The following is a 57,671-nucleotide window of genomic DNA, read 5'->3' on the forward strand; positions in this document are numbered from 1 at the left end:
CGCGGCCGGGCGCACGCGGCTTGTCCCAGCCGGCCCGGCGCGCGGCCTGTTCCAGCACGGCCACGTGGCGCGGGCGGCCTTTCATGTAGCCGGTGCGGAACGCCAGCGGGTCGCGGCCCGCCGCATGCGCCAGCTCGTCCATGAAGCTTTCGATGGCGAACACGTTGGGGATGAAGCTGACTGCGCGGTACCAGCCCGTGGGCATGCCCGTCTCGTGCCTGACCCAGCCCACGTCCAGGTGATCGGGCTGGTAGGCGAAGTCCCAGCGGCAGATCGCCTCCGTGGTGCTGTAGTCCATGCGGTCCTTGCGGTCCGTGTAGCCCGGCTCCCACTCTTCCGGCGAGGCCGGCGACACGGCGCGCAGCTTCAGGGCGGACAGGCCGCCCTCGGCATCGAGCGCGCCGGACACCTTGGTATAGGTGGCGGCGTGGTAGTACAGGCCGCGCACCTCGTCCTCGCGGCTGTACATCAGCTTGACCGGCCGGCCGCTGGCCTTGGCCAGCCATGTCGCCTCCAGCAGCCAGTGCCGCGATTCGCGCGCCCCGAAGCTGCCGCCGCCCACCAGTTCGCGCAACACCACCTTGTCCTGGCCGATGCCCGCCATCGCGGCGGCCGCGAACTGCGCGTTGCTTGGCACCTGCAGGCCGCCCCAGTAGGTGATGGTGCCGTCGACGATCTCGACGACCACGCATTCCGGCTCGAGCGGATTGGGCACCTTGTACGGCATCGTGTACTCGGCGCGCAGCACCCTGCCGCTGCTCTTGAGCGCGCGCGCCGCATCGCCCTTGCCGATGGTGCGCACCAGCGGGCCATCCTTGCGCGCCAGGTGGGCACGCTGCAGGGCCGGCACGTCGCGGCTGTCGAAGCGCGCGAAGCTGCCGTTACGCCACTGCACCTGCAGCGCATCGCGGCCCAGCTTCGCCGCCCAATAGGTATCGGCCAGCACGGCCACGCCTTCCTGGTGGCCGCCCAGCATGCCGGCCGGCGCGGCGGGCACCTTCAGCACCTGGCGCACGCCGGGCACGGCCAGCGCCTTGCGCGCATCGAAGCGCCTGACCCGGCCGCCGACGACGGGCGAACGCAGGATGACGGCGACCAGCATGCCGGGCAGCTTCACGTCGATGCCGTAGGTCTGTTTTCCCGTCACCTTGGCCTGCGCATCGAGCTTGCGGTGCAGCTTGCCGATCAGGCGGAAATCCTTCTTGTCCTTCAGGCGGGGCTCCTTTGGCGGTGCCAGGCGCGCCGCTTCGGTCGCCAGCGCGCCATAGCCGAACTGGCGGCCCGTGGCAGCGTGGATCACCTTGCCGTCGCGTGCGTGGCATTCGTCCACCGGCACCTGCCAGCGTGCCGCGGCGGCCTGCACGAGCATCGTGCGGGCACTGGCGCCGGCCTTGCGCAGCGTGTCGTATTCCAGCATCACGCTGGTGCTGCCGCCGGTGGAAAACACGTGCCACTGCGGGTGCATGTAATCCTTGAAGAACGGGTGTTCGGGCGTGATGATTTCCACCTGCTCCAGCGTCACCTCCAGCTCCTCGGCCAGCACGAGGCCCAGCGCCGTGCGGGTGCCCGTGCCGGAGTCGTGCTTGTGCACCACGAGCCGGATGGTGTCGTCGGGGAAGACACGCACGAACGCGTTCGGCGCCAGCATGCCGGCTGCCGGCGCGGAAGGACCGGCGGCAGCGCCAGCGGCCCCGGGCAGCACGAAGCCCACCGCCAGGCCCGCACCCAGCAGGGCCGCCGATTGCAGGAACATGCGCCGCTTCGGCTGGACGATCGTTACCGGTGTCATGGCCTTGCCTTTCATGACGCCTCTCCTTGATCGGCAATCTTCGCTCCGGCCATCTTCGCGGCGGCCACATGGATGGCGCGGCGGATGCGCCCGTAGGTCCCGCAGCGGCAGATGTTGCCGGACATGGCGTTGGTGATGTCGTCGTCGCCGGGTGCCGGGTTTTGCCGCAGCAGCGCGGCGGCCGACATCAGCTGGCCGGACTGGCAGTAGCCGCACTGCGGCACGTCTTCCTGCAGCCAGGCCAGCTGCAGCGGGTGCTCGCCCGTGGCGGACAAGCCTTCGATGGTGGTGATCCTGCGGCCCACGGCGGCCGATACCGGCACGCTGCACGAGCGCACCGCTTCGCCATCCAGGTGCACGGTGCAGGCACCACACAGGGCGGCGCCGCAGCCGAATTTCGTGCCGGTCAGATCGAGGTGATCGCGCAGCACCCACAGCAGCGGCGTGTCCGGCGCCACGGCCACATTCCGTTCCTCGTTGTTGACGTTCAGTCGCATCGGGGTCTCCTGTTCTCGTTGTTGAAATGAGTATGGAAACGGACCGGTAATTTGTACAATATATTCTTACGTGTCGATTGATATCGGGAGAATATGGATCTGCGCCTGCTTCGCTACTTCACCGTGCTGGCCGAGGAACTGCACTTCGGCCGCGCCGCCACGCGGCTGCACATGTCGCAACCGCCCTCAGCCAGCAGATCAAGCTGCTGGAAACCGAACTGGGCACCCCGTTGTTTACGCGCACGCAGCGCCGCGTGGAATTGACGGCGGCCGGTGTCGCCTTGAAGGAACAGGCGGCCCTCGTCTTCGCGCAGATGGCCCGCGCCGTGGACCTGGCGCGCCAGGCCGGCCGGGGCCACTGGGGCACGCTGGAAATCGGCATGATCAGTTCGCTGATGGTGGGCTTGCTGCCGCAGGCGTTGCGCATCCTGCAGGACCGGTATCCCGACGTGAAATGGACGCTGCACGAGCTGCAGCCGGCCGCCCAGCTGGCGGCGCTGAAGGAGCGCAGGCTGGATCTGTGCTTCTATCGCATGGGGCCGAGCGACCCGGAGCTGACCAGCGAGCCGCTGTCGAGCGAACCGATCGCCGTGGTGCTGCCGCAGCAGCACAGGCTGGCCCGGCGCGCGCGCGTGGCGCTGAAGGATCTGGCCGACGAACGCTTCATCTCGTTCAAGCTGGACCAGTCGCGCTTCGCCACGTACCTGTACCAGAGCTGCATCGAGGCGGGCTTCACGCCGAACATCTACCAGCAGGTGGTCGAGGTGCAGACGCTGCTGGGCCTCGTGCGCGCCGGCCTGGGCATCGGCCTGCTGCCCGCCTCCACCGGCCAGTTCGGGCACGCCGGCGTGGTCTACCGCAACCTGGCGGGGCCGGCCCCGGACACCACGCTGCATGCCACGTACCGCAAGGACGATCCGTCACCGGTGCTGCAGGTCTTCCTGGCCATCATGCGCGAGCTGGTGGACGCGCCGTCGGGGCGCTGAGCGCCAGATACGGCTACAGGACGAGGATTCCCTGCAGCGACGAAATCCGCTCTGCATCCGACCACGTGTCCAGCAGGGCGCCATCGGCACCGAACACCAGCAACTGCCGCCCCTTGGCACCGTTGTCCGGCCCATGGTCCTGCCAGTTCGCCACGACGATCCGGCCGTCGTCCAGCACCTGGAACGTCGCGTAGAAGAATGGCGCCACCGCCTCCGGCACCTCCGCCGCGCCACCAAACGTGTGTACCAGCACGCCCTCGGCATCGAAGCGGGCCATGAAGGCGCCATAGCCGGCGGACACCAACGTGTCGCCGCCGGGCAGCCGCTCGGCCTTCCACGCATGCTCGAAGCCGGGAGCGACAAGCTTGCGCAGCGGCCGCAGCATGGCATCCGTCTCGAGGATGTGATCGTTCGTGCACAGCAGGTAACCGTCGCCGGCGGGCCGCATGCCGCGCACGTAGTCGCCATCGCGGCGCACGGACTCGATCTCGCGCAGGTCCGAGTCGAGCGTCACCACGTTGATGCCCTCCGTGCCGCCGTCGAGGTTCATGCCCGTCACCAGCGTGCGGCCATCCGGCAGGCGGCGGGCGGCCGTCACGCCTGACCACCGGTCGCACGTGCGCAGCACGGCCCCGCTGGCGATATCGATCTCGATGAAGCCGCGCTCGAAGCCGACCAGCGCGCGGTCGCGCCCGAGGCGCTGCAGGTCGCGCGCCAGCGGGAAATCGCCAAGGTCGCGCTGCCAGCCGGCGCGCGCGTCGGCCGTATCGACCAGGTGCAGGCGCTGGCGGCCTTCGTCGATCGCCAGCAATGTCAATGGGGCATCATGCGGCCTCCCGGGGGCCAAGGCCTATGTTCGCTTCCGTGGCGGCGTCGAACACGTGCACGCGGGCGGTGTCCAGGTACAGCGTGATGGCCTGCTCGGGCACCAGTTTCACGTTGCCGCCGAGCCGGGCCACGACGGTGCCGCCGCCCACGCGCAGCGTGACGATCGTTTCCGCACCGAGCGGCTCCACCACGTCGACCACCACTGCCAGCGCCGCGCCGGTGGCCGGGTCGAGCGAGAGGATCTCGGGGCGCAGGCCAAGCTTCACGGCGCGCCCGGCGCCCTGGTTGCCCGCAGCCCGGGCGGCCATCGCGGCCGGCAGGCGCAAAGCGTAGCCATCGCCCGTGACGCTGCCGTCGCGCAGCTCGCCATCCAGGAAACTCATCGCGGGCGAGCCGATGAAGCCGCCGACGAACACGTTGACGGGCCGCTCGTACAATTCCATGGGGCTGGCCACCTGCTGGATCTCGCCGCCCTTCATGACGACGATGCGGTCGCCCATCGTCATCGCCTCGACCTGGTCATGCGTGACATAGACCGTGGTCACGCCCAGTTGCCGGTGCAGCTTCAGGATCGAGGCGCGCATTTCCACGCGCAGCTTGGCGTCGAGGTTAGACAGCGGCTCGTCCATGAGGAACGCCTGCGGCTTGCGCACGATGGCGCGGCCCAGCGCCACGCGCTGGCGCTGGCCGCCGGACAGTTCCTTGGGCCGCCGGTCGAGCAGGTGATCGAGCTGCAGCATGCGCGCCGCCTCGTCCACCCGCTGCGTGATCGCCGTCTTCGGCACGCCATCGAGCTTCAGTGCGAAGCCCATGTTCTGGCGCACCGTCATGTGCGGATACAGCGCATAGCTCTGGAACACCATGGCGATGTCGCGCGCCTTCGGTTCGAGGTCATTGACGACCGTGCCGCCGATGCGCAGCTGGCCGTCCGAAATCTCTTCCAGGCCGGCAATCATGCGCAGCGTGGTCGACTTGCCGCAGCCGGACGGGCCGACGAAGACGACGAATTCGCCGTCGCCGATATCGAGGTTGAAATCGCGCACGGCATGGAAGCCATTGTCGTAGAACTTGCGCACCTGTTGTAACGAGATCGCCGCCATGCCCATTCATCTCCAAAAATGTTAACGTTATCGCTCTTCGCAGGTATAGTAGCCTCAGTTATCGGCCGGCGCAACGATTACGTGGCCTCTGGATTGATAACGTTAACGATTGTCCCCGAACGACTCACCGACGAGAATGGAGACGCCATGCCAACCCTGCCCGCCCGACCGACCACCCCATCGACTGCCAGACCATCCCGCAAGCGCTGCGCCGAGGCGCTGCTGCTCCTGTGCGCGGCCACGCTTGCGCTTGCGCCCCGCGCGGCCAGCGCCGACGAATACGACACGCTGCGCACGAAATGGCAGACCCGCCTGACCGGCGGCACCGCAATCGACACGGCCGATCCCGACATCGCCCAGGCCGTGGCGATGATCGCCGCGAACGCGCAGGTACACTGGAACGCGATGGACAAGGGTGCCGGCCGCACGTATCTGTGGAGCGACCTGGCGTCGGCGACGACGTCTTCCCACGTTACCAACAGCTACGGCCGGCTGCACGCGATGGCACTGGCCTGGTCCACCAAGGGTTCTTCACTGCAAGGCAACGCGGCGCTGGCGGCCGACATCGTGGCGGGCCTCGACTGGCTCTACGCGCGGCGCTACAACGAGAACGTGACGTACTACGACAACTGGTGGGACTGGCACATCGGCACGCCGCACTCGCTGACCAATACGATGACGCTTATGTACGACCGGCTGTCGGCCACCCAGCGCGCCGCCTGGCTGCAGGCCATCGACAAGTTCGTGCCCAATCCCGCGGTGCGCCTGAAACCGGACGGCACGGCGCTGACGACGGAAACGGGCGCCAATCTGCTGGACAAGGCGCTGGCCGTCATCGTGCGCGGCGTGCTGGGCAAGTCGTCGGCGAAGATCATCCAGGGCCGCGACGCGATCAGTCCCGGCCTGCTGTACGTGACGCAGGGCGATGGCTTTTATGTGGATGGTTCCTTCATCCAGCACGGGAACATCGCGTACACGGGCTCCTATGGCCCGGCCATGATCGACGACATGTCCAAGCTCCTGTACCTGCTGACCGGCTCCACCTGGGCGTTCACGGACCCGAACGTGGCCAACGCGTACGACTGGGCCATCGATGCCTTCGCGCCGCTGATCCACGATGGCGCGATGATGGATGCGGTGCGCGGCCGCGGTATCGCGCGGCAGTACTCGACCGACCATACGGCCGGGCGCAGCGTCGTCACGGCGCTGGTGCGGCTGGCGCAGGCGGGGGCCACGTCCTGGCCGCAGCAGAGCGCCGCCATCAACGCCGCCGTCAAGGGCTGGATGGCGCGCGACACCACGTTCGGCGCGAGCTACCTTTCGGCCACGCCCACGGCGGTGGCCGGCGTGTATTCGCCACTGCCCGTGTATGAAATGACGCTGATGAAGGCGCTGGCCGCCGATCCGGACGTGCCGGCCGCGCCGGAGCCGGCGGGCGTGCGGGTGTTTGCCTCCATGGACCGCGTCATGCAGCGCGGCCCCGGCTTCGCCGCGAGCCTGTCGCTGTTCTCGAACCGGATCGCGGCCTTCGAATACGGCAACGGCGAAAACCTGGCCGGCTGGTGGACGGGCATGGGCATGCTGGCGCTCTACGACGCCGACCAGGCCCGCTACCTGGACGGCTACTGGCCCACCGTCGACAAGCTGCGCCTGCCCGGCACCACCACGGACCGTTCCGGCAGCGGCACGCCGGTGGCGTGGAAGAGTTATCCGAACACGCGCAACTGGGTCGGCGGCGCGCAACTGGGTGACCTGTATGCGGCGGTCGGCATGGACTTCGCCACCTCAGGCGTCACGGGCAGCGCGCTGACGGGCAGGAAATCGTGGTTCATGTTCGGCGACCGGATCGTCGCGGTGGGTGCCGGCATCGCCAGCACGGGTGGCGCGGCGGTCGAGACGATCGTCGAGAACAGCAAGCTCAATGCCGACGGCAGCAATGCGCTGACCGTCAACGGGGTGGCGCAGCCGGCAACGCCGGGCAGCGGCGCGGCACTGGGCGCCGTGCGCTGGGCCCACCTGGCCGGCAACGTGCCCGGCGCCGACGTGGCGTGGTACTTCCCCGACGCGCCCACGGTGAACAGCCTGCGCGAGACCCGCACCGCCACGTGGCGGACGATGTACAGCGGCGCGAGCACGGCCAGCGTGTCGAACCATTTCCACAGCCTGGCCCTGCCGCACGGCGCGAACCCGACGGCCGGTACCTATGCCTACGTCATCCTGCCGGGCCGCAGCGCGGCGCAAGCGGCGGCGTATGCGGCGGCGCCTGCCGTGACGATCCTGGAACGGTCGGCCACGGCCACCGCCGTGCGCGATACGGCTCTTGGCCTGGTGGGCGCGCATTTCTGGACCGACGCGTCGAAAACGGTCAACGTCGACGGCGCGCCCTACGTGACCAGCAACCGCAAGGCGGCGGTCCTCACGAAGGAGGCGGACAATGTGCTGCAGGTGGCCGTGGCCGATCCCACACAAGCCAACACGGGCACGATCACCGTGGAAATCGCCCGCGCGGCCGGTGCCGCGATCGCCACGTCGCCGGGCGTGACGGTGAACCAGCTCAAGCCGACGATCCGCCTCACCGTCGACGTGCGCGCGGCGGCCGGCAAGTCGTTCCATGCCAGTTTCAGCGTGCTGCGCACGAAGACCTTGCGGCCGGTCGCGGACGCCACGCTGCGCGACGGCAGCTACGGCGCCACCAACTATGGCGGCACGGCGACGGTCGTCGTGAAGAACGATGGCGTCGGCTATGCCCGCCAGGCACTGGCGCGCTTCGACCTTTCTTCGATCGACGGCACCATCGGCGCGGCCACGCTGAAGCTGGCGCCCCGCTTCGTGGGCCAGGCCAGCGCCATGACGCACAACGTGCTGCAGGTCGCCGATGCGTGGAGCGAAACAGGCGTCACCTGGAATACCCGGCCGGCCGATATCGCCACCTTGGGCACGTGGACGGTGCCCGCCATCAACAGCTACGCCACGCTCGACGTGACATCGGCCGCCGCCGCCGCACTGGCCGGCGGCAAGCGGCTGTCGGTGCGGGTCGAGGCGGCCGCCTACTATGGCGCCAATGGCTGGGTGGAATACTCGAGCCGCGAAAACGGCACCGCCCCGCTGCCGGCGCTCGTGGTGGATTATTACTGACAGCCTCACTGCCGAGCTCGTGCCCACATTGGGCGCAGCAGGGGTTTCAAGGAGCACCGCTCTTTGCCCTCCGCTGCGCTGCGTTGGTCAACGCCTGCCGGCGAGTGTCGGAAAACTTTACACTTGAGATACCCGCCGGTTACACAAAATCTGTAACTACTTGCTTGTAAATGACATTTCAACTCAGGAATGATAATTGCTTAAGTTAATCAGCAGTTCCAAAAAGCAACAATAATACTTCAACCTTCCTGGGGAAATCATGAAACTCATTTCGGCGCTTCGTGCGTCCATCGGTGCGCTTGCACTGGCTGCCACCGCGCACGCGAGCGCGGGACCTATCCTTCTGGTCACGGACGGTATCCTGACAGGCGCGAAAAATGTCAGCGTCCAGGGCGTCCTGTACGACGTTACATTTCTCGACGGCAAGTGCTCTACCCTGTTCACCGGTTGTAATGCCGTATCCGATTTTGCCTTTGCAACTGCCACTGGTGCTCAGGCGGCCAGCCTGGCGCTTCTCGACCAGGTGTTCGTCAATGGCTCCCGAGGGCAATTCGATACCCGCCCGCAGAACACATTGGGCTGTAGCGACAACGGCGTCTGCATTTCTCTCGTCCCCTATGGTCTGAACCAGAAAGGAACTACCGTCTGGAGCGCTGGCGCAAGCAATGCGCACCAGCAGAGCGGCGATGCCGCCAGCCTGATCAGCCAGAACTTCTCGATGGATATGGCCTCGCTCGCGTCCTACAACTTTGCGAAATTCGAGCTCTCCGTCGCCCCGGCCCAGGTTGCCGTTCCCGAGCCAACCTCCATCGCCCTGGTTCTCCTTGGCATTGCGGGCATGACGTTGGCACGGCGCCGCAAGTCGTAAGCCCATCGGCACGGCCATCATCGCCTGGCGGTGATGGCGTCGAGCGCCACTTCCGCCTGCAGCAGCCGGCGGAAGTGGCGAACGGTTACCGGAGCGCCTTCAACCTTCGAGCACCGCAACGCCCCGCGCGCCGTGCAGTTCGAACACGATCAGTTCGTTTTCGCCATGCCTCAATAGCGGTGCCGGCACGTACAGTGCGGTTTGCGGCCCCTTCTCCCAGTACCTTCCCAAGTTGAAGCCATTGACCCATGCCACGCCCTTGGTCCAGCCGGGCAGCGCCAGGAAGCTGTCGCCCGGCGCGTCGACGGTGAACACCGCGCGGTGGAAGGCCGGGCCGGCCGCGTCGGCCGCTCCCGGGTCGGCGAATCGCAGGCCGGACAGGTCGGCCAGCGGCAGCGGGAACATCGTCCAGTGATACAGCTTGTTGATGCCCAGCCGCACCCAGCCCAGCAGGCCCTTGCGGTCCTGCAGGTCCGGCCCGTAGTTCACCCTGCCCATGTTCTCGACCAGCAGCTCCAGCGTGACGGGGCCGGCCGGCACCTCGATCTCCAGCTTGCCATCGCCATCGCGCGCCAGCACGCCCACCTCGACGCCGTTGACGAACACTAGCGCGCGATCGTGGACGCGCTCGACGGATAAGGTGACCCTGCCGGGCGGATGATTCACGGTCGTGCGGTACAGGATGAAACCATAGTCCTGGCCCAGGCTTTCCATCGCGCGCGGCACGATGTCGTGGCGCGGCGCCGACAGGACCGGCAACGCATCGGCCAGCGCGACGACACCGGTGAACCGCGGCGTGGTGCGCGCCAGTTTCGCCGCGGGCGGCGGCAGGTCCAGTGGCGGCAGGTCGACGTACTTCGCGATGACGTTGCGGAAGGCGTGGAACTTGGCGGCCGGCTCGCCCGCCTCGTTCAGCGGCGCATCGTAGTCGTAGCTGTTGACGGTGGGCTGGTAGGCGCGCGTGTCCAGGTCCGTGTTGGCGCCATTCATGAAGCCGAAATTCGTCCCGCCATGGAACATGTAGACGTTGACGGAGGCGCCGCTGGCCAGTATTTCGTCCAGGGCCTGCGCGGCATCGGCCGCGTCGCGCGTGTGGTGCGGCTCGCCCCAGTGGTCGAACCAGCCGTTCCAGAATTCCATGCACATCAGCGGCCCGCCCGGCTGGTAGTCGCGCAGCTTGGCGAACTCGCTGTTCGCGCGCGAACCGAAGTTCGCCGTCTTGAAGACGTCGGGCAGCGTGCCATGCGTGAGCATGTGGTCGGTGGCGCCATCGGAAGTGAACAGCAGCGTTTCGACGCCCAGTTCCACCATCAGGGCGCGCACCCACTCGACATATTGCCGGTCGCTGCCATAGCTGCCGTATTCGTTTTCCACCTGCATGGCGAGGATCGGCCCGCCGTGCTGCACCTGCAGCGACAGCAGTTGCGGCAGCAGCGCGGTATAGAAGCGCCGCACGGCATCCAGGTATGGCGGGTAACAGCAGCGCACTTCCATCGCCGGGTCGGCCAGCAGCCAGGCCGGCAGGCCACCGAATTCCCATTCGGCGCAGATGTACGGCCCGGGGCGCACGATCACGTGCAGGCCCAGTTCCTGCGCCAGGCGCACGAAGGCGGCAAGGTCCAGGCCACCGTCGAAGCGGAATTCGCCGGGCCGCGGCTCGTGCAGGTTCCAGGCGACATAGGTTTCCACGGTATTCAGGCCCATGGCACGCAGCTTGAGCAGGCGGTCGCGCCACTGGCCGGGCACCATGCGGAAATAATGCAGTGCGCCGGACAGCACACGCAGGGGCTCGCCGTTCAAAAGAAAACGGTCACCAGAGATCGTGAAGGAAGGTGTAGTTTGCATAGGGTCGGAACAGGCGAGGAATAAAAAAAAGGGAGCGCCGCTTGCGGCGGTGTCCCTTGAAAGAGTGGCACGGCACCAGGAGGAGACGGTGCGCGCCACCCACGGATCGTCAGAAGTTCAGGTCCAGCCGGGCACCGAAGTAACGGGTGTAGTCGCGCGGCGGCAGCCACGACGTGGTGCTCACGACCGCCACCGGGTTCGGTGCCCGGGCGCTCCAGGTGCCCGTGGCCACGGAGTTACCCAGGCCGATCGCATACGTCTTGTCGAACAGGTTGTTGACGAAGAACGACAGCTTGTAGCGGTCGCGCTTGTCCTTCATGCCGAAGCCGATGTTGGCGATGCCGTAGCCGCCCTGCACCGTCATCGGGTCCTGGTTCAGCGCGAACTGCGTGCGGCTCTGCCAGCGGTACGCGCCCGTGAAGAACAGGTCGAAGCCGGCTTCGCGCAGCGGCAGGTCGTACTGCCCGCCCAGGTTTACCTTGATCTTCGGCGCGTTCGGCAGCGTGGCGCCGGCCAGGTTCTGCACATTGCTGTTCGCGTACTTCGGATTCGGCGCGCAGTTGCCGCCCACGATGGCGCCGGTGCCCGCCGCGTTGAGCACCCAGTGGCATGGCCCGTTCTCGAACTCGGTGATCGTGGCCTGCGTCCACGCGAAGCTGCCGTTCAGCAGCAGCGCGCGGCTCACGCGCAGCGTGCCGTCCACTTCCAGGCCGCGCGTGCGCAGGCCGCCGATGCTGTGCAGCGTGGTGCGGAAGACGTTGTCGTCGTCCGTGAAGCCGGCCGCCTGCTGGAAACCGCGGAAGTTCGTGTTGAACAGTGCGATGTCGAGCGTGGCGCGGTTGTCCAGCAACGTCGTCTTCAGGCCGAGCTCGAAGTTCTTGGCCTTTTCCGGATCGACGGGCTGCTTGCGCGCCACGGCCGCGTTGAAGCCGCTCGTGAGGTCGTAGGCCACGCCCTTGTAGCCGGTCGAGAACGTGGCGTAGGCCATTGCATCGCGGCCGACATGGTGCTCGAGGCCCACCTTGCCGGTCACCGCATTGTCCGAGTGGTCATCCGTGTAGAACTCGGTGGGCACGCGGGCGGCCGGTGGCGGCGTGTAGCGCGTGAAGCCGTAGCCGGAATCCTCGCGGTTCAGCCGCAGGCCCGCGATGAGGCTCGTCTTGTCCGTGATGGCGAAGCTGCCCTGGCCGAACAGCGAATAGTTGGTGTTCCACGCCTGCGCCTCATAGGCGGTGACGTAGCTGCTCACCGGGGCCCGCACCAGCAGGCGGTTCAGCATGTTGCGGCCATACCAGAGGCCTGCCACGTAGCGGAACCGTCCGCTGTCGGGCGACGTCAGGCGCACTTCCTGCGTGATCGACTTCACGTCGAACGTGCCGAAGCTGTACAGGCCACCGGTCAGCCCCGACGGCCGGCCATTGACCGGCAGGTAGGTGAGGATGTCGTAACTGGTACCGTCGCCATCCTGGAAGTCATCCATGTGGTAATTGCTGAACGACGTGATCGACGTGAGGTTGTGCCCCGCCAGCACCGAGTCGTCACCGAACTGCCAGTTCAGGCGCAGGCCGGCACCGGCATCGCGGAACTTGCCGCCGGCCGGGTAATCGTTGCTGACGACCGTGTTGCCCGGCCCGATCGGCACGCCGGCATTGAGCACGGAGGCCGGCAGTTGCGGCACGTTCTGGTAATACCCGCCCGGCGTGATCGACGTGTAGGGATTCACGCAGCAGTTGCGGTTCGTGCGATTGTAGTGCGGCGAGAACACGGCCTGGAACTGGTCCGTCGGATTCCACTCGAACTTGCCCATGATGGTCTCGCCGCGGCTGCCATTGAGCTTCGAGCCGTCGTACAGGTTGTCCACGACGCCACCGAAGCCCGTCTTGCTGACGGTGACGCGGCCGCGCAGGGTGTCGGTCACGGGGCCGGAAACGCTGGCGGTCGCGCGCCATTCCTTGTCGTCCGTCAGCAGGAAGCTGGTGCTCGCCTTGCGCGTGCCGGCGATCGGCTTGGTCGTGATGTTGAGTGCGCCGGCGATCGACGACTTGCCGAACAGCGTGCTTTGCGGGCCTTTCAGCACTTCCACGCGGAAGATGTCCGTCATGTCCTTGAAGGCGCCGGCCTGCATGCCCATCGGGATATCGTCGACGATCACGGCCACGTCCGACTCCGTGCCGATCCCCAGCGAGAACGTGCCGATGCCGCGCATGTTGATGCTGTTGTTGCCGGGTTGCGAGCCATACGAGATCGTCAGCGCGGGCGACAGCGACGGCAGGTCGTCGATGTCGCGCACGTTGGCGCGCTGCAGCGTGGCGTCGTTGATGACCGAAATGGCCGCCGGCACGTCCTGCAGGTTCTGCGCCCGCTTGTTGGCGGTGACCACCACCTGTTCGAGCTTGGCGCTGTCCGCTTGTTGCGCTTGCTGCGCCGGTTGATCTTGCTGCGCCTGCGCCTGGGCGGGCACGGCGCCCAGGGTAGCCAGCGCGATGGCGGCGGCGATGGGCCGCAGGCGCGGGCTGGTGGATTGGTTGCTGAAATGCGTAATCATGTTTTCTCCTGATGAGAACTGCCTGTTTTATTGACTGCTTGTGATGTAAGCCGATTCGCGTGCCTTGCCTTGTTTGTCTCCTCCGCCTTCTCCTTACCAGTAGCTGGTCCAGCCGCGCGTTACCCTGGCCAGGCCTTCCAGATAGAAGAAGTCGCCCCACAGGTTCGCCTCGTCGATGCCCTGCCCGTGCGGCTTGCTGTACACGCCGTGCAGCAGCAGCGCGTCGCTGCCGGGCTGGCGTGCGGCGCAGCGCCGGGCCAGGCTGCCTAGCAGGTGCAGCGCCGCGGCCTGGTAGCGTGCGCGCGCCTCGCCGTCGGGCAGCTGGCCGCAGATCTCGAGCAGCCCGCAGGCGGCGATGGCGGAGGCCGAGCTGTCCCATGGCTCGCCGCTGCCGTCGCCGTAGGCCAGGTCCCAGCAGGCGATGCCATGCTCCGGCAGCCGGGCCAGGAAGTAATCGGCCTGGGCGCAGGCGATGTCGAGCAGCCCCAGGTCCGGCGCGTGCCGGTGGTTCAGGGCAAAGCCGTAGATACCCCACGCCTGGCCCCGCGCCCAGCACGAATCGTCGGACGCCCCCTGGGCCGTGCTGCCGCCCAGCGCTTCCCCGGATACCGGATCGAAGTGATACGTGTGGAAGCTGGAATGGTCGGGCCGCACCAGGTACTTGCGGGACTGCCTCGCGTGCGACAGCGCGGCGTCGCGATAGCGGTTGTCGCCGCTCTGCGCGCTGGCCCAGTGCAGCAGCGGGAGGTTCATCAGGCAGTCGATGATGATCCGGCCGCGCTGGGCCGGGTCGTCGAGGTCGCCCCATGCCTGGATGATGCCGGCGCCTGGCAGGTAGCGTTGCATCAGGCAGTCGGCCGCCTGCAGCGCGATGCGGCGTGCTTCAGGATCGCCCGTGATGCGCCACGCGGCAATCGCCGACAGCGTGTACAGGAAGCCCAGGTCGTGGTGATCGATCTGGACACGCTTCGCCAGCCGCCACGCGAAACTGGGCAACTGGCTTGCCGCGGCCTGGCGGAATGCCGTGGCGCCCGTCAGTTCGTAGGCGGTCCACAGCATGCCGGTCCAGAAGCCGCTGGTCCAGCCGGCGTTCACGCCCGGCGGATGGCCATCGAACTGGCGCAGCGTGTAGTGGTTGCCCGTGGTGGTGTCGTCCGGGAAGCACTCGGTGAAGCGCCGGACGTTGGCAGCCAGCTGGCCGAGCGCCAGCTCGAGCGCAGTATCGAGCGCATTATCGAACGCAGTGGCTGGCACCTGGGCTGGTGCGTTGTCCGACCCCGCGCTGGCCATGGCGGCCGCGGATAAGAGAGAAATGGATGACGTCATGGTTGTCTTTGGTAAGTGGATCAGCGGACCGGCATGGCGGCGTTAACGTTCACATTTCTGGTCGAACGTATGTGGTGCATGGCCCGGTGCGTGGGCACGTGGTGGAAATGTCGGGGCATGTCGTCCTCGTCAGGGTTGCGCGGTATCGGGTTTGCTTGACGTGGGCGCGGGCACGCCCGCGGGGATTTCGACTGGTAGCGGTCGTACGCCTTCTGCATATAGCCGGTCGCCCGCCGCACGCCGGCCTGCTCGAGCCGCTTGATGTACAGGTCGAAGTTTTCCATCGGCTCGCGGCCCGTGATGAAGCGCGTCGTCATCTCGGCGATGTAGAGCTTCAGGTCGCTCATGATCGCGTTGAACTTGCGCGAGTCCGCCGGGTCGACTTCCAGCGCGGGCAGCAGCAGGTCCGGCGATGCGCCGGCCCAGATGGCCACGGCCTCGCGCTGCTCGGGCATCGTGTAAAACTGCTGCAGGTAGTTCGCGTCCTGCACCAGCGGCGCGCTCTGCACGCGGGCATGCACGTAGATCGCCTCGGCCACCGACAGCTTCGGGTGGCGCATCACCCGGTCCGTGTAGCGCGGCCGGCCGTCCACCATCGTGTAGCTGAGCCCTTCGCGGCCATAGGACAGCACCCTGCCGCCCTCCTTCGAATAGCCGTAGTCGAGGTAGCGGACCGTCTCCACCACGTGGCGGTTCTGGCTGCTCACGGCGGCGCCCAGGCCGGAATAGAGCTGACCCGCTTCGGGCCACGTCAGGTAATGCCGGCCGCCGCTGCCCGGGCCGCTGGGATACGGCACGGCCACGAGGCGAAAGCCCGGGAAGCGCTGCCGGTTCATGCTGGTGAAGCGGGCCAGCCCGCCGCCATTGAACCCGGCATACGCGCCGACCAGGTTGTTGGTCATGCGCGCATCGAACTGGCGCTCGGTCTGCGACACGTAGTCCGGGTCGATCAACCCTTCCGCATACCAGCGGCGCATCGTGGCGAGGAATTCACGGTAGGCCGGCTCGGCGGGGCTGTAGCGCACCTGGCCATCCTTGCGGAAGAATTCCGGGGCCAGGCCGAAACCGCCGAGGAAGACCCACATCGGAGCAGGCAGCCCTGGCACGGCGCGGTCGCCATTGATCGTCAGCACGGAGAACGGGATTTCGTCGACCTTGCCGTTGCCGTTCGGGTCGCGCGTGCGGAAGGCCTTCAGCACCCGGTACCAGTCGTCGATGCTTTCCGGCGCGGCCAGGCCCAGCTTCGCCAGCCAGTCGGCGCGGATCTGCGGGCCCCAGACATTGCGCACTTCCGGGTCCAGCCGCAGCATCGGGAACGCGTAGATGCGGCCGTCGGCCGTGGACACCTGCCGGAACACTTCGGGGTTGGCATCGAGCAGCGCCTGGAAGTTCGGCGCATGGCGGCGGATCAGGTCATTGAGCGGGATGATCACGCCGTCGCGCAGGGCCTTCTCGGAACCGCCCGGATAGCCGAACCAGTCGGCCTCGATGACGTCCGGGTACTTGCCGGAGACGGCCAGCAGGTTGAAGCGCTCCTTTTCCGCGCCGAGCGGCGGGTGATCGAAGCGCACGCGGATGCCGGTGCGCTCGGCCAGCACCTGGTAGGCCGTCTGCTCGGCATAGCTGTTCATCGACACGGCGGCCTTGGCGTTGAAGTTGACGAACCACGTCAGCGTCAACGGAGCATGCACATTCGGCACGATCGGCAGGGCCGGTGCGTCGGATACGGCCATCGCCGCGATCGGCATGGACAGCAACGCAGTCAACAATGCCTTAGGTAACGTTAACATTCCTGGATTCGAAAAAATGCGTTTCATTCCTTGATCCCTCCCACCAGCACGCCCTTGGCGAAGAAGCGCTGCAGGAACGGGTAGACGGCCAGCACCGGCAGCGTGGCCACGATCACGGTGGCGTACTTGATCGTGGTGCTGAGCGCCTCGCGGCCCGCCGCCTCGCCTGTCATCATCGAATCCGTGCTGCTCGACACGAGGATCTCGCGCAGCACCAGCTGCAGCGGGAACAGCTCGCGGTCGGACAGGTAGATCATCGAATAGAAGTAGCCGTTCCAGTGCGCCACCGCGTAGAACATGGCCACCACGGCCAGCGTGGGCATGCACAGCGGCACGTAGACCTGCGTGAGGATGGTGAGGTCGCCGGCGCCGTCGATGCGGGCCGCTTCCTCGTAGTCCTTCGGCACTGCGTTGAACGCCGAACGCAGGATGATGAGGTTCCAGGCGCTGACGGCAAACGGCAGGATCACGGCCCAGCGGCTGTCCAGCAGGCCCAGGTCGCGCACAAGCAGGTAGTTCGGCACCAGGCCGCCGGTGAAGAACATCGTGAAGATGATCATCAGCATCACGGGCTTTTCCAGCATCAGGCGGCGCCGCGACAGTGCATACGCGCCGCAGCACGTGAGCACGAGGTTCAACCCCGTGCCGCCCACCACGATGACGAGCGTATTGAAAAAGCCGCTGCGCACCATCGGGTTCTGCCACACGCGCTCGAATGCCTCGAACGACAGGCCTTGCGGCAGCAGCATCAGGCCCTGGTGCGACGCCAGCGCCAGCGGATCGCTGAGCGAGGCGATCAGCACATACCAGAACGGGTAGAAGGTGATGAAACACAGCAGCGACAGCACGGTGACATTGGCCGTGTCGAACGCGGCGCCGGCCCAGCCCTGGCGGGGGCGCCAGGCGCGCAGGCCCAGGCGCAGGCGTGAAGGCGGCAGCGCGGCCATATCGGAGATCGTGGGGGTTTGCATGGCGTCTCCTACCAGATGCTGTTGCCGGTCAGCTTGCGGCTGAGGCGGTTGGCGGCCGCGAGCAGCAGCAGCGCCACCGCGGAATTGCACAGGCCGACGGCGGCCGCATAGCTGTAGTTCGCATCGAGGATCCCGTGCCGGTACACGTACGTGGAGATCACGTCCGCCGTTTCATACGTGCCCGGGTTGTACAGCAGGATCACTTTTTCAAAGCCCACCGTCATCAGCTGGCCGAGCCGCAGCACCAGCAGCGTGCTGACGATCGGCAGCAGGCCGGGCAGCGTGACGTGGACCATGCGCTGCCAACGGTTCGCGCCATCGATGCGGGCCGCTTCGTAGAGCGAGGGATTGATGGCGGACAGCGTGGCCAGGTAGATGATCGAGCCCCACCCCACGCTCTGCCAGATCTCGGAACCGACGAACAGCGTGCGGAACCAGGACGGGTCGTTGATCAGCGGATCGGGCGTGCCGCCGAGCGCCACGGCCATCTGCGTGAGGATGCCGTCGCGCGCGGCGAAGTCGAGCAGCATGCCCGCCACGACGACGACGGAAATGAAGTGCGGCAGGTAGGTGATGGTCTGCACGAGGCGGCGGAACCGCTCGCTCGTCAGCTCGTTCAGCAGCAACGCCAGGATGATCGGGGCGGGAAAGCCGAACAGCACGTCGTAGATGTTCAGCAGCAGCGTGTTGACGATCAGCCGTTCCACGAACAGGCCGTTGAAGAACTGGCTGAACCACTCGAGCCCGACCCACTCGCTGCCGGCGATGCCGGCGGCCGGATTGAAATCCTTGAACGCGATCAGCGTGCCGTACATCGGCACGTAGTGGAAGATGGCGAAGTACGCCACGACCGGCAGCAGCATCAGGTAAGCGACGCGGTTACGCGCCAGGTCGCGGCCGAGGCGGCGCAGGTACGGGGCCGGCGGGCGGGTGGTCGGGGTGGCTGGGGCGGTCATGCTCAGGCCTTCCCTGCCGGGCGCTTGCGGCTGGCGGCCGCACCGGCTACCGGCTTCACGGTTGCCGGCTTCACGGTTGCCGCCTTCATAGGTGCGGGCTTTACGGCGGCGGCGCCGGTGCGCCGTGGCGCGGTGGCGCGCTTCGGCGCGGGCGCGGCATCGGCGCGTGCCGGTGCCCTGGCGGTGGAATCGCGCAGCACCAGCTCGGACGGGAACTCGACACGCTGCTGTTCGCCGCCACTGCCCGCGATGCGCAGCAGCAGTTCGCGCACGGCCGCGTCGCTGATGGCGGCCAGCGGCTGGCGCACGGTCGTCAGCGCCGGGTGCACGTGGGCCGCCGCGGGAATATCGTCGAAGCCGATCACGGAAACATCCTGCGGCATCCGCAGGCCGCAGGCGCGCACGGCGTCGATGGCGCCGAACGCCATCTCGTCGTTGGCCGCGAAGATCGCCGTCGGCGCGTTTTCCGCCGTCAGCAGCGCGGATGCCGCCTCGTAGCCGGAACGCCGCCCGAAGTCGCCCGCCGCGATCAGCTTCGGATCCACCTCGATGCCGGCGCCGCGCAGTGCGGATTCATAGCCGTGCTGGCGCTCCTGGCTCTGGCCGGTGAACGCCGAACCGGTGATGAAACCGATGCGGCGGTGCCCCAGCTGCAGCAGGTGGCGCGTGGCCGCGGCGGCCGCGTCGCTGTTGCCGCCGCGGACGACGGGCAAGTCCGTCGGCCGCCAGTAATTGACCAGCACCACGGGCAGCCCGCGCTGCTCCAGCTGGCGCAGCTGCGTGTCGCTGATGCGGGGCAGGATCAGCAGCAGGCCGTCGCACAGGCCCTGCAGCATGTGGCCCAGGCCGCGGCTCGGTGCATTGTCCGTGTCGCCGATCGAGTTGTAGATCACCAGGTCCATCTCGAGCTTGCGCACGGCGACGCTGACGGCGCCGATGATCTCGTTGATCACGGCCGACTGCAGGTCGTTGACGAGGATGCCGATCACGTTGGTGCGGCTGCCCTTCATCATCTTGGCCGACAGGTTGGGCGAATAGCCCAGTTCCGCCGCGATCGCCCGCACCTTTGCGCGGGTCTTTGCGGCAACCGAGCCTTCGTCGTTCAGCGCGCGGGACACGGTCATGACCGAGACGCCCGCCTTCTCGGCGATCGTGATCAGGGTTACGGGAGGATTTTTCATGGGGTCTGCATCGTGTCCGAGGTTGATAACGTTAACGTTACCATTTTCAATCCGGCATAGGAAGTTATTTTTGCATCGGATTTATTTTGACAGGGAAGTCATCTCACGCCAGTGCCGGGTCGCTGGTACCGTCGAAACCGGTCTCGATGCGGCCCGCGAAACGCCACACGGCGCCGTCGCATTCCACCTGGGCGTCATACCAGGGTCCGGGCAGCGCGATGTGTTCGGTGCCGCCCGCGGCCACGCGCAGCCGGCGCGGCGCCGGGTCGCCATAGGCCAGCAGCGTCACCGTTGCCTCGTGCACGCCTTCGCCGCGGCCGTGCAGCTCGAGCACGAGCCGGTTGCCTTCCGTGACGGCACGCACGGCGATACCCGGCGCGCCGCTGCCGCGCAGGCTGCGATGGAAACCGTTCGGCCCGAGGATCCACAGGTCATAAGCACCGGGCGCGACGCCTCGCTCGCCGGCAGGGGCAGTCAGCCGGTCGACAAGCTCCCTGCCCGCTTCCACCGTATAGCGGCGCGGCACGCGGCCCAGGCGCAGCCGGTCGTAGACATGGAACACGGCGCCGGCCGTGCCGCTGTTGACGAAGGTGAGCACGACGCCATCGCCGCCCGGCCCGGCCGGGGCTTCCAGCCGCGCTTCAAGCTTGTACGGCAGTGCGCGCGACGGCCGCGTGCCCGGCTCCTGGCGCGGTGCGGACTGCGCACGTTCGGCCGGCACGTCGATGGCGGGCGTGGCCCGCTGGCGCGCCCGCTCGGCGTCGGCCTGCGCCATGCCATAGGCGGGCAGGCGCGGCGTGGCGGCATCCGGCGAGGCAAAGTCGAAGCAGCTCGTGAGGTCGCCGCAGACGGCCCGGCGCCAGGCGCTGATGTTCGGCTCGACGACGCCGAAGCGGCGCTCCAGGAATCGCAGCACGGACGTGTGGTCGAACACCTGCGAGTTCACCCAGCCGCCCTTGCTCCATGGCGACATGACGACCATCGGCACGCGCGGCCCCAGGCCATACAGGAAGCCGTCGCGATGGCATTCGTCCGCGAAATCGACGGTGGACCTGCCCGACCGACTGCCGTCGCCCAGCAGCGCCGGCGGCGCCGGCGGCGGCACATGGTCGAAGAACGCATCGTTCTCGTCGTACATCAGCAGGAACACGGTGCCGCTCCACACTTCCGGATCGGCCAGCAGCGCCTCGAGCACCTGCAGCGTGTAGGCGCCACCCTGCACCGGCGTTGACGGCCCGGGGTGCTCCGAATACAGGCGCGGGGAAATCACCCAGCTCACCTGCGGCAGGCGGCCGTTCACCACATCCTCCCGCAGGCCGTCCAGCGTGGCATTGCCCAGCGTGCTGCTGACACCCTTGTCCGCCAGCGGGTTCGGTCGCGCGGCGTGGGCCTCGCGGAAACTGCGGAACGTCGTCAGCATGTTGCAGTCGTAGTTGTCCGCCATGTCCGTGTAGACCTTCCAGCTGACGCCGGCCTTTTCCAGCCGCTCGGCATACGTGGTCCACGTAAAACCCTGCTCGGGCGGCCCGAAGCCTTCCATGCGGTTGTCGATCGCCGGGCCGCCGTGCCGGCCCGAGGGGTCGTTGGTGCCGGTCATCAGGAACAGCCGGTTCGGATTCGTGCCGCCCTGCAGCGAGCAGTGGTAGGCATCGCACAGCGTGAACGCCTCGGCCAGCGCGAACTGGATCGGCAGGTCGGCACGGGCGTAGTACGCCATCGCAGCATCGGTCTTCGCGCGCGGCCACGCATCGATGCGGCCGTCGCTCCACGCCGCCTGCGCATCGGGCCACGTGTGCGGCAAGTCCAGCGCCGGCTGGGCATTGCCGGTGCCCGCGTCGAGCCGGTACGGCATGACGATGCGCCGGCCATTGTGCTGCTGCCAGACGGTGCGGCCGTTGCGCACGGGGATCGTCATGCGGTCGCCGAAGCCGCGCACGCCGGCCAGCGTGCCGAAATAATGGTCGAACGAGCGGTTTTCCTGCATCAGGATGACGACGTGGCGCACGTCGTCGAGCGTGCCGGCGGCGCGGCGTGCCGGCACGGCCAGCGCTTCGCGCAGCAGCGGCGGCATGGCGCCGAGCACGCCGGCGGCGGCCGTGGTGCCCAGGAAGCGGCGGCGGGAAAGTCGGGTCATGCATCCTCCGTGACGGTTGGGTGGCTGGCGCGGCGGCAGTGGCGACCGCGGATGTTATCGAACGCGGGCATCGGCAGCTATTAGCGTTAACGTTAACATGGCACTACGTTACGTGCAACGAAATCCTGACGCGACGTTGCGGCCAGGTACATGGCGCGCATCCACCAGGCGTTTCTCGCCGCGCGATGATAAATCCGCTTTGTTACCGGAACACGACAGAACGGCGGGCCGGGACCGGCGGCGACAGATTGCCGGTACGGCTATCCGGCGACCGTCGGCCGCCCGGAGCAACCCTCGTCACCCGGCCAGGCGTTCCGCCGCATACTCGATGCCCAGCTCGTCATAGATGGCATAGGTGGCCGCCAGCAGGTTTTCCAGCTCGGGCGACCGGTCGCCGTTGCGGACGCTGAACAGGATCGGCGACAGCACGTGCTGGTCCGCGAGGCGGCGGTACACCACGTTGCGGTGGTGCATCGCCTGCACGCTTTCCGGCACGATCGCGATGCCTTGGCCCGCCGCCACGAGCCCCATCGCGATCTGCAGCTCGCGCACTTCGACCACGGCCGCCGGCGTCACGTTCGCCTGGGCGAAGATCGACAGCACCTGGTCGGCGAAACTCGGTCGCGGGGCTTTCGGATAGACGAGCAGCGTGTCGTGCGCCAGTTCCGTGAGGCGCAGGCGCTCTTCGCGCCTTGAAAAGCGATGATCCGGCGGCAGCGCCACCACCAGCGGTTCCTCGCGCAGCACGATGCGGCGGATGCTGGGATCCTCGCTCTTGAGGCGGCCGAAGCCCACGTCGATGCGCCCCTCCTTCAGCGCCGCCAGCTGTTCCACCGTCGTCATCTCGTGCAGTGTCACCTCCACCTGCGGATACAGCGCCCGGTAACGCCGCATGATGTCGGGCAGTTCGCCATACAGGGTGGAGGCGACGAAGCCGACCGACAGCCGGCGTTCCAGCTTGCCGACGCGCTGCGTCATCGTTTGCAGGTCGCGCACCTGGTCGAGCACCTGCCGGGCGTGCACGAGGAAAAATGCACCCGCCTCGGTCAGCAGCAGCGGACGCGAGCCTTTCTCGACGAGCGCCACCTCCAGCATTTCCTCGAGCTGCTGGATCTGGCGGCTCAGCGGCGGCTGGGCGATGTGCAGGCGCTCGGCCGCGCGGCGGTAATTGCGCTCCTCGGCCAGGGCGACGAAGTAACGCAGGTGCCTTAATTCCATTTGATACCTCCAAAGTATCTTGATGATACCAATTCGGTGTTGGACTGCGTGGCTCGCGGGGAATATCGTATCCCCAACGCTGCTCAAGATACGGAATACATATGATTGAATCGATCGAGACGATACTGGCGGACGTGCCGACCATCCGGCCGCACAAGCTGTCCGTCGCCACGATGCACACGCAGACGCTGGTGCTCGTGCGCATCCGCTGCGGCGACGGCATCGTGGGCTGGGGCGAGGCCACCACCATCGGTGGCCTGAGCTACGGCGAGGAAAGCCCGGAGAGCATCAAGACCAATATCGACACCTACATGGCGCCCCTGCTCGTGGGCATGGCGGCGGACGGAGTGGCGAAGGCGATGGCCAAGCTGCGCAAGGCGGTCCAGGGCAACCGCTTCGCCAAGTGCGCCATCGAAACCGCCCTGCTCGATGCACAGGCGCGCCGCCTGGGCGTGCCGCTGTCGGAACTGCTGGGCGGGCGCGTGCGCGACGCCCTGCCCGTCGCCTGGACGCTGGCGAGCGGCGACACGGCCCGCGATATCGATGAAGCCGAGCAGATGCTCGAGCTGCGCCGCCACAACATCTTCAAGCTGAAGATCGGCCTGCGTGAACCGATGGCGGACGTCGATCACGTGCTGGCGATCAAGCGCGCCCTCGGCGACCGGGCCAGCGTGCGCGTGGACGTCAACCAGGCGTGGAACGAGACGGACGCGGTGCGCGCGATCGCGGCACTGGAAGCGGGCGGCATCGACCTCGTCGAGCAACCCGTCAAGGCCCATGACGGCGCCGCGCTGGCGCGGCTGACGAAGCGCTTCGACGTGGCGATCATGGCGGACGAGGCGCTGCATGGCCCGCACGACGCGATGGCGCTGGCCCGCAACGATGCCGCCGGCGTGTATGCCGTGAAGATTACGCAGTCCGGCGGCCTGCTGGCGGCGCTGGAAGTGGCGACGGTGGCGCGCCTCGCCGGCATCGGCCTGTATGGCGGCACCATGCTCGAAGGCGGCATCGGCACCGCCGCCACGGCCCACGTGTGCGCCACGTTCCCCGAACTGGCGTGGGGCACCGAACTGTTCGGCCCCCTGCTGCTGACGCAGGAAGTGCTGCGCGAACCGCTCGTCTACCGCGATTTCCAGCTGCAGGTGCCCACGGGCCCGGGCCTGGGCGTGGAGATCGATACCGACAGGCTGCAGTCACTGCGCCGTCATTGACGACAAGGAGAAATGACATGCTGTTCCATGTGCGCATGAACGTCAACCTGCCGGCCGCAATGCCGGCCGACCAGGCCACGCAACTAAAGGCCGATGAGAAGGCGCTGGCGCAGCGCCTGCAGGACCAGGGAAAATGGCGCCACCTGTGGCGCATCGCGGGCCAATACGCCAACATCAGCGTGTTCGATGTCGACAGCGTGGATGAACTGCACGCGCTGCTCACGTCCCTGCCGCTGTTCCCCTATATGCAGGTCGACGTGATGCCGCTGTGCCGGCACCCTTCGTCGATCCGCGACAACGATTCGTAGCCAGTGCCGTTCAAGTAAAACCCAAAGGCAGAACCCGGGGTCAGACCCGGCGGTCTGACCCCAGCCTCTGCTTTGGGTGTATGAATGGCATTACCCACAAAAGCGCAAGACCAAAGGAGACAACCATGAATCACGCAGCAATCGAAACCCTCGTCAACCAGTGGGTCGTGCAAGCCGCCGACCGCCCCGCCAATCCGCGCGTGCAGCAGGTCGTGGTGCGCCTGCTGGGCGACCTGTGCAAAGCCATCGAGGATCTCGACGTCACGCCGAGCGAATTCTGGAGCGGCGTGTCATATATGTCGGCCGCGGGTGCGGCGAACGAACTGGGCCTGCTGGCGGCGGGCCTGGGCCTGGAACACTTCCTCGACCTGCGCGCCGAGGAAGCGGAAGCAAAGGCGGGCCTGGAAGGCGGCACGCCGCGCACCATCGAGGGGCCGCTGTACGTGGCGGGCGCGCCGGAAAGCGTGGGCTTCGCGCGGCTGGACGACGGCACCGAGAGCGACCGCGCCGAAACGCTCGTCATGCAGGGCACCGTGTTCGACGACGACGGCAAGCCGATGCCCGGCGCGAAGGTCGAAGTCTGGCATGCGAACCTGCTGGGCAATTACTCTTTCTTCGACCGTACGCAGTCCGACTTCAACCTGCGCCGCACGATCGTCGCGGACGACCAGGGCCGCTACCGCTTCCAGTCCATCATCCCGGTCGGCTACGGCTGCCCGCCGGACGGCACCACGCAGCAGCTGCTCGACCTGCTGGGCCGCCACGGCCAGCGCCCCGCGCACATCCACTTCTTCATCAGCGCCTCCGGCCACCGCAAGCTGACCACGCAGATCAACATCGAGGGTGACGACTACCTGTGGGACGATTTCGCGTTCGCGACGCGCGAAGGCCTGGTGCCGCCGATCACGCGCGTCACCGATCCGGCCCGCATCGACGCGCAGCGGCTCGACAAGCCCTTCGCATCGATCGACTTCGATTTCCACCTGCAGCGCGATAGCGCGGCGGCGCCGGCCAGCGAAGTCGATCGCCCGCGCGCCGCGGCCTGAGAGGCGCGCATGCCTTTCCTGGACCTGGATGACGCCCGGCTGCATTACCGCGTCGACGGCAACCCCGCCAATCCCTGCGTGGCGCTGTGCAATTCGCTGGGAACGGACCTGTCGATGTGGGATGCGCAGGCCGCCGCGCTGGCGTCGGACCATTTCGTGGTGCGCCACGATACGCGCGGGCACGGGTCGTCCACGGCCGGCGACGCCCCGCCGGACATCGCCCGCCTCGGCCGCGACGTGCTGGCGCTGCTCGACCACCTGCGCATCGAACGTGCCGCCTTCTGCGGCATCTCGATGGGCGGCATGGTCGGTCAGTGGCTCGGCATCCATGCGGCCCCGCGCCTGACGCATCTCGTGCTGGCCAACACGGCGGCCCGCATCGGCACCCCCGAGGGGTGGCGGGCACGCGCGGACCTCGTGCGCGCCGAGGGCCTGGCCGCTGTTGCGGAGGGTGCGGCGGCACGGTGGTTTACGCCCGGCTTCACCGCGCGGGAACCCGCCACGGTGGCCCGCCTCACGGCCGCCCTGCGCGGACAGGACCCGCGAGGCTATGCGGCGTGCTGCGAAGCGCTGGCCGTGGCGGACCTGCGCACGCAGGCCGCCGATATCCGCGTGCCGACGCTCGTCGTCGCCGGCGAGCACGACCCCGTGACCACGGTTGCCGATGGCGCATGGCTCTGCCAGCAGATACCGGGCGCCGTGCTCGCCACGCTGCCCGCGTCGCACATCTCCAATATCGAAGCCGACGCCGCTTTCACGGCCCTGGTACGCGACTTCCTCCATGGCGCGCGGGCAGTGGACACAACCCTCGCACCATCGCTGGCAGTTGGCGCACCATGAATGATCGTCGGCGCACCGTGTTGCCATGGTGCGGCCTCCTGCCGCCAGGGCCCGGTCCTGCCGCAACAACGGGCTATACTGAATAAACAAAACAACAACGCTCCGAAGGAGTCGGCACGCTATTTGCTGAGTGTGTCGTACCTGTTTCAAAGTCCTACCTTCACCCAGCTTCGCAAGCCAGGAGACAAGATGGCGTTCCACGACAAGGCGCTGGCGGCGCTCTACAGCAAACCCCTGTTCCGCTCGGATACCAGGGCAGAGGCCCACGACCTGGTGGCAAGCGAGTTCGCCGAACACACGCTGCACTGGCGTGCCGGCACGCCCGACGCGGCGATGCACAAGTCGGCGCTCGACGACATCAGCGTGTACATGCTGCGTTACGGCCCGGAAGTCGAAGTGCGGGCCCATCCCTTCGACGATTTCGTGCTGGTCCACACCTCGCTGCACGGCGGCATGGAAATCGATTGCGACGGCAGGAAGCTGTGGATCCGCGAGGGCCGCAGCGCCGTGCTCGCGCCAAGGAAGAATGTGCAGCTGCGGTGGAGCCCGCGCAACCGGCAGATGATCGTCAAGGTGCCGCGCCGGCTGCTGGTCGCGGCCGCGAACAACGCAGGCATTGGCACGGTGGCACCCGAACCGGGCTTCCTGCTGCCGCCGGCGCTCGATGAACAATGGAAGCTGCTGGTGCAGACGACACTGGCCAGTGCCGACCAGGCATCACCCCGGCGGCAGTGGACTTCCCACCTGGAACAGACGATCGCCGCGTTCATCGTGCTGCACGAGCCGGCGCAGGAAGGCGCGACCGCGCCAGCCATCGCGCCGGGGCACTGCGCGGATGGCAACGCCGGACGAGGCGCGATCGATGCGCTGGTCGGCTATATCGACCAGCACCTGGGTGGCCCGATCTCATTGCAGGACCTGACCCTGGCGACGGGCCTGGGCATCCGCACCGTCAATGCGCTGTGCCAGCGGCATTTCGGTATGACGCCGATGGAAGTGGTGCGCAACCGGCGGCTCGACGCGGTGCACAGCCGGCTGCGCGTCGATCCCCATGCGTCCGTCACCGAGACGGCCATGAACTTCGGCTTCGGGCACCTGGGCCGGTTCTCCGCCTACTACGAAGCGCGCTTCCAGGAGCTGCCGCGGCAGACGCAGCGCGCATGCCGCCGCAACTGACCGGTCGCGGCGGGCCGCCCATGGTCACAGCTTCGCCATCGGTACCGACGGATCGCCCAGCGCCTCCGCATCGACAGGGGTGCCGCGCTGGATCAGCCGCTGCGCAAAGCGCAGGTCGCGGGCGGCGTTGATGCCGATGGCTGCGACCATGCGCCCATCGCGCAGGTAGCACAGCAGGCCTTCGCCACCGGCCGCGTCCCCGCGTACCACCTCGCTGTGGTACCCGCCCGGCACACCAACGAGCTGGATGTGCCGGTCGAACTGGTGGGACCAGAACCACGGCAGCGGATCGTACTGGACCGGCAGCCCGAGTGCGGATTCGGCGGCGGCGATGCCCTGCTCCTGCGCGTTCTGCCACGATTCGAGCCGCAGCGGCCGCCCGTACCAGCTGTTGGGCGCCACGGCCACGTCGCCGGCCGCAAAGATGCGCGGGTCGCTGGTGCGGCACGCCGCGTCGACGATCACGCCGCCATCGCATGCGAGGCCGGCGGCGCGGGCCACGCCGTCGTTCGGCACGAGGCCGATGCCCGCCACCACCGCGTCGGCCGCGATCGCGGTGCCGTCACCCAGGTGCAGCGTGGCGCTGCCGTCATCGCGCCAGTCCAGCCGGTCCAGCGATGTGCCGAGGCGCACGTCCACGCCGTGCCGCAGGTGCAGGTCGCGCAGGATCGTGGACATCGCCGGCGTGACGCTGCGCTCGCACAGCCGCGCGGCCGCCTCCACGAGCGTGACGCTGGCGCCCTTGCTGACGGCGCTGGCGGCCACTTCCAACCCGATCCAGCCGCCGCCGATCACCGCGAGGCGCATGCCGGGCCGCAGCATCGACGCAAGCCGGGCGGCATCGTCCAGCGTGCGCAGCAGGTGGACATGGCCTGCCCCATCGTGCGGCAGCGGCCGGGCGACGCCGCCGGTGCAGAGAATGAGCTTGTCGTAAGGGACCAGCGCATCGTTGTCGAGTTCGACGGTGCGGCGTTCGCGGTCGATGCGCCGCGCCGCCACGCCACCGATCCACTCGATGCGCAACCTGTCGATGTCGTGCATCGACAGCAGCCGCGCCGACTCGGGAAGCGCCTCGCCCAGCAGGATCGCCTTCGACAGCGGCGGGCGTTCGTAGGGCAGGTGCGGCTCGGCGCCGACCAGCACGATCCTGCCGGCGTGCCCCCTGTCCCGCAATGTCCGCGCGGCCCAGGCGCCCGCCTGGCCGCCGCCGATCACGACGATCGTTTCCATGGTGCCGTTCATCGCCGCTCCTCAGGCCAGCGCCTCGGCGCCGGCGACATCGACTTCCACGCGCCCGTCGGCGATCCGGATCGGATACGTGCGCACGGGCACCGTGCACGGCGCCTTGCGCGGCGCGCCCGTGCGGATATCGAAGAGGCCCTGGTGCAGCGGGCATTCGATGCAGCCGTCCTCGATGAAGCCTTCGGACAGCGGTACCCGCTCATGGGTGCACAGGTCGTGCAGTGCGAACAGCTCGTCGCCCAGCCGGAAGACGGCGACCGGCTCGCCCGCCGCCATCACGGCGCGCGGTTCATCTTCGCTGAAATCCGTGGGAACGCCCACATCGTGCCAGTTGCTCATCGGTGCGTCTCCTAGATCGGGTGGCCAGAAGGGTCTGGACGCGCGACGTGTCGTACACGACGCGTTTTTCACGGAACAGCCAGTTGCCCTGCTGTTTGACGAGCCGGTCCCGGTAGACACCGGCCTGGTACACGACGGATTCGCCGGCCGCGCCGGTGTTGACGACGATATAGCTCGAGACGGCATGGACCTCGTCGTCGGTGGCCGATTCGATGACGATGCCGCCGAGCGCATGCCGGTAGCTGTGCGCCTCGTAGATGCTGGCGTGCCGCAGTGCCATGACCCGGTCGCGCATCATGCGCTGGTTGCGGCAGTGGATGATCGGCGCGGGCAGGCCGCGGTCCTCGTTTTCCTTCGAGATGATCGTGTAGACGCCATCCTCGGTGAAGAAGCGGGGCCAGTCTTCCAGGCGGCCGCTGTCGATCGCGTGGACATAGTTGTTCTGCAGCTGGCATACCTCCAGCCACAAGCGCAGTTGATCCGTCATCTCAATACCCCATCGTGCGTTGGTAGCCCGCCCAGAACCGGCGGATCAGGTTTTCCGTGATGTTGCTGTTCGTCTGGTCCGGTGCATCGAGGCCCATGCCCATGAACGACGTCTTGTCGCCGTCACGCGCGGTGCCGCGCTGTACCAGCTCGGTCGCTTCCGTGTCTTCCATCGAGATGTAGCCCGCCGGCCCGACCAGGTTCGCCTGCAGCAGGCGCAGCTCGCGCAGTTCCGGCGTGTCGTCCTCGTAGCCGAAGAAGTGGAATACGAGCTCGAAGTTCGACGGCCCCTTGGGCAGCAGCTGGCGCGCCACCAGCGTGTTGTGGATCTGCTGGATCACGAGCTGCGGGAAGATGGGCTGGATCTGGTTCGTGCAGTTTTCCTCGTACTCCGGAATCTGCCCCAGCACGTAGGGATCTTCCAGCGCGAAGCCGTCCTGCATCGAACGGATCTTCTGGTCCGTGTAGGCCGACGCGGTATTGGTTTCCACGCTCGGCTTCGTTACCGTGATCAGGCTGTGCAGGCCGTGCGTGGCGTCCGGGATCGACCGCGCGCTCATGCCCACGCGGAAGATGTTGAACGTGGTGTGGAACAGGTGCAGCAGGCTGGCGTGGTACGGGTCCTTGACGTTCTCGAAGTACAGCTTCCAGTTCGACTTCGAGTATTGCCTCGTGCAGCCCAGGTACACGATCGGCTTGTGGAACAGGCGGTCCACCCACGGCAGCATCTGCGGGCCCAGGTAGTCCTCGATGTCGGGCGTGTCGTCGCTGAAGGTGGCGAACAGCAGGCCCTTGTACTCGGCGACCCGCAGCTTGCGCAGGCCGTGCTGCGCGGGATCGAAGGCCTTGGCCATGCCGACCAGCATGATGTCGCCCTGCTTTTGCCCGCGGCGGAACGGCACGCCCTGCAGGTCGCCTTCGCAGCTGTAGTTCCACTGGTGGTACACGCAGGTGTGCGATGCGGCGTTGCCGTGTTTCTCCCGGCAGACGATCGCGCCGCGGTGGGCGCAGCGGTTGACCCAGCAGGCAAAGCCGTCGGCGGTGCGCGTGACCACGACCGGGGTGTCGCCCACGAACGTGCTCTTGAAGTCGTTCAGGTTCGGGATCTCGCAGGCCAGGGCCACGAAGCTCCAGTGCGGGCCGCGGTAGATCCGCTCCTGCTCCCTGTCATACACTTCCTGCGAGCTGAATACCGCATAGGGCACCCGTGAGCCGTCCGGCTGGGGGAAGAATACATCCCGATCCGCGGCGTGGGTGCCGCTGTCGGTGGTGAGGGTTTCAGCCATCGTCATCTCCGTTCCTGGTTACACAATGTGAACGCAGTCTAGCGAGCGGCGATGGGCCGAACTATCCGGTTCCTGCATGCGGACGGCGAAAGATCATCCGTTTCAGCGCGGTGCAGGAAGGAATGGCCGAAACGCACCGGCACCTGCCAGAAACGACCAAAAACACCGGCACATGCGGCCAGATATGGATAGTCACGGCGTCCGCGCTTCGGTAGGATTGCCGTGCAAACACAGCACCCGCCGCGGGTTCCGGGCATCGACGCGATGGCGGGGTTATCCATGCAAAAACAGGCTTAGACGGCCATGACAATCAACGGGACAAGCATGCGACATATCGATCTGAACGGCCTGGCCGACAATGCCCGGTTCAACAAATTCCACCTGGGCGTGCTGCTATGGTGCAGCGTCATCATCATCTGCGACGGCTACGACCTTGCCGTGTCGGGCATCGCCCTGCCGTCGATCATGAAGGAGATGGGCGTGGACGCCACCAGCGCCGGGTTCATGGTGAGTTCGGCGCTGTTCGGCATGATGTTCGGGAACGTGCTGCTCGGGACCATCGCCGACCGCATCGGCCGGCGATGGGCGATCACGCTATGCGTGGTGCTCTTCAGCGTTTTCACCGCGGCCGCCGGTCTGGCGAATGATCCGGTCACCTTCAGCATCGCCCGGTTCCTCGCGGGGCTCGGCATCGGCGGCGTGATGCCCAACGTGATCGCGCACATGACGGAGTACTCGCCGAAACGCATCCGCGCCACGATGGTCACGCTGATGTTCAGCGGCTATTCGGTGGGCGGCATGCTGGCCGCGCTGCTGGGCAAGGGCCTGATCGAGAGCTATGGCTGGCAATCCGTGTTCCTGGCGGCCGCCGCGCCCGTGCTGATGCTGCCGTTCCTGCTGGCGTCGCTGCCGGAATCGATGGCCTTCCTCGCCAAGCGGGGCCGCACCGCCGAACTGCAGGCCATCGCGGCGCGCATGGAACCCGCGTACGTGCCGCAAGCCGGCGACCAGCTGGAGCTGCCGGGCAGCGCCCGCGGCAGCGCCCCGCTCAGCGCGCTGTTCGCGCAGGGCCGCGGCATGAGCACGATGATGTTCTGGCTGACGTGCTTCATGACGCTGTTCATGGTCTATGCGCTCAGTTCCTGGCTGACGAAGCTGATGGCCAGCGCCGGCTACGGTCTCGGCTCCGCGCTGACGTTCGTCCTCGTGCTCAATGCCGGCGCCATCGTCGGCGCGATCGGCGGCGGCGCGCTGGCCGACCGGCTGCCCATCAAGCGCGTGTTGGTCGGCATGTACCTGCTGGCCGCCGTGGCGATCACGCTGCTCGGCTTCAAGCTGCCGACGGAAGCGCTGTACATCGTCGTCGCCCTGGCGGGCGCCACGACGATCGGCACGCAGATCGTCATCTGCGCCTATTGCGGCCAGTATTATCCGATGGCGATCCGTTCCACCGGCGTGGGGTTCATGCTGGGCTTCGCACGCATCGGTGCCATCTCCGCGCCGATCGTCATCGGCCTGCTCGTGGGCATGGAACTGCCGCTCCAATACAACTTCGTGGCCATCGCCCTGCCCTCGCTGCTGGCCGCCGTCACTGTCTCGCTGATCGACAACCGGCGCTCGGCCATGGCCGATACGGCGGCCGGTGGCACTGGAGCGGAAGCAGCGGCGGGCGCAATGCCGGCGGGCGTGGGCGCCAGGGCGCAGTGAGCTGACCGGCTGGCAACCGGCTTGCACTGCAGGTCTGGAATTGGCACAATGTCCAATTCCAGACAAACTGTCTCATCAATATGCCCTTATCGTCTTATCTCGATGTCGCTCCACAACTTGCCGAGGGTGTCTATATCCATGAAACGGCCCAAGTGATCGGTAACGTGCGCCTCGGTGCCGGCAGCTCGGTGTGGTGCAATGCCGTACTGCGCGGCGACGTCAACGACATCATCATCGGATGTTGTTCCAACATCCAGGATTTCTCGATGGGCCATGTCTCGCACCGGACCCCGGCGAAACCGCAGGGTTCGCCCCTGCACATCGGCGATTACGTTACCGTGGGCCACTCGGTGATCCTGCATGGTTGCCGCATCGGTAACGAATGCCTGGTCGGCATGGGCAGTATCGTGATGGACGACGTGATCATCGAAGATCGGACCATGATCGGTGCCGGCAGCCTTGTCCCGCCTGGCAAGACGCTGCAGAGTGGGTTCCTCTATGTTGGCCGGCCGGTCAGGAAAGTGCGCGCCCTGACCGTCGAGGAAATCGCCTGGCTGCGCTATTCGGCCGAGCACTACGTGCGGGTCAAGGACAACTACCTGCAAGCTGCGCGGCGCCGACAATAAAGTTGGTCGGTAATGGCCGCTTTCGCCGATCAAATCCGCAACCAAAAGCGGACCTTGTGGAATAGTCCAGTTGAGCCGGTAATGCCGTTCAGTTAAAAGGAAACGCCTTCATCCTTCCTACGCGGGAATGACGGCGTTTTCGTTCAGGTGAACGGCATTCACCTTTGAGGGGGTGTTTCGTTGTAACAGTTCATCGCGGTACACTTGAGTACACCGCAGTGCACGCGGTTGATTTTTTGATGACAGCACACCAAGGAGTTCAATGAACGAGCTGAGTACTACTTCAATGACGGCTCAACGCAAGTGGCGGCTCGTGGTAACACGCTACGTTGCCGCGATCAATGCGTATGTCGCCAAAGGGTTGGCCGAGGGCTGGGATGCCTGCGGCGAGGAACCGTCGATGGTGAGCCTGGACGAGACGCTGCCGGCTTGGCGGGCGGCGCTGGAAGCTGCCAATGCACCGGGTGCCAGCGCCACCGACCGCGCTGCGTTTCGCCGGGACTGGCCGCCTGCACATGCACCATTGATCGACTTGCTGTCGGACGAGGCCATTGCCATCAGTGCGCTCGCCTGCCTGAATGACCACAGCATGCTGGCGCGCGTTGGCACCTGGTATGAGGGCGGGTACGTACTGCATATCGTCGGCGAGCGCGTTGAGCGCGTCCCGGATGTCGAGTTTTTCGGCCAATGCCCAGCAGGGCGCTATCTGGCCCTGGCGAACAAGGATGGGGTGGTGCTGACCGATGGCTGGCACGGGCCGCAAGTGGCGCGTCTGGCCTGGCCGACCGGCCGGGAAGACTTGCCGGACGGCGTTGCGCCTGCACCGTTCGACGCGCACCCGACACCCCTGCAGCTCATCCCTTTCCCGGATGGCAAGCGCGTGCTGCTGGTCAGCGGGGAAGGCGTGTTCGTGCTGGCGGAGGACGGGGCGCGGCGTGTGTATCCAACGCGCGAGGAGCTCGAGCAGGTGGAGATCGCAGCACGGGACGAAGCCGAGGGTAAGGACGCGGACGTGGACGAATATCCAGTCAGCCTGGCGATGGCGCACGGCGCGATGTCGCCAGACGGCCGCTGGATCGGCGTGGGCAGCCAGTCCGACCGCCACTGGGTACTCGATGCCGACCTGCAGCCGGTAGCGCGCATCGGCCCGGTGAGCGAATATCCGCACTTTGCCTTGTTCAGCAGTGACAGCAGCATGGCGATCTTCAATGCCTGCCACTTCTACAGCGGCGCCACTCTCGGGGTAGCGGTGAAGGATCTTCCCGGCCTCGATACCGACTACTACGCCGACGATCCGCGCACGCCCACCTTGCAGGAGGGCGCCCGCGTGTACGCCGCGGTGCACCGCGGCGATGAATTCATCATCGGCGACGCGGACGGCTATGTGCGTGCCTTCAGCCATACCGGCGAACAGCGCTGGCAACAGTACATCGGCTCGACGGTGACCGCCATGGCGATTTCGATGGACGGCAAGACCTTGATCGTCGCGACCTATGCCGGCTTCCTGTGCACCTTTGCGCTGGATGCGCCGGGTGCCGAACCATGGCAGATCGGCACCGGCGCGCACCGCGAAGTCCAGCGCTGGGTGTTCTGGAAAAGCTGGGATAGACCAATGCTGTGGTGATCACCGGGGGTGACGCCCGAACGATTGCCGAACTCGCTGGCGGAGGCAGACAATTTTGAGTGGCAAAAGCTATGTAACACAGGTGGTCTTTTCACGTATCGGCAGCGCCACCCTCGATGTATTGCCGTTCAGCTGCGGTCCTTTTTGAGGACGACGAAGCGATAGCACGACATGCAGTTCTCCGATAAATTTATTGACGGGTGAGCCCAGCTCTACCAAGTGAGCTATAAACTGCAAGTGAGCTCGGTGAGGAGCTTTTGATTGTTGGAGTGAATGTGCCAGTGTCTGCTCCTGGCCGAAACCGGCCAGAAGCAGGGCCACTGTACATGAGCATGCCTACCGCCACCATTGGGTTGGCGACTGGCAGGGGCCTGCTCCGACCAACTTTATTCGCTCTAGTCAGTGTTGCAGTTCTCAGTTCGGGTGTTCAGCGGGGGCCGTACCATCAATGCCGATCTGCCGTGACCACGCCGGCGAAACAGGGCACGAGGGCAAGCAGGCCGGCGAGCATCCAGAAGGCGACCGGCAATCCGGTGGCCTTGGCCACGAAACCGATGCCGGCCGGGCCGGCAAGGATGCCCGCGTAGCCCGTGGTCGAGATGGCCGCGATCGCGAGCCCCGGCGGCATGGCCTTCTGCGCCGCGGCGCGCCGGAACAGCACCGGCACGATGTTGGAGCATCCCAGGCCGATCAGCACGAAGCCCAGCAGCGCGATGGCGCCGGTCGACGCGGTGAGCAGCACCACGAACCCGGCCAGCGCAATGCCACCGCCATACAGCATGGTCTTGTGGTCGCCGATGCGGCTGGCGATGGCGTCACCGGTCAGCCGGCCGGCGGTCATCGCCACCGAAAAGAAGATGTAGCCAAGGCCGCCCTGCGCAACCGGGAACAGGCCATTGTCGGTGATCAGCAGCGCGCTCCAGTCCAGCAGCGCGCCTTCGACGAGGAAGGTGATGCACGCCAGTGCGCCGATGACGAGCACCAGGCCGCGCGGCAGCACGAACAGCGGCCCCTCCTTCCGTTCGCCCGATCGCAGCAGCCGCGGCGTTGCCAGGATCATGAGCACCACCATCAGCGACGCACAGAACAGGGTGCTGTCGAGGAGTTCGAAGCGTTTCGACAGCAGCAACGTCATCAGCGCCGCGCCGGAGAACCCGCCGATGCTGAACAGGGCGTGGAACCCGGACATCAAGGGCTTGCCGGCCGCACGCTCCACTTCCACGGCATGCAGGTTCATCGCCACGTCCAGCGCGCCCAGCGTTGCGCCGAACGCCGCGAGGTTCAGCCCGAGCGTGAACGTGGTGTCGGACAGCGGCAGCAGCGCCAGCGATGCCGCGAAACCGAAGCCGCTGCCGACGATGACCGGCTTGCTGCCGAAACGCGCCGTGAGCGGCCCGGTCACGGCCATCGCGGCGATGGAACCCGTGCCGATGCAGAGGAACAGCAGACCGAGCACGTGTTCGTCGATCCCGAGGCTGGCCTTGGTGAACGGCACGAGCGGCGCCCAGCATGAATAGCCGAAGCCGGCAACGAGGAACAACAAGCGCGTCGCGAGGCGGCTGGCGGGGCTGTCGGCGGAAGGCAGGTGCATGGTGTGAATGACGGTTGAAGAATGTGGAAAATGAGGTCGAAAATGTCGTCGATCAGGGCGGCGCCGCGGCGCGCAGGACGGTCGTCTCGCACTGGGCCAGCAACCGCACCGGTTCGTCAGGCGCATCATGTTCGACGACGAGGTGGTCGATCTCGCCGACGGCGCAGATCCGGTACGGCGCGCGCGTCTCCAGTTTTTCGCTCGTGGCCAGTATCACCGTGTGGTGGCCCGCCAGCGCCAGCGCCTTCTTGAACAGCGCATCGGCCATGCTGAACGCGCTGACGCCGGTTACGGAAGACACGGCGCAGGCACCCATGAAGCAGTGATCGACGTTGAGCGACGACACCATGGCGATCGCCGCCGCGTCGACGCTGCCGCCCACGTGCCGGTCCACGAAGCCGCCGACCATGAGCAGTTGCAGGTCTTCGCGCCTGGCCACTTCCGCCGCGATCGCGATCGAATTCGTGGCCACGGTGATGCCGCTGCCGGCAGGAAGGCACGGCACGACCGCAAGGTTGGTGCTGCCGCTGTCGAGGAATACAAGCTGGCCCGGTTGCACCAGCGACGCACCCACGCGCGCCAGCGCCTGCTTTCGCTCGCGCGCTTCATCCACGCGCACGACCATGGGCGCGGATGCCGGCGAGGTGGGCAAGGCGCCGCCATATACGCGGCGGCAGCGCCCTTCGGCCGCCAGCGCCCGCAGATCGCGCCGGATGGCCGCTTCCGACACGCCGAACTCCAGAGCGAGGTCGGCTGCGACCACGGGCAGTCCACGGTCGAGCCGGTGGAGGATGACGTCGCGCCGGGCAATGGGAATATCGCTCATGAGTGGATCATATCGTCTACAAACGTCAAAGTAAACTTGTACGTTGTTGTACACTTCAGCCAAACCTGTGGCTCCGAAGACTGTCGAGCCACGTCAACTGCGAGGTCGAACATGAAAACGGAAAAACAGAAAATGCTCGCTGGCGAGTTCTATTACGCCGGCGATGCCGAAATACAGGCGGACCAGGCCGCGGCAAGGGACTGGATGCGGCGGTATAACGGGGGCCAGGACATTTCCCTCGAAGCCTATGGCGAACTGCTGCGCGAAGGATTTGGCGAGGTCGGCACGAACTGCGTGGTTCGCCCGCCATTCCACTGCGACTATGGCTACAACATCAGGCTCGGTGCGGGTGTCTTCCTGAATTTCAATTGCGTGATCCTCGACGTGGTCGAGGTCGAGATCGGCGACATGACGCAGATCGGCCCGGGCGTGCAGATTCTCACCGCCGACCATCCGCGCGATCCGGCATTGCGCGCGCAGGGGCTCGAGTTCGGCCGGCCGGTGCGCATCGGCAGGAATGTGTGGATCGGCGGCGGCGCGCTGATCATGCCCGGCGTGACGATTGGCGACAATGCGCTGGTCGGCGCGGGCAGCGTCGTGACGCGCGACGTGCCGGCTGGCGTGACGGTCGCGGGCAACCCGGCGCGGCCCTTGGCCGGCCGCCGCGCCGACTGACACCGGCACGCGCATCGCGCCGGGTCAAAAATAGTAACCCGCCTGCAGGTTGATGCGCCGGGAATACCTGTCGTGCTGCCCGGCGGTCGAGGCCAGTCCGCCGAAATCGGGCGACAGGTAGGGATGGTGCTTCCCGAGCATGAGGTCCGCCTGGAAGAACCATTTGCCCGCCGAGAAGGACAGGCCGGTCACGTTCTGTCGCGACGGGCCGTAGCCACCGATGCGCTTGTGCAGCGCGCTGTAGTCGTTGTACACCTTGAAGCCGCCGAACGGCCCGACGGTGCCGGCGATGTCATGACTCACGTTGGCGATATAGATGTCCCCTTTCGTCGCCACCGGATACGGGTAGCCGAAGCCGCCGACCATCACGAAGCTGTTGGCATCCAGGCCGCCATAGGTCTCGGTGGGCGCGTGACGGGTCTTGTAGCGGTAGCGCATCGCCTGCAGCATCACGGTCACCGGCCCGGGCGTGGCGCGGTAGTGGATGGCGAAGGCATGGCGCCGCGTGTTCTCGCCGGCGCCGTTGCGGATGTCGCCGCCCAGCACCGACGCGCCGAATTCCTGCTTGATGGCGGTATCGGCCTGCCATGCGGCGCGGGCGACCAGCGTGTTGCGCTCGCTGTCGCGCTGGCCCGTGCCATAGCCGTGTTCGTCATCGTCGCGCACGATGTTGTACGAGTAGCGGTTCGATGCCGGCGCCGTGTTGTCGCCGCCGCCATAGGAACCGCCATCGCGCGGGAAGAAGGCCAGCTGCCATTCGAGCTTGCCGGGGGCGCTGGCATAGGAAATGCCGGCATCGTACTTGTCCTCGAAACCGGCATAGAAGGCGATGGACTCGTAGAAGTTGTTCGACGCGAACGGCAGAAGGCCGAACGGCACCTTCGTCACGCCCGCCTGCAGGGTGCTGCGGTCGGCGAAGCGCAGGCCCACCCAGCCGTGATGCAGGAAGTGCTGCCAGTAGCCGCCCTGCCCTTCCGGAAAGCGGTTGTAGCGGTATTGGGCCGAGGCGATACGGGTGCCGTCGTCATACTTGACCTCGATGCGCGCGGTATCGAGGCCGACGAAGCCGCGCGGCTTCTCCGGCTGCCAGCCCTTGTGCACATAATTGAAGCGGATCGCGCCGCCGATCGTGAGCGGCGATGCGGGTTCGTCCGCGTGGGCGTGGCCGCCCGCCAGCATGGCGGGGCCCAGCACGGCGGCGGCACATGCGCGCCGGAGTCGAATGCTGATCATGATGTTCTTCCCCGGTGCCCTGGGCACCGGCCTTCCGTAACGTTGATTGTCCCGATAGCTTTCGCGGAGAGGTGATTCGTCCGCGAACAGGTCAGCGCGGCTCGTTCGCGATGGCCTTGACGAAGCCGGCGATGAGCAACAGCATCAGGGCAATGAAGGGCGGCCCCATGGCGACCGCCCCGGCCTGGATGGCCTTGAGGGCGGTATTGTCGCCGATGACGAACAGGATCACCGTCACGAATGCGATCATCAGCAGCCAGATGACACGTTGCGCGGCCGGCGTGTCCGTATCGCCGCCGGCGGCCAGGCTGTCGACCACCATGGCGCCCGAGTTGACGGAAGTGACCATGAAGATTACCAGCAGCACCACCACGAGCATCGACGTGGCGCCGAACATCGGCAGCGTTTCAAGGAAATGGAAGATGGCCATGTCGACGTTCATCGTGCCGCTGGCCAGTGCGCCGGTTCCCGAGGCCACGCTGGCGATGGCGCCGCCACCGAACGCGGTGAACCATAGAATGGCCACGGCCGTCGGCGCGAGCAGCACCACGCCGACCAACTGGCGCAGCGTGCGGCCTTTCGACACCCGCGCCACGAACACGCCGACCAGGGGGCCCCACGTGCACCACCATGCCCAGTAGAACACGGTCCAGCCGTGGTACCAGTCCTGGTCGGTCCGGCCGATCCAGTTGCTCAACGGGAGGAAGTACCTGCCGAAGTCGATCGTCGTGCCCAGCACGCCCGAAGAAAACGCCATCACGCCCACGCCGGCCACCACGATCGCAAACAGCAACAGTGCCAGCAGCATGTTGATGTTGCTGAGCAGCTTGAGCCCGGAATCGAGGCCGCGCCACAGCGATATAGCGGCCAGCAGCGTGACGACGGCAATGAACAGCATCTGGTGCATGATCGTGTTCGGCAGGCCGAGCACGTGGGTGATGCCGGCGGTCGCCTGCATGGCGCCCAGGCCGATCGACGTCGCCAGGCCGAAGACGGTCAGCACCACGGTGAAGATGTCCACGGCGTGGCCGATCGGACCCTTGTGCGCCTTGCCGAGCAGGGGTTGCAGGCCCGAGCTGAGCGAGAACGGCAGGCCCTTGTTGTACGAGAAGTAGCCGACCACGATGGCCACCGTGAGGTAGATGGCCCACGGATGGAAGCCCCAATGGAAGATCGTCGCGCCCATCGCCGCATGTGCCGCCTCGGGTGTGCGGCTGGCGATGCCGAATGGTGTCTCGAACCACGCCGTGTAGTGTGCCACCGGTTCCGCGACGCCCCAGTACAGCAGCCCCACACCCATGCCCGCGGCGAACATCATGCAGAACCAGGAGAGGGTGCGGAACTCGGGCCGGGCATCCTTGCCGCCCAGCCGGATCTTTCCATAAGGGGAGACCGCCAGTACGGCACAAAACAGCACCATCACGTTCCCGCCGATCATGATCAGCCAGTCCAGGTGTTTCAGGGTTGCCGTCTTGATGTCCTCCAGCGCCGCGGCGGCGGCCGGCGGGTCGAACAATGCGCCGGACACCAGCGCCAGCACGATGAGAATCGAGAGGGGGAAAATGACCCTGTGCATCTTCAGCCCGAGCACTTCGATGTTGAAGTCCGTGGGTAACCGGACTTCCGTGCGGGTAGCCGCGGGTGTGGCCGTGGACAGGCCTGAGGCGATCTGCTTCATATTGTCTCCATTGTTGTTCACTATAGGTCGCCGCGCGCTTTCCGTCTGGTGCGGAAATTCAGCGCGGCGAAGGCCGATGGCTGGTAGCCATCTTCGGACCGCATTGCATCAACGACAAATCATGAAAAATCGTCGAGTCATCAGCTTTTGTCATGAATCGGCGAGGCCGATGGCGCTGCCGGCCACCCTGCCCTGCCTGCGGCGACGAACAGCGCGACGGCGCAAGCCGCAAAAAAGCAATACAGGCTCGAGCCGCCGGCTCCGCTCATCCACGCTCCTGCCAGCAGCGGCCCGATGCAGGAGCCGGCGGCGAAGGTGGTCAGCAGCAAGCCGGCCAGGCCCACGCGCATTCCCGGTTCGACCAGGCCATTCGCCCACGCGGCGCCAAGCGGATACAGGCAGAACTGCAGCGCACCGGTGCAGCAGGCGAACCCCAGCAGGACTGCGAAGGGCATGGGCTGACCCGTGCCGAGTACCGCACTGGCCAGCGCCAGTGCTATCGCCATGCCGCGTACCAGCACGGGCCGTGGCAGGCGGCCGGACAGCACGCCCAGCGGGAACTGCGCCAGCAGGCCAGCCACCACGGGACACGCCAGGTACATCGCCGTACCGGCAGCGCTCATGCCATGCTGCGCCGCGTAGATCGCCGCCAAACCGAAGTAGCTGCCGTTGAGCATGCCGGACACGAGGACAATGGCGAGCGGCCGAGGCACGCGGCGCATGATCCGCCCGAACGTGATGCCCCCCTGCGGCGGCACAGCCGGCGCCGGCGTGCGCGTCATCGCCACCGGCACCACGCAACAGGCGAACGCGACGGCAACCGCGATGACGGCGCCACCGTCCGCACCGCCACCGGGCGCGACGCCGAGCTGCCCCAGCATCATGCCGGCGTAGGTCGCGATCATGTAGCCCGCCAGCACCCGGCCGCGCCGCGGCCCGTCCGCACGGTCGTTCAGCCAGCTTTCGAGCACAATCACCTGCGTCATCAGCGCCATGCCGGCGACGACGCGAAGCACGATCCAGAACGACAGCGCCGCGCCAAGCTCATGGGCCAGAACCGCAGCCACCATGACGCCGGTACCCGCCGCGAACAGCCGGACGTGGCCGAACCGCTCGATGAACAGGTGGCCCACGCTCCCGCCGATCGCCATGCCCAGCGCGTTGGCCGCCATCAAGGCGCCGATCCATACTTCGGTAGCGCCGCCGGCGCCCAGGCGCAGCGCGAGGTGGGAAATCAGCAGCGTGGCGCCGAACTGCAGCAGCGCCGCGGACAGGTAGAGCGCGCCGAAGGTCTTGCCGGTGGCCGCCATGTTCACGTTCCCTTGGTGCTGCCGGCACCTGGCATGCCCTCAGGCGAGCTCATGCAATTCCCTCCAGTTGGCCGGGCGCACCACGTAGCCGAACAGCGCGTGTCCGCCATACACCAGTTCGGTGCCTTCCGGTATCCAGGCCAGTTGTCCCGGCGTGATGCGCAACGGCTCGCCATTGGCCTGGAGCTCGAGGACGCCTTCGATCACGAAGATGAGCTCGTCGTACAGCACCGTCCATTCCACCCCGGCCCCCTCCCATCGGGCGAAGCCGAAGCCGATATGGGGCGATACCTCGTTCGATACCGCGCGGGCCACCCACGCGGCGCCAGGTGGCCCGCCGCGCTGCGTGTAGTCGAGCGATGCGTGGTCGACCAGCACCACGGGGCGCTTGCCCGCCGTGCCTGCCTTGGCAACCGGGCTCACAGCTCGCTCCTGCTCGACCAGGCCGCCAGCTGGATGCGCGAACGTACGCCGATGCCGAGGAACGGCTCCGGCGGATTACGCGAGGGCATGCCGGTGACGGCCTCGATATCGCGCAACTGTTCCGAGCCGGCGCCGATCGCCCGGTCGGCCAGCAGCGTGCCGGAGATGGTGCCCCAGGCCGCACCCACGCCGTTGTCGCAGGCCGTGGCGTACACGCCCTGGTCGAGCTCACCGAAGAAATTGGTGAAGTTGCGCGAGATGGCGTACACCCCGCCCCACGTATGGCTGAAGGGCACGTCGGCCAGGTGCGGGAAGCGGGCCAGGAAGGCGGCACGGTGTTTCGCGCGCACCTGCTCGCGCATCGCATCGCTGGTGCTGCGGCCATAGCGCGGCACGTGCTTGTACGTGTTGCGGATGATAAGCCGGCGGTCCTGCGTCATGCGCACGGTGGTGCCGGCGTGGTCGGCCGGCGTCAGCCCCCAGTCGAGTTGCCCGCCGTAGCGCGCCAGTTCGGCATCTGTCAGCGGCCGCGTCCAGCTGGCGAACGTCATGACCGGCAGCAGGCGGTTGCGCAGGTAGCCGAATTCCTGCGTGAAGATGCTGGTGCCGAGCAGCAGCGTGGGCGTGGCGATGCTGCCGTCGTCGCCATGCAGTGTCCAGCCGCCCTGCCCGCGCTCGAGCCGGCGGATCGGCGACTCTTCAAGCAGCTCGACATTGGGAGGCAGCGAGCGCGCCAGCCCGGTGACGAGCGCGGCCGGCTGCATCAGGTAGCAGCCGGGCGTGAAGATCGCATCGCTGTAGTGATCGGTACCGAGCACGGCCTTCAGCTCCTGCGGCCCGGCGCGGCGGAACGGCTCGCCCAGTTCGCCCAGCAGGCGTTCGAAATGGTCCAGGTAAGCCTGGCCGCGCGGCCCGACCGCGCCCTGGTATTTGCCGGCAGGTGACCACTGGCAGTCGATGCGGTGCTTCTCGATCAGGCCCTGCAATTGCGCGATGGCGGCCCGGTTCAGCCGCAGCAGGCGCTGCTTGTGGGCCGGATCGGGATGCTCCAACGCGAATTTGTGGGGCAGGTCGATCACGAAGCCGGAATTGCGGCCCGAGGCGCCGAAGCCGGCGCGCTGGGCATCGACGAGCAGGATGCGCGCTTCGGGCAGCCGTTCGGCCAGCCGGCGCGCGGCGGCCAGGCCGGCGAAGCCGGCACCGATCACCGCATAGTCGGCCTGCTGCCTGCCTTGCAGGCGCCGCACGGCCGGGCGCGGGGCGAGGGCCGCATACCAGCCGCAGCCGCCGTCGTCGAAGGGAAGATTGATGTGCTTGGTCATGATGTGCTTTCAGGCGGCGGCGCGTTGATCTTGCTGGCAGGTTTGCAGGAAGGCGTTGCGTTGGGCCTGCGCCGCGGCACCCAGCAATACGAAGCCGCGCAGCGCGCCTTGCGTATCGTGGAAGGCGCACTGCAGGCCATCGCTGGTCGGTGTGCACTGCCATGCGCCGGCCGTACCGGGTGCCGGGGCCAGCAGGCACAACGGCATTACCGGCGTCTTGACCGTCACCGGCATCAATGGGTACGCCACGGCCGTGGGCTGGCCGAGCAGCGTGCGGGCAAGGGCCTGGATGCCCTGGTTGATCGGCGTCAGGTAGGGCAGCAGGCAACCGTCGATCTCGATGCAGTCGCCCAGCGCGTGGATGCCGGGCTGCGACGTCCGCAGGTGCGCGTCGACCTGGATCCCGCAACCGGTGGCGATGCCGGCATCCGCGGCCAGCGACACGTCGGCGCGCAGGCCGATCGCCGACAGGACAAGGTCCGCGTCGACCTGCCGGCCGTCGGCCAGCGCCAGCCGATAGCCATCGGCCGCGCGGTCGATGCGCCGTACCGTTGTGTTCAGGCGCCACCGGACACCGAGGCCCGACAACGCATCCTGCAGCCGCTGCCCGGCTTGCGCCGGCAGCAGGCGTTCCATCGGCCAGCGGCCCAGCCCCACCACGGTGACCTCGATGCCGGCGGCGGCCAGGTCATTGGCGAATTCGCAGCCGATCAGGCCATCGCCCAGGATGGCGACACGGCGCGCGCCAGCCAGCCGCTCGCGGAACCGGCGGTATTCCTGCAGGTCGTTCACGCTCAGCACCGCATCCGCCTCGCCGTCGATGGCGGGCCGCACGGGCCGCGCGCCGCAGGCCAGCACCAGCTGGCCGTAGGTCATCTCGCCCAGGCTGGTTTGCAGGCGGCGGGCCTGGGCATCGATGCGCTCCACGCGGCAATGCGGATACACGCGGATGCCGAGGCGCTGTTCGATCGCCAGCGGCGACTCGGTCGCCATGGCATCCGCCGCCCTGCCCTGCGCCATGCCGATCGACAGCGCCGGCTTTGAGTACACGAAGCCGTCATCGGCCGTCACCACGCGGATCTCGGCGGTCGGGTCGTTCCTGCGCAGCGCGGCGGCCAGCCCGTAGCCGGCATGGCCGCTGCCGACGATGACGACCGGCTGGCGCGGCACCACCGCCGCGACTGCCGCGGTTACTGCCTTCTCCTGCAATGGCGCCGCGGCCACGGCGGCCACCGGCACGCTGACATCGAGCATCTCGAAATCCGCCTTGCCCACCTTGCAGTCGGGGCACAGCCAGTCGTCCGGCACGTCTTCCCAGCGCGTGCCCGGCGCGATGCCGTCCTCCGGCCAGCCTTTGGCCTCGTCGTAGACCAGGCCACAGATAATGCACAGCCATGTTTTCATGATCGTCTCCTCCTGCTGCTGTTTATTCGCCGGCCACGCGGATGCCGATGTTCTTGGTGCGCACGTAGCTGTACAGCGCTTCCTGCCCCTTTTCGCGGCCGAAGCCGGACAGGCCCACGCCGCCGAACGGGGTCTCGATGCCGCCTGCGTACCACTCGTTGACGAACACCTGGCCCGCCTTCAGCCGGCGCGCGCAGCGCATGGCGCGGCTGATGTCCTGCGTGAAGACGCCGGCGACCAGGCCGAACTCGGTACCGTTGGCAATGGCCAGCGCTTCCTCTTCCGTGTCGAACGGGATCACGGCAAGCACCGGGCCGAACACTTCTTCCTGGGCGATGCGCATGGTCGGCGCTACATCGCGGAACACGGTCGGCTGCATGAACCAGCCGGCCCGTTCGCGGCACGCGGCGCCGCCGGCGGCCAGGCGCGCACCGTCATCGACGGCCTTGCGGCACATCGTTTCGATCTGTTCGAGCTGGCCGGCGCTGATCACGGGCGTCAGGTCGGGGTTCTCGCAGCCGGGGCCGATGCGCAGGCCATCGGCAAGCGCGGCCACGGCATCGGCCACCTCGTCGTACACGGCGCGCTGCACCAGCAGGCGCGACATGGCGGAACACACCTGCCCGGCATTGAAGAAGATGCCGCTCTTCACACTGTCGAGAAGCTGCTGGCGGTCGGCGTCGGCGAAGACCAGCGCGGCCGATTTGCCGCCCAGTTCCATCACGCTTGGGATGGCGCGCGCCGCAGCGCCGCGCAGGATCGACTGGCCGGTGGCCACCGAGCCGGTGAACACGATCTGATCGACGTGGCGGTGCTCCACCAGGTGCGCGCCGACCTGGCGCCCGGGGCCGCACAGCAGGTTCACGGCGCCTTTCGGCAAGCCGGCCCTGGCGATCGCCTCGAACAGCACGCACATGCCCAGCGGCGACAGTTCCGGCGATTTGACGACCACCGCGTTGCCGGCGGCCAGTGCCGGCGCCAGCGACCGGGCACAGATCGACACGGGGAAGTTCCACGGCACGATCTGGGCCGATACGCCCATCGGATCGTAGACCGTGAAGTCCATGTAGCCGTCGCCCAGCGGGATCGAGGTGCCCTCGATCTTGTCGGCCACGCCGGCGTAGTATTCGAAATAACGGGCCGCTTCGGTGAATTCATCCCTGGCGTCGCGCAGGCTCTTGCCGTTTTCGTGGCACAGCACCCATGCGCCCTCGTCGGCCACCACGCGGATTTCGTCGGCGATGCGCAGCAGCCAGGTGACGCGCTGCGCAGGGCGTACGCGGGTCAACTCCGCCCGGTCGGCGCAGCGGCGTGCCGCCGCAAGCGCGCGCTCGGCGTCGTCCCTGCCCGCTTCCGCGATGGTGGCCAGCGGCTCGCCGGTCGCCGGATTGTCGACGGTCAGCGAACGCGTGCTGTCGCACCATTCGCCATCGATATAGTTCAGCCAGTGCGGCTTTATCGGGAACATGGCCGCTCCTCAGGCCGCGGCCGCGCCGGATTGCGCCGCGGCCAGCAGCTGGCGCGCGCCCCATTGATGAAAATAGTGCGTGGGCACGTCCATCTCGGGCGAGAACACGCCGCCCTGGTAGCCCGGCGAGGAACGGCCTTTCTGCATGCCCTCGACCGAGGCCACGTCTTCGGCGAACACCACGCGCCACGCTTCCAGCACGGCGGCATGGCAGGCGGCGTACTTGTCGTCCAGCGCCTCGTCGCCCACGTAGAACAGGCGCAGGTGTTCGATGGTCTTGCCCGGCGCGATCGGCTGCAGCTGCATGGCGAACGCGTGGTCGGCCTGGATACCCAGCAGCACGTTGGGGAAGAAAGCCACATATTCGGCGTTGCGCAGCTGGTCCTGCGGCCAGTCGGGGAACGTGGGCAGATTGGTGCCCGCAACGTCCGACAGGTTGTAGGCATAGCTGCCCTGGCCCGCGAAGTGTCCGGCGAACAGGATGTTGTAATGGTCTTCCAGGCGTGAATAGCTGTTCAGCGCCGGATGCACCCACGGCAGGTGGTAGGCCTCGCAATAGTTCTCCACCGCGAGCTTCCAGTTGCAGTTCACCTCGATGCTGGTGGCGTCGCCGCTGCCCTTGCGGCGCAGCAGGCCCATGCCGTCGCGGCCGAGGAACCGCGACCAGCGCTCGGTGAGCGGCGCCAGCATGTCTTCCAGCGGCGCTGCGTCGCCCGACAGGTTGACGAACACCATGTCCATCCAGACCTGGCTGCGGATCGGCTTCAGGCCATGCTTTTCGCAGGCGAAGCGTTCATCCTTGTGCTGGTTGATGCCGCCGATATGCGGCGTTCCCTTCAGGCCGCCGTTCAGGTCATACGTCCAGGAGTGGTACGGGCAGCGGATGACGCCTTGTACTTCGCCGGGCTGCTCGACCAGCTTCATGCCGCGATGGCTGCACACGTTGTGGAACACCTGCAGCACGCCGTCGCGGTTGCGCATCAGCAGCAGCGGCAGGCCCATGAAGTCGACCGGGTTCACCATGCCGTTCTTCGGCAGGTCGCTGGCAAAGCCCACGCAGGCCCAGGTCTTGCCCATCACCTGGTCGCGTTCGAGCTCGAAAGCGGCTTGCCCGGTGTAGAACTCGTTGCCCAGGCCGCTGGCCTCGTGGATCGGGCGCAGCACGTCTTCGAGCTTGTGGAATGCGATGTGCCGGGAAGGGGTAGTGCTCATGTCGATCTCCTTTATCTGCGGGCCCGAATGCCCAGGTGTTGTGGCACCTAGTTTCGGGCTGCAGGGGAACATCGACAAACGAGTTTTGGACGCTTATTTGTGAGTTTTTGTCATGAATCGACGGTGGCGCCCTGCTCCAGCAGCCAGGCGCGGAAGCGCCGCACACTGTGCCGCCAGGCCCCCGGTCTTCCGGTTCCAGCAGGTAGAACATGCCGTTCGTCCGCAGCGCCGTGTCGACCGGGCGCACCAGCGCGCCCGTCTCGATGTGCCGGTCCACCAGGTTGGCCCACGCCAGCGCGATGCCCTGGCCGGCGACGGCCGACTGGATCAGCATCGCGTAATTGTTGATGTTGATGCGCCGGCGCGGCTCGACCGGCGCCAGGCCCACGCGGCGATACCATTCGGGCCAGCCGATCCAGCCGCTTTGCGGATCTTCCAGCCACAGCCAGGTGCCGTCGTGCAGCTGCCCGGGCCCCGCCAGGCCGGGGTGCTTTGCCAGGTACGCGGGACTGCAGACCGGGAAGATCTCCTCGGCGAACAGCGGTGTCGCGCGGATGCCTTCGGGCGGCCGGCCGGAGAAGAACACGGCCAGGTCGCAGTCGAGGCGACTGAAATCCCTGGCCTGGTCGTTGGCGATGATGCGCAGTTCGATCTCTTCATGCTCCCGCTGGAATTGCGCCACGCGCGGCAACAGCCACATGGACGCCAGCGCGGTGCTGGTGAACACCGTGACCTGCTGCGCGCCTTTCCAGTGGCGCACCTCGCCGGTGGCGCGCGCCAGTTGCGTCAGCGCGTCGTGGACGGAACGGTAATACTCCTCGCCCTTGCAGCTGAGGACGATGCGGCGGGTGGTGCGCTCGAACAGCGGGGTGCCGAGGTAGTCTTCCAGCAGCCGCACCTGGCGGCTGATCGCCCCCTGCGTGACGTTCAGCTCCGCGGCCGCAACGGTAAAGCTGAGGTGGCGGGCGGCCGCCTCGAACGCCACCAGGCTGTTCAGGGGTGGCATCGGGTCGATCTTCATGATGTCGCGTGTCTCGGTATGGTTGTTTTTTTTAAGATACCACGCGCCATCAGGCGGCAAAGGATGTGCAGCGCATCACGCCCCCACCGCGGAACGCACCGTGTCGCTGCCGGCGTCCGTATGCCCCGCCACGCCACGGCGTCCAAACTCTTGGACACGGCCGCGAAATCCCGTCCAATTCTTCATACGCCACGCCCTCTTGCCTGGAAAATATTCCAATAAAGACAAGCACTTAGCCCTGCCAACCGGATTGGCACAGCGCTTGCTATCTACGAGCCACCCGCGGTGGCCTGCCGCGGTTTCTAAAAACGGAGACTGCAATGCAGAAAAAGCGCCCTCTTACCCTTTACATCCTGATCGCGATGCTGCTCGGTATCGCTGTCGGCTATGCCTGTCACACCGCCATTCCCGACAAGGCGATGACTACCCAAATCTCGGGTCACATTTCGCTGGTGACGGACATCTTCCTCCGCCTGATCAAGATGATCATCGCGCTGCTGGTGTTCTCCACGCTGACCGTCGGCATCGCCAACCTGGCGGACGGCAAGGCCGCCGGCCGCATCGGCGCCAAGGCCTTCGGCTGGTTCCTGATGGCTTCGCTCGTGTCCCTGGCGCTGGGCATGGTGCTGTCGAACCTGATGCAGCTCGGCACGAACCTCGGCTTGCCGCTGCCCGCCGCCGATGCCAGTACCGGCCTGAAAACCGCCGCCTTCACGCTGAAGGACTTCATCACGCACGTGGTGCCCAAGTCGCCGATCGAGGCGATGGCCAACAACGAGATCCTGCAGGTCCTGGTGTTCTCGATCTTCTTCGGCTCCGCGCTGGGCGCGCTCGGTGAATCCGGCAAGCGGCTGCTCGGCGTGGTGGACGAGCTGGCGCAGGTGATGCTGCGCATTACCGGCTCGATCATGAACATGGCGCCGCTGGCCGTGTTTGCCGCCATGGCGTCGGTCGTCACCACCAATGGCCTGGGCATCCTGGCCACGTTCGCCAAGTTCATGGGCGGCTTCTACCTGGGCCTGCTGTGCCTGTGGCTGCTGCTGATCGGCGCGGGCTTCCTGGCGCTGGGACCGCGCGTGTTCCGCCTCGTCGGCCTGATCCGCGAACCGTTCCTGCTGGCCTTCTCCACCGCCAGCTCGGAAGCCGCGTATCCGAAGCTGCTGGTTGCGCTGGACAAGTTCGGCGTGCAGCGCCGCATCTCCAGCTTCGTGCTGCCGATGGGCTATTCCTTCAACCTGGACGGCTCGATGATGTACTGCACGTTCGCCGTGCTGTTCATCGCCCAGGCCTACGGCATCGACCTGTCGATGGGCACGCAGATCACCATGCTGCTGCTGCTGATGCTGACCTCGAAGGGCATGGCCGGCGTGCCGCGCGCATCGCTCGTGGTCATCGCCGCCACGCTCACGCAGTTCAACATTCCCGAGGCCGGCCTGCTCCTGCTGATGGGCGTCGACCAGTTCCTCGACATGGGCCGCTCGGCCACGAATGCCGTCGGCAACGCCGTGGCCACCGCCGTGGTGGCCAAGTGGGAAGGCGCGCTGGAAGACCCGGCGCAGGAAGGGAAGGAACAACGCGAAGAACAGCGCGACCCATCCCGCGGCATCCAGGCCGCCTGAACCACGCATACCCGATCACATAACAACAGGGGAGACCCCATGAAACAAGCAGTAACCGCCGCGCTGGCACTGGCCTGCGCGGCCGCCCACGTACCAGCCCACGCCCAATCCCAGGTCAAAGTGTACGGTGTCGTCGACGCCGGCCTCGTGAAGGAATCCGGCACGCCCGATGGCAGCAGCATGGGCCTGGGCGGCGGCGTGGCCTCCGGCTCCCGGGTGGGCTTCAAGGGCACGGAAGACCTGGGCGGCGGCCTGTCCGCCAACTTCGTGGTCGAAAGCGGCTTCAACCTCGACACCGGCACGTCCGGCCAGGGCGGCGTGCTGTTCGGCCGCCAGGCCTGGGTGGGCCTGTCCGGCGCGTTCGGCAGCGTGAGCGCCGGCCGCCAGCTGTCGCCCTACTACAAGGCGCTGCGCGACGTGGCCGATCCGTTCTGCGACGGCCTGGCCGGGCAGGCGATGAACATCATCTCGGGCTTCCGCCGCATGGACAATTCGGTGGTGTACGCCACGCCGAAGGTGGCCGGCTGGTCGGCGGACATGGCATATGGCGCCGGCGAGGTGGCGGGCGACGCCACCCGCAAGCGCGTGATCAGCGCCTCGCTGAGCTATGCGCCCGGCCCGCTGGCCGTGGTGCTGGCCCACCACCGCCGCGAGGATGCGCTGCTGCCGGACCATGCAAAGAACACGCTGCTGGCGGCGCGCTACACGCTGGGCGCCATCACCGCGCATGCCGCTTACGTGCGCGCCCGCGCCGTGGGCGGCGCCGGCAGCCGCGATGCCCTGCTCGGCATGACGTGGACGGCGGGCCCGCACCGCGTGCTGCTCTCCGCCGTCCGGCACGACGACGGCACGGCCGCGCGGCGCGATGCGCGCCAGTTCGGCGTGGGCTACCTGTATGCGCTGTCGCGCCGCACCGACGTGTACACGGCCTATGGTCATATCGACAACGACAATGGCGCCGCGTTCAAGGTGGGCAATGCCACCGACGACGGCCGCGGCAACGCGGCCTTCAACCTCGGTTTCCGGCACACGTTCTGAAGGACGGGGGCGCCGGTTTTGCTATAGTGGCCGCGATGCCAGCCCCGTTCGACCCCATCGCCAGTCCGGCCAGCCAGGCGCCCGCCTCGCGGCCGTCCGCGCCCCGTCCGCGGCGGCGTCGCCTTGCGCGCCTGGCCTGGTGCGCGGCGCTGGCGGGCGGGGTAGCGCTGGCGTATGCCGCCTACTGGTGGACCGAGGAAGTGAACACCGAAAAGCTGCGCGCCGCCGGCGCCCAGCGCCTCGAAGTGTATGCGGCCAGCCTGGAAAACCTGCTCGACAAATACGATTTCCTGCCGCACATGCTGGAGCTGGACAAGGACGTGCTGGCCTTGCTGGAACATCCGGCCGATGGCGCGCGCCGCCAGGAAGTGAACGACTACCTGGAGCGGCTGAGCCGGCAGGCCGGCTCCCGCATCATCTATATCGTCGACCTGAAGGGCCGCACGCTGGCGGCCAGCAACTGGCGCCAGAAAGGCAGCTTCGTGGGCGACGACATCGGCTTCAGGCCCTACCTGCAAAACGCGTTGCGCGGCCGCCCGAGCGGCTTCTACGGCGTGGGCACCACCAGCGGCGAGCCTGGATACTTTTATGCGCGCGGCGTGCACCGCGCCGGGCGCATGCTGGGCGTGGCCGTCGTGAAGGTCAACATCGAAGAGCAGGAACGCGGCTGGGTACAGGGCGCGGACAAGGTGATGCTGGCCGATGCGAACGGCGTGCTGTTCCTGTCGTCGGCACCCGATTGGAAATACCGCACGCTGCGCCCCCTCTCCGCCGGCGTGCGCGCCCACCTGGAACAGACGCGCCAGTACCACCACCTTCCCCTGCCGCCGTTGCGCATCGCCCAGGACGAGCCGCGCGGCGACGGCACGCGCGTGGTGGCCATCGGCAGCCCCGATGGTGCCACAGCCGGTGCTGCAAACGCGCCGCGCCTGCTGATGCAGACACGCTCGCTGGCGCCGCGCCAGTGGACGTTCATCCACCTGTCCGACCTGAGCCAGGTGCGCGCCAGCGCCCGCGCGGCCGCGCTGTTCGCCTGCGTGGCATATGGCTTCCTGCTGCTGCTCTTCCTGTACGTGCGGCAGCGCCTGAAGGCCAAGGCGCAACTGCAGGATGCCAACAACAACCTGGAACTCATGGTGGCCGAGCGCACGTCGCGGCTGGCGCACACCACGCAAAGCCTCATGGACGAGATGGCGGTGCGGCGCCAGGCCGAGCAGCAGCTGCATCGCACGCAGAACGAGCTGTACCAGGCCGGCAAGATGGCCGTGCTGGGGCAGATGTCGGCCAGTATCACGCATGAACTGAACCAGCCGCTGACGGCATTGCGCACGATGGCCGACAATGCCGTGCTGCTGTTCGAGCGGGGCCGCATGGACGAGGCCCGGCAGAACCTGGCGAAGATCTCGCAGATCGTGGCGCGCATGGGCGGCATCACGGGCAAGCTGAAGAGCTTTGCGCGCAAGTCCAGCGCCGACCTGGCGCCCGCTTCCATGCACACCGCGATCTCGAACGCGCTGGTGCTGGTGGAGCGCCGCCTGGAGCTGGACAAGGTGGCGTTCACGCTCGACATCCCGCCGGCCGACATCTACGCCCTGTGCGACAGCAACCGCCTGGAACAGGTGCTGCTGAACCTGATGAGCAACGCGCTCGACGCGCTCGGCACGCTGGAGCGCGGTGCGCCCCGCGCACTGGCCGTGAGCGTGGCGCGAACGCCCGAAGCGGTGCTGATCCGCGTTGCCGACAATGGCCCCGGCCTGTCCGACGAAGCGCGCGGCCACCTGTTCGAGCCGTTCTACACCACCAAGCCACAGGGCGAAGGCCTGGGACTCGGCCTCGCGATCTCGGAACAGATCATCCGCGACTTCGGCGGCAGCCTGCGCGCCGAGCCGGCCGACACCGGTGCATGCTTCGTCATCGAACTCAAACCCGCATCGGTCAAACACGATGGATGAGATAAAAAACAATACGATGGAGACGACGATGGAAGTGATCCTGGTGGAGGACGACGCCGCCGTGCGCGAGGGCAGCGCCCAGGCGCTCGATCTGGCCGGCTTTGCCGTGCGCGCCTTCGACAGCGCCGAGCCGGCGCGCGAGCTGCTGCATGCGCACTGCCGGGCGGTGCTGGTGAGCGACGTGCGCCTGCCCGGCATGAGCGGGCTGGAACTGCTGGCCGCCGCGCGCGCCATCGATCCCGGCCTGCCGGTGATCCTGGTGACCGGCCACGGCGACATCGCCATGGCCGTGCAGGCGATGCACGACGGCGCCTACGATTTCATTGAAAAGCCCTACTCGTCCGCGCAACTGGCCGACGTGGTGCGGCGCGCGGCCGACAAGCGCCGCCTGCAGCTGGAAGTGCACGAGTTGCGCGAGCGCCTGGCGCACAGCCAGGGCATCGATGCCGCGCTGCTCGGCAACGCGCCCGCCATGCGCGAACTACGCCGCCAGATCCTCGAGGTGGCCAGCCAGCCCGCCGACGTGCTGGTCTACGGCGAGACGGGCACCGGCAAGGAACTGGTGGCGCGCTGCCTGCACGAGTTCAGCGCACGGGCGCGCAACCATTACGTGGCCATCAATTGCGGGGCGATCCCCGAAACGATCTTTGAAAGCGAATTGTTCGGCCACGAGGCCGGCGCGTTCACGGGTGCCGCCAAGCGCCAGGTGGGCAAGATCGAGCATGCGTCGAAGGGCACGCTGTTCCTGGACGAGATCGAGAGCCTGCCGCTGGCCATGCAGGTCAAGCTGCTGCGCGTGCTGCAGGAGCGCTATATCGAGCGACTGGGCTCGGTCCAGCCGCTGCCGGTCGACGTGCGCGTGATCGCCGCGTCGAAGGCCGACTTGCAGGCGCTGGTGAAGACGGGCGAATTCCGCGCCGACATGTACTACCGCCTGAACCTGATCGTGCTGCGGATTCCGCCGCTGCGCGAGCGGCGCGAGGACATCGCACTGCTGTTCGAACACTTCATGCTCGACGCGGCCAGCCGCTATTCTCGCCCTGTTCCCATGGTGCCCGCCGCGGACATGCAGGCGCTGATGCGGCACGACTGGCCCGGCAACGTGCGCGAACTGCGCAACACGGCCGACCGCTACGTGCTGGGGCTGGGCGGCGCCCTGCCCGGCATCGCCGCGACGCCCGATACCACGGGCAGCGCGGGCACCGGGATCGGGGCGGCCTCGCTGGCGGACCAGGTCAGCGCGTTCGAACGCGCGCTCATCGAACTGGCTTTGCGCGACGCGGCCGGCAATGTCGGCGCCGCCTGTGCCGCCCTCGCGCTGCCCAAGCAGACGCTGTATCACAAGATGCAGAAATACGGGCTGGTGGCCGAGGATTACCGCTAGGCCGGAACGATTCGTTCATCCAGAATGCTTCGCTGATGACAGGCCGCGTATGGTGATCTGCCGTCCCGTGCAGGGCCGCCTTCGCCCCCCTGCAGACTCCAGGTATTAGCGGACGCGATTCCCGTAGCTCATGCTTGCCATGGCATCCGGCGCATCGCATCCGCCCTGTTCGATCCAGCTGTTCGTTGCTGTTGGTGCTTATGCCTGCTTGCGGCGACGGGCCACGAAGCCGAGGAGCGCCAGCCCGCCAACCATCATCGCGTAGGTCGATGGTTCAGGTACCGGCGCGGCGATGGTGTCGAAAGCACGGAAGTTGCTGATGCCGCGCGGCAGGTTGTTGATCTGGAAAACGGTGTTGGCAGCCAGCGGCGTATCCCAGTGGAACAGCAGCTCGCCGCGGCCGTAATGGATGGCCAGGTAGCTGGTCGCCTTGGTGAGCGTGAAGGAATTGCTCGATTGCGAATCGTTCTGCCCCACGAGAACCAGCGAACCGACACCCGTGCCTGGCAAGTTGAATTGCGTCTCGATGATGTTTTCGATGTTCGCGGCATTTTGCGGCGTGATGTTGGCACCGTCATAGACCCATACCTGATCGGCAGCAACAGGGCCGTATGTCACCTGCGAGGAGCCGACCGTGAAGCCCGACGTGGCGGGCGACTGGATGTCGATCCACACGGCACTCGGTGGTGCTGCGTGAGCTGCTGGTGCGATGGCGGCAGCCATCAGTGCGAGTGCAGCGATATGGGTAGTTTTGTTCACGTTTTTTCCTGGAGTTATTGATTACAACCTGACATCAGGCGGGCAAGTTACCACGGATTTACAATGTTTGCAGATTCGCAATCATTGCTGAGGCCGACTTCGGCATGGCAAGCCGCATTAGTGAAGCGTTGACTTCACCATCCGATCGTCTTAAACTGAAGTCTCAACTTCACTATCGGAGGCGGATCATGGTTCAGGCAGCGCAGTTCGACACTTTTACGCTGGAGCGCACCTTCGCCGCCCCGCTGGCGCGCGTGTTCCGGGCATTCAGCGAGCCGCGCGAGAAGAAGCGCTGGTTTACCGAAGGGGCCCAGCATGAGATCGAGCAGTACGACATGGCATTCGAGGTCGGCGGCCGCGAACTGGCGCGCTACCGCTTCAAGCCCGGCATGCCCTTCGCGGGCGTGGCGCTGGAATCGGATGGCTACTTCCTTGACATCGTTCCGCAACAGCGCATCGTCGCCGCCGCCACGATGGCGATGGACGGACGGCGCTTTTCCGCTTCCCTGCACACCTTTGAGTTCTTCAGCGAAGGAGCCGACTCGACACGCCTGGTCTTTACCCATCAGGCGATGTATGGCGACGGTGCGGACGGCCCGGAACTGCGGCGAGCGGGCTGGCAGCAGCTGCTGGGCCAGTTACATGCTGCCCTCGCGATCAAGTAAAGGGCCGGAATGAATCAGGCACAGGCACTGCAGACAGACGCGGCGGACCAGGTTTTCGCCGCGCTGGGCGACGCCACCCGCCGCGCGATCGTCAGGCTGGTTGCGCAGGGACCGCAATCGGTCAGCGCCCTGGCCGCCGCGCTGGATGTCACGCTGACCGCCATCTCGCAGCATCTGCGCATCCTGCAAACCTGCGGCCTGCTGCGGACGCGCAAGGTCGGCCGCGTCCGGATGTGCGAGCTCGACGGCCAGGGACTCGACGTCCTTGCCCATTGGGTGGCGGCCAACCGCCGGATGTGGGAGCAGCGTTTCGATGCGCTGGATGCGCTGCTGCAGGAGGACGCGCCGGGGAAATGACGCGATGGCTCGCCGGGCGGAGAAGCGGTGCGCAGCGCGGCGAGGACCCCGCCCAGTCGTGCCCGCAATGGCTCACCGCCGCAATTCCGCCATGATCCGCTCGGCCAGGAAGTCGCATGGCGGCCGCTTCGACTTGGCGCTGCGCGCCAGGATCACTTCCAGCGCGTCGATCTCCGGCAAGCCCTGCCCCTGGCCGAGCAGCGTGAAATGCCGGGGCACCGCGCACTGGGCCAGGGGCGCCACGGCGAGACCCGCCTCGACCATGCTGAGCAAACCCATCAGGCTGGGACTCTCGAACGACGTGCGGTAGCCGATCCTGGCGCGCTCCAGGCTGCGGATGGCGTTTTCACGCGCCACGCTGCCGGGCAGGAAGACGGCGATCGGCAGCGGCCGTTCGCGCCAGATGGCTTCCGCGCCGGGCGCCGCGGCCCACACCATCGGCTCGAAGCGCACGAACTCGCCCGACAGCCCTTTCACGCGCGTGGCGCAGACCAGGTCGACGGAGCCATCCTTCACCATCGGCGCCAGCGCCACGCTGGGCAGCCCGACCACCTGGATCTCGACTTTCGGGTAGGTGGCGGAAAACTTCTTGAGGATTGACGGGAACAGCGACGACGCATAGTCGTCCGGCACGCCGATGACGACGCGGCCCGTGATGTCGGGGCGCACCACGG

The 57,671-nt window shown here is 67.0% G+C and carries 47 protein-coding genes and 2 pseudogenes (2 of these 49 running past the window's edge); 19 read left to right on the forward strand and 30 right to left on the reverse strand.

The genetic code is table 11. The features are described 5' to 3' along the window. On the reverse strand, positions 1 to 1,804 hold the 5' portion of the coding sequence (locus tag EWM63_RS01200) for a xanthine dehydrogenase family protein molybdopterin-binding subunit (protein WP_207221214.1). Its footprint begins 437 nt before the window's first position; only the first 1,804 of its 2,241 coding nucleotides appear in the window; it begins with the start codon at positions 1,802 to 1,804; its stop codon lies beyond the left edge, outside the window. Then, positions 1,801 to 2,286, reverse strand: a complete 486-nt coding sequence (locus tag EWM63_RS01205; RefSeq protein WP_130184917.1) for a (2Fe-2S)-binding protein — start codon at positions 2,284 to 2,286, stop codon at positions 1,801 to 1,803. The genes EWM63_RS01200 and EWM63_RS01205 overlap by 4 nt, the downstream gene beginning before the upstream one ends. A 93-nt stretch (positions 2,287 to 2,379) precedes the next feature. Here EWM63_RS01205 and EWM63_RS32895 point away from each other — a divergent pair. Further along, positions 2,380 to 2,501 (forward strand): annotated as a pseudogene (locus EWM63_RS32895) (LysR family transcriptional regulator); the annotation flags it as partial. Positions 2,502 to 2,540: 39 nt separating this feature from the next. Beyond that, positions 2,541 to 3,272, forward strand: coding sequence for a LysR substrate-binding domain-containing protein (locus EWM63_RS01210; protein WP_307720862.1), 732 nt, complete (start codon positions 2,541 to 2,543; stop codon positions 3,270 to 3,272). 13 nt (positions 3,273 to 3,285) lie between these two features. Here the strand turns inward: EWM63_RS01210 and EWM63_RS01215 are convergent, their stop codons facing one another. Together EWM63_RS01215 and EWM63_RS01220 are read right to left on the reverse strand one after the other, a co-directional pair. After that, on the reverse strand, positions 3,286 to 4,089 hold the full coding sequence (locus tag EWM63_RS01215; protein ID WP_130184918.1) for a hypothetical protein: 804 nt from the start codon (positions 4,087 to 4,089) through the stop codon (positions 3,286 to 3,288). A gap of 7 nt (positions 4,090 to 4,096) precedes the next feature. Then, positions 4,097 to 5,200: an ABC transporter ATP-binding protein gene (locus EWM63_RS01220; protein ID WP_130184919.1), complete on the reverse strand. Its 1,104-nt coding sequence runs from the start codon at positions 5,198 to 5,200 to the stop codon at positions 4,097 to 4,099. Positions 5,201 to 5,347: 147 nt separating this feature from the next. On the opposite strand from EWM63_RS01220, the gene EWM63_RS01225 reads away from it, so the two are divergent. Next, complete coding sequence (locus tag EWM63_RS01225) at positions 5,348 to 8,335, forward strand: polysaccharide lyase family 8 super-sandwich domain-containing protein (protein WP_130184920.1); 2,988 nt, start codon at positions 5,348 to 5,350, stop codon at positions 8,333 to 8,335. 259 nt (positions 8,336 to 8,594) lie between these two features. Beyond that, positions 8,595 to 9,203: a PEP-CTERM sorting domain-containing protein gene (locus EWM63_RS01230; protein WP_130184921.1), complete on the forward strand. Its 609-nt coding sequence runs from the start codon at positions 8,595 to 8,597 to the stop codon at positions 9,201 to 9,203. A 99-nt stretch (positions 9,204 to 9,302) separates the two neighbouring features. On the opposite strand, the gene EWM63_RS01235 is transcribed toward EWM63_RS01230, so the two are convergent. The 9 genes from EWM63_RS01235 to EWM63_RS01275 form a co-directional block, all read right to left on the reverse strand. Continuing rightward, positions 9,303 to 11,003, reverse strand: a complete 1,701-nt coding sequence (locus tag EWM63_RS01235; RefSeq protein WP_229487666.1) for a glycoside hydrolase family 35 protein — start codon at positions 11,001 to 11,003, stop codon at positions 9,303 to 9,305. Between the two features lie 154 nt (positions 11,004 to 11,157). After that, positions 11,158 to 13,593 carry a TonB-dependent receptor gene (locus EWM63_RS01240; RefSeq protein ID WP_130184923.1) on the reverse strand — a complete coding sequence of 812 codons (2,436 nt, stop codon included), beginning with the start codon at positions 13,591 to 13,593 and terminating at the stop codon, positions 11,158 to 11,160. A gap of 93 nt (positions 13,594 to 13,686) precedes the next feature. Further along, complete coding sequence (locus EWM63_RS01245) at positions 13,687 to 14,919, reverse strand: glycoside hydrolase family 88 protein (protein WP_207221215.1); 1,233 nt, start codon at positions 14,917 to 14,919, stop codon at positions 13,687 to 13,689. 20 nt (positions 14,920 to 14,939) lie between these two features. Beyond that, positions 14,940 to 16,709 carry a type 2 periplasmic-binding domain-containing protein gene (locus EWM63_RS01250; protein WP_165390712.1) on the reverse strand — a complete coding sequence of 590 codons (1,770 nt, stop codon included), beginning with the start codon at positions 16,707 to 16,709 and terminating at the stop codon, positions 14,940 to 14,942. Positions 16,710 to 16,732: 23 nt separating this feature from the next. After that, positions 16,733 to 17,680, reverse strand: coding sequence for a carbohydrate ABC transporter permease (locus EWM63_RS01255; protein WP_229487667.1), 948 nt, complete (start codon positions 17,678 to 17,680; stop codon positions 16,733 to 16,735). Positions 17,681 to 17,688: 8 nt separating this feature from the next. Then, on the reverse strand, positions 17,689 to 18,636 hold the full coding sequence (locus EWM63_RS01260) for an ABC transporter permease (protein WP_130184925.1): 948 nt from the start codon (positions 18,634 to 18,636) through the stop codon (positions 17,689 to 17,691). A gap of 2 nt (positions 18,637 to 18,638) precedes the next feature. After that, a complete protein-coding gene (locus tag EWM63_RS01265) occupies positions 18,639 to 19,817 on the reverse strand; it encodes a LacI family DNA-binding transcriptional regulator (protein ID WP_130184926.1) in 1,179 nt (392 codons plus the stop codon). Positions 19,818 to 19,920: 103 nt separating this feature from the next. Then, positions 19,921 to 21,951, reverse strand: coding sequence for a phosphocholine-specific phospholipase C (locus tag EWM63_RS01270; RefSeq protein WP_130184927.1), 2,031 nt, complete (start codon positions 21,949 to 21,951; stop codon positions 19,921 to 19,923). A gap of 297 nt (positions 21,952 to 22,248) precedes the next feature. Beyond that, a complete protein-coding gene (locus EWM63_RS01275) occupies positions 22,249 to 23,169 on the reverse strand; it encodes a LysR family transcriptional regulator (RefSeq protein ID WP_130184928.1) in 921 nt (306 codons plus the stop codon). A gap of 101 nt (positions 23,170 to 23,270) precedes the next feature. On the opposite strand from EWM63_RS01275, the gene EWM63_RS01280 reads away from it, so the two are divergent. The 5 genes from EWM63_RS01280 to EWM63_RS01300 all read left to right on the forward strand — a co-directional run bounded on the left by EWM63_RS01280 (position 23,271) and on the right by EWM63_RS01300 (position 27,750). Continuing rightward, a complete protein-coding gene (locus tag EWM63_RS01280; protein WP_130184929.1) occupies positions 23,271 to 24,380 on the forward strand; it encodes a muconate/chloromuconate family cycloisomerase in 1,110 nt (369 codons plus the stop codon). 17 nt (positions 24,381 to 24,397) lie between these two features. After that, entirely contained in the window at positions 24,398 to 24,688 is a 291-nt protein-coding gene (gene catC / locus EWM63_RS01285) for a muconolactone Delta-isomerase (protein WP_130184930.1), read from the forward strand. 125 nt (positions 24,689 to 24,813) lie between these two features. Continuing rightward, positions 24,814 to 25,734 (forward strand): catechol 1,2-dioxygenase, encoded by a 921-nt coding sequence (catA, locus tag EWM63_RS01290; RefSeq protein ID WP_130184931.1) that lies wholly within the window; start codon positions 24,814 to 24,816, stop codon positions 25,732 to 25,734. Between the two features lie 9 nt (positions 25,735 to 25,743). After that, a complete protein-coding gene (gene pcaD / locus EWM63_RS01295; protein WP_130184932.1) occupies positions 25,744 to 26,574 on the forward strand; it encodes a 3-oxoadipate enol-lactonase in 831 nt (276 codons plus the stop codon). A gap of 189 nt (positions 26,575 to 26,763) precedes the next feature. Then, positions 26,764 to 27,750: an AraC family transcriptional regulator gene (locus tag EWM63_RS01300; RefSeq protein WP_130184933.1), complete on the forward strand. Its 987-nt coding sequence runs from the start codon at positions 26,764 to 26,766 to the stop codon at positions 27,748 to 27,750. A gap of 24 nt (positions 27,751 to 27,774) precedes the next feature. On the opposite strand, the gene EWM63_RS01305 is transcribed toward EWM63_RS01300, so the two are convergent. The 4 genes from EWM63_RS01305 to andAc are packed head-to-tail and all read right to left on the reverse strand — an operon-like array spanning position 27,775 to position 31,103. After that, positions 27,775 to 28,992, reverse strand: a complete 1,218-nt coding sequence (locus EWM63_RS01305; protein ID WP_130184934.1) for an NAD(P)/FAD-dependent oxidoreductase — start codon at positions 28,990 to 28,992, stop codon at positions 27,775 to 27,777. 9 nt (positions 28,993 to 29,001) lie between these two features. After that, positions 29,002 to 29,331, reverse strand: a complete 330-nt coding sequence (gene andAb / locus EWM63_RS01310) for an anthranilate 1,2-dioxygenase ferredoxin subunit AndAb (protein ID WP_130184935.1) — start codon at positions 29,329 to 29,331, stop codon at positions 29,002 to 29,004. Beyond that, complete coding sequence (gene andAd, locus EWM63_RS01315; RefSeq protein ID WP_130184936.1) at positions 29,282 to 29,818, reverse strand: anthranilate 1,2-dioxygenase small subunit AndAd; 537 nt, start codon at positions 29,816 to 29,818, stop codon at positions 29,282 to 29,284. The genes andAb and andAd overlap by 50 nt, the downstream gene beginning before the upstream one ends. Before the next feature lies 1 nt (position 29,819). Further along, positions 29,820 to 31,103, reverse strand: coding sequence for an anthranilate 1,2-dioxygenase large subunit AndAc (gene andAc / locus EWM63_RS01320; RefSeq protein WP_130184937.1), 1,284 nt, complete (start codon positions 31,101 to 31,103; stop codon positions 29,820 to 29,822). Between the two features lie 324 nt (positions 31,104 to 31,427). Here andAc and EWM63_RS01325 point away from each other — a divergent pair, with 324 nt between their 5' ends. The 3 genes from EWM63_RS01325 (at position 31,428) to EWM63_RS01335 (ending at position 35,060) form a co-directional block, all read left to right on the forward strand. Continuing rightward, entirely contained in the window at positions 31,428 to 32,810 is a 1,383-nt protein-coding gene (locus tag EWM63_RS01325) for an MFS transporter (RefSeq protein WP_130184938.1), read from the forward strand. Between the two features lie 80 nt (positions 32,811 to 32,890). After that, on the forward strand, positions 32,891 to 33,436 hold the full coding sequence (locus tag EWM63_RS01330; RefSeq protein WP_130184939.1) for a gamma carbonic anhydrase family protein: 546 nt from the start codon (positions 32,891 to 32,893) through the stop codon (positions 33,434 to 33,436). 262 nt (positions 33,437 to 33,698) lie between these two features. Beyond that, positions 33,699 to 35,060, forward strand: coding sequence for a hypothetical protein (locus EWM63_RS01335; protein WP_130184940.1), 1,362 nt, complete (start codon positions 33,699 to 33,701; stop codon positions 35,058 to 35,060). A gap of 445 nt (positions 35,061 to 35,505) precedes the next feature. Here EWM63_RS01335 and EWM63_RS01340 read toward each other — a convergent pair whose 3' ends face one another. Continuing rightward, complete coding sequence (locus tag EWM63_RS01340) at positions 35,506 to 36,651, reverse strand: MFS transporter (protein ID WP_130184941.1); 1,146 nt, start codon at positions 36,649 to 36,651, stop codon at positions 35,506 to 35,508. A gap of 52 nt (positions 36,652 to 36,703) precedes the next feature. After that, positions 36,704 to 37,477: a DeoR/GlpR family DNA-binding transcription regulator gene (locus EWM63_RS01345; protein ID WP_130184942.1), complete on the reverse strand. Its 774-nt coding sequence runs from the start codon at positions 37,475 to 37,477 to the stop codon at positions 36,704 to 36,706. A gap of 111 nt (positions 37,478 to 37,588) precedes the next feature. On the opposite strand from EWM63_RS01345, the gene EWM63_RS01350 reads away from it, so the two are divergent. Next, on the forward strand, positions 37,589 to 38,152 hold the full coding sequence (locus tag EWM63_RS01350) for a sugar O-acetyltransferase (protein WP_130184943.1): 564 nt from the start codon (positions 37,589 to 37,591) through the stop codon (positions 38,150 to 38,152). A gap of 24 nt (positions 38,153 to 38,176) precedes the next feature. Here EWM63_RS01350 and EWM63_RS01355 read toward each other — a convergent pair whose 3' ends face one another. From EWM63_RS01355 to EWM63_RS32245, 9 genes and pseudogenes are all read right to left on the reverse strand, one after another. Continuing rightward, a complete protein-coding gene (locus tag EWM63_RS01355; RefSeq protein WP_229487668.1) occupies positions 38,177 to 39,385 on the reverse strand; it encodes a putative porin in 1,209 nt (402 codons plus the stop codon). A 91-nt stretch (positions 39,386 to 39,476) separates the two neighbouring features. After that, positions 39,477 to 41,063, reverse strand: a complete 1,587-nt coding sequence (locus tag EWM63_RS01360; protein ID WP_130184944.1) for a BCCT family transporter — start codon at positions 41,061 to 41,063, stop codon at positions 39,477 to 39,479. A 140-nt stretch (positions 41,064 to 41,203) separates the two neighbouring features. Beyond that, positions 41,204 to 42,373: an MFS transporter gene (locus EWM63_RS01365; RefSeq protein ID WP_130184945.1), complete on the reverse strand. Its 1,170-nt coding sequence runs from the start codon at positions 42,371 to 42,373 to the stop codon at positions 41,204 to 41,206. Between the two features lie 39 nt (positions 42,374 to 42,412). Next, complete coding sequence (locus tag EWM63_RS01370) at positions 42,413 to 42,796, reverse strand: EutQ-related cupin domain-containing protein (protein WP_130184946.1); 384 nt, start codon at positions 42,794 to 42,796, stop codon at positions 42,413 to 42,415. After that, positions 42,793 to 44,118 (reverse strand): NAD(P)/FAD-dependent oxidoreductase, encoded by a 1,326-nt coding sequence (locus EWM63_RS01375; protein WP_130184947.1) that lies wholly within the window; start codon positions 44,116 to 44,118, stop codon positions 42,793 to 42,795. Before EWM63_RS01375 ends, EWM63_RS01370 begins: the two co-directional genes overlap by 4 nt. Positions 44,119 to 44,127: 9 nt before the next feature. Then, positions 44,128 to 45,522: an FAD-dependent oxidoreductase gene (locus EWM63_RS01380; protein WP_130184948.1), complete on the reverse strand. Its 1,395-nt coding sequence runs from the start codon at positions 45,520 to 45,522 to the stop codon at positions 44,128 to 44,130. Positions 45,523 to 45,544: 22 nt separating this feature from the next. Beyond that, positions 45,545 to 46,990 carry an aldehyde dehydrogenase family protein gene (locus EWM63_RS01385; RefSeq protein ID WP_130184949.1) on the reverse strand — a complete coding sequence of 482 codons (1,446 nt, stop codon included), beginning with the start codon at positions 46,988 to 46,990 and terminating at the stop codon, positions 45,545 to 45,547. Positions 46,991 to 46,999: 9 nt separating this feature from the next. Continuing rightward, positions 47,000 to 48,013, reverse strand: a complete 1,014-nt coding sequence (locus EWM63_RS01390; RefSeq protein WP_229487669.1) for an aromatic ring-hydroxylating oxygenase subunit alpha — start codon at positions 48,011 to 48,013, stop codon at positions 47,000 to 47,002. A 448-nt stretch (positions 48,014 to 48,461) separates the two neighbouring features. Continuing rightward, positions 48,462 to 49,223, reverse strand: a pseudogene (locus EWM63_RS32245) (LysR substrate-binding domain-containing protein); the annotation flags it as partial. A 320-nt stretch (positions 49,224 to 49,543) separates the two neighbouring features. Here EWM63_RS32245 and EWM63_RS01400 point away from each other — a divergent pair. The 4 genes from EWM63_RS01400 to EWM63_RS01415 are packed head-to-tail and all read left to right on the forward strand — an operon-like array spanning position 49,544 to position 55,216. Continuing rightward, positions 49,544 to 50,842, forward strand: a complete 1,299-nt coding sequence (locus tag EWM63_RS01400; protein WP_130184951.1) for a dicarboxylate/amino acid:cation symporter — start codon at positions 49,544 to 49,546, stop codon at positions 50,840 to 50,842. A 39-nt stretch (positions 50,843 to 50,881) separates the two neighbouring features. Continuing rightward, the gene (locus EWM63_RS01405; protein ID WP_130184952.1) at positions 50,882 to 51,880 is read left to right on the forward strand and encodes a porin; all 999 of its coding nucleotides are present in this window, start codon (positions 50,882 to 50,884) and stop codon (positions 51,878 to 51,880) included. Positions 51,881 to 51,915: 35 nt separating this feature from the next. Then, positions 51,916 to 53,832, forward strand: coding sequence for a sensor histidine kinase (locus tag EWM63_RS01410; RefSeq protein ID WP_130184953.1), 1,917 nt, complete (start codon positions 51,916 to 51,918; stop codon positions 53,830 to 53,832). Positions 53,833 to 53,848: 16 nt separating this feature from the next. Continuing rightward, positions 53,849 to 55,216 carry a sigma-54-dependent transcriptional regulator gene (locus EWM63_RS01415; RefSeq protein WP_130190109.1) on the forward strand — a complete coding sequence of 456 codons (1,368 nt, stop codon included), beginning with the start codon at positions 53,849 to 53,851 and terminating at the stop codon, positions 55,214 to 55,216. A gap of 198 nt (positions 55,217 to 55,414) precedes the next feature. Here EWM63_RS01415 and EWM63_RS01420 read toward each other — a convergent pair whose 3' ends face one another. Continuing rightward, on the reverse strand, positions 55,415 to 55,975 hold the full coding sequence (locus tag EWM63_RS01420) for a PEP-CTERM sorting domain-containing protein (RefSeq protein WP_229487670.1): 561 nt from the start codon (positions 55,973 to 55,975) through the stop codon (positions 55,415 to 55,417). A 188-nt stretch (positions 55,976 to 56,163) separates the two neighbouring features. Between EWM63_RS01420 and EWM63_RS01425 the strand changes: the two genes are divergently transcribed. Both EWM63_RS01425 and EWM63_RS01430 read left to right on the forward strand, forming a co-directional pair. Continuing rightward, the gene (locus EWM63_RS01425) at positions 56,164 to 56,640 is read left to right on the forward strand and encodes an SRPBCC domain-containing protein (RefSeq protein ID WP_130184954.1); all 477 of its coding nucleotides are present in this window, start codon (positions 56,164 to 56,166) and stop codon (positions 56,638 to 56,640) included. A gap of 9 nt (positions 56,641 to 56,649) precedes the next feature. Further along, a complete protein-coding gene (locus tag EWM63_RS01430) occupies positions 56,650 to 56,997 on the forward strand; it encodes an ArsR/SmtB family transcription factor (RefSeq protein WP_130184955.1) in 348 nt (115 codons plus the stop codon). A 72-nt stretch (positions 56,998 to 57,069) separates the two neighbouring features. Here the strand turns inward: EWM63_RS01430 and EWM63_RS01435 are convergent, their stop codons facing one another. After that, positions 57,070 to 57,671: the 3' portion of a LysR family transcriptional regulator gene (locus EWM63_RS01435; protein ID WP_207221216.1), read on the reverse strand. The gene runs 250 nt beyond the window's last position; the window shows 602 of its 852 coding nt (coding positions 251-852); its start codon lies off the right edge, out of view; it ends in the stop codon at positions 57,070 to 57,072.

Source organism: Pseudoduganella lutea (genome assembly GCF_004209755.1).
Taxonomy (GTDB): Bacteria; Pseudomonadota; Gammaproteobacteria; order Burkholderiales; family Burkholderiaceae_D; genus Rugamonas; species Rugamonas lutea.

Coding starts and splice junctions, on each gene's coding strand:
- EWM63_RS01415 (WP_130190109.1), top strand. CDS start 53,849: ATGGAGACGACGATGGAAGTGATCCTGGTGGAGGACGACGCCGCCGTG.
- EWM63_RS01400 (WP_130184951.1), top strand. CDS start 49,544: ATGCAGAAAAAGCGCCCTCTTACCCTTTACATCCTGATCGCGATGCTG.
- EWM63_RS01390 (WP_229487669.1), bottom strand. CDS start 48,013: ATGGTGAACCCGGTCGACTTCATGGGCCTGCCGCTGCTGCTGATGCGC.
- EWM63_RS01225 (WP_130184920.1), top strand. CDS start 5,348: ATGCCAACCCTGCCCGCCCGACCGACCACCCCATCGACTGCCAGACCA.
- EWM63_RS01280 (WP_130184929.1), top strand. CDS start 23,271: ATGATTGAATCGATCGAGACGATACTGGCGGACGTGCCGACCATCCGG.
- EWM63_RS01270 (WP_130184927.1), bottom strand. CDS start 21,951: ATGACCCGACTTTCCCGCCGCCGCTTCCTGGGCACCACGGCCGCCGCC.
- EWM63_RS01325 (WP_130184938.1), top strand. CDS start 31,428: ATGCGACATATCGATCTGAACGGCCTGGCCGACAATGCCCGGTTCAAC.
- EWM63_RS01350 (WP_130184943.1), top strand. CDS start 37,589: ATGAAAACGGAAAAACAGAAAATGCTCGCTGGCGAGTTCTATTACGCC.
- andAd (WP_130184936.1), bottom strand. CDS start 29,818: ATGACGGATCAACTGCGCTTGTGGCTGGAGGTATGCCAGCTGCAGAAC.
- EWM63_RS01410 (WP_130184953.1), top strand. CDS start 51,916: ATGCCAGCCCCGTTCGACCCCATCGCCAGTCCGGCCAGCCAGGCGCCC.
- EWM63_RS01380 (WP_130184948.1), bottom strand. CDS start 45,522: ATGAAAACATGGCTGTGCATTATCTGTGGCCTGGTCTACGACGAGGCC.
- EWM63_RS01385 (WP_130184949.1), bottom strand. CDS start 46,990: ATGTTCCCGATAAAGCCGCACTGGCTGAACTATATCGATGGCGAATGG.
- EWM63_RS01405 (WP_130184952.1), top strand. CDS start 50,882: ATGAAACAAGCAGTAACCGCCGCGCTGGCACTGGCCTGCGCGGCCGCC.
- EWM63_RS01330 (WP_130184939.1), top strand. CDS start 32,891: ATGCCCTTATCGTCTTATCTCGATGTCGCTCCACAACTTGCCGAGGGT.
- EWM63_RS01205 (WP_130184917.1), bottom strand. CDS start 2,286: ATGCGACTGAACGTCAACAACGAGGAACGGAATGTGGCCGTGGCGCCG.
- EWM63_RS01245 (WP_207221215.1), bottom strand. CDS start 14,919: ATGACGTCATCCATTTCTCTCTTATCCGCGGCCGCCATGGCCAGCGCG.
- EWM63_RS01360 (WP_130184944.1), bottom strand. CDS start 41,063: ATGAAGCAGATCGCCTCAGGCCTGTCCACGGCCACACCCGCGGCTACC.
- EWM63_RS01265 (WP_130184926.1), bottom strand. CDS start 19,817: ATGAAAAATCCTCCCGTAACCCTGATCACGATCGCCGAGAAGGCGGGC.
- EWM63_RS01255 (WP_229487667.1), bottom strand. CDS start 17,680: ATGCAAACCCCCACGATCTCCGATATGGCCGCGCTGCCGCCTTCACGC.
- EWM63_RS01230 (WP_130184921.1), top strand. CDS start 8,595: ATGAAACTCATTTCGGCGCTTCGTGCGTCCATCGGTGCGCTTGCACTG.
- EWM63_RS01240 (WP_130184923.1), bottom strand. CDS start 13,593: ATGATTACGCATTTCAGCAACCAATCCACCAGCCCGCGCCTGCGGCCC.
- andAb (WP_130184935.1), bottom strand. CDS start 29,331: ATGAGCAACTGGCACGATGTGGGCGTTCCCACGGATTTCAGCGAAGAT.
- EWM63_RS01355 (WP_229487668.1), bottom strand. CDS start 39,385: ATGATCAGCATTCGACTCCGGCGCGCATGTGCCGCCGCCGTGCTGGGC.
- pcaD (WP_130184932.1), top strand. CDS start 25,744: ATGCCTTTCCTGGACCTGGATGACGCCCGGCTGCATTACCGCGTCGAC.
- andAc (WP_130184937.1), bottom strand. CDS start 31,103: ATGGCTGAAACCCTCACCACCGACAGCGGCACCCACGCCGCGGATCGG.
- EWM63_RS01345 (WP_130184942.1), bottom strand. CDS start 37,477: ATGAGCGATATTCCCATTGCCCGGCGCGACGTCATCCTCCACCGGCTC.
- EWM63_RS01375 (WP_130184947.1), bottom strand. CDS start 44,118: ATGACCAAGCACATCAATCTTCCCTTCGACGACGGCGGCTGCGGCTGG.
- EWM63_RS01300 (WP_130184933.1), top strand. CDS start 26,764: ATGGCGTTCCACGACAAGGCGCTGGCGGCGCTCTACAGCAAACCCCTG.
- EWM63_RS01335 (WP_130184940.1), top strand. CDS start 33,699: ATGAACGAGCTGAGTACTACTTCAATGACGGCTCAACGCAAGTGGCGG.
- EWM63_RS01220 (WP_130184919.1), bottom strand. CDS start 5,200: ATGGCGGCGATCTCGTTACAACAGGTGCGCAAGTTCTACGACAATGGC.
- EWM63_RS01275 (WP_130184928.1), bottom strand. CDS start 23,169: ATGGAATTAAGGCACCTGCGTTACTTCGTCGCCCTGGCCGAGGAGCGC.
- EWM63_RS01340 (WP_130184941.1), bottom strand. CDS start 36,651: ATGCACCTGCCTTCCGCCGACAGCCCCGCCAGCCGCCTCGCGACGCGC.
- EWM63_RS01260 (WP_130184925.1), bottom strand. CDS start 18,636: ATGACCGCCCCAGCCACCCCGACCACCCGCCCGCCGGCCCCGTACCTG.
- EWM63_RS01365 (WP_130184945.1), bottom strand. CDS start 42,373: ATGGCGGCCACCGGCAAGACCTTCGGCGCGCTCTACCTGTCCGCGGCG.
- EWM63_RS01305 (WP_130184934.1), bottom strand. CDS start 28,992: ATGAACGGCACCATGGAAACGATCGTCGTGATCGGCGGCGGCCAGGCG.
- EWM63_RS01250 (WP_165390712.1), bottom strand. CDS start 16,709: ATGTTAACGTTACCTAAGGCATTGTTGACTGCGTTGCTGTCCATGCCG.
- EWM63_RS01425 (WP_130184954.1), top strand. CDS start 56,164: ATGGTTCAGGCAGCGCAGTTCGACACTTTTACGCTGGAGCGCACCTTC.
- EWM63_RS01430 (WP_130184955.1), top strand. CDS start 56,650: ATGAATCAGGCACAGGCACTGCAGACAGACGCGGCGGACCAGGTTTTC.
- catC (WP_130184930.1), top strand. CDS start 24,398: ATGCTGTTCCATGTGCGCATGAACGTCAACCTGCCGGCCGCAATGCCG.
- catA (WP_130184931.1), top strand. CDS start 24,814: ATGAATCACGCAGCAATCGAAACCCTCGTCAACCAGTGGGTCGTGCAA.